This is a genomic window from Dehalogenimonas etheniformans, assembly GCF_014672715.2.
Lineage (GTDB): Bacteria > Chloroflexota > Dehalococcoidia > Dehalococcoidales > Dehalococcoidaceae > Dehalogenimonas > Dehalogenimonas etheniformans.
Window position 1 is genome coordinate 514,398 of the sequence record NZ_CP058566.2, and the last position, 57,671, is coordinate 572,068.

Genomic DNA, 57,671 nt, shown 5'->3' on the forward strand with positions numbered 1-57,671 from the left:
CGGCCAGAACTTTCCCTATGGCACCCTGGTGGTCAATGTTATCGGCAGCTTCCTTCTCGGACTGCTGATGCAAATGGGTTTGAATACAGACCTGATCCCGCCGCACCTGCGCACCGTGGTGGCTATCGGCTTCCTCGGCGCCTTCACGACATTTTCTACATTCACCTACGAAACAGTCCAATTTATCCAGGACGGCGCGTGGGGATCCGCTGCGCTTAATATAGCTACCAGCCTTATTTTGGGAATCGCAGCCGTAATCGCCGGGATTTATACCGGGCGGCTCTTTGCGGGAGGGACCTGATGCGTACTATTGAAGGCGAGCAGGTATTGATGCGCATTTTCATCGGCGAGTCTGATATCGCCGGCGGCAAGCTGCTCCATATGGCTCTGCTGGAACTTTTCAAGAAAAAAGGTCTGGCCGGAGCGACTGTTCTCCGGGGAATCGCCGGATTCGGGGCCCACAGCCGGATCCATTCCGCTCACCTGCTGCAACTGTCACAGGACTTGCCGGTAATCGTCGAGGTGGTTGATTCCCAGGAGCACCTAGATGAGGTACTGCCCGAAGTTGGAAAACTGATGACGGGCGGGCTGATCACGATCGAGAAGGCGAGGGTGATCAGCTACTCGCCTGGATAACCCCTGAACCACTGGATCCAATTTTATTTCGAAATGAACCTGGTACTAAAACCATCATTCTCTTGACTACAAATGTCCATAATAGTATACTCAACGCCGCCCCTCAGTCAGAAAGGCGCGGGCAAGGAGATTTTATGCCGGAATTACTTACAGTTAGAGAAGTCGCGGATTACTTGAGAGTTACCCAAAAGACGGTATACAGGTTGCTGCAACAGGGATCGATTCCAGCTTTGAAGGTAAGCCATAGCTGGCGGTTCGATAAAGCCTCGATCGACGAATGGTTGAAGTCAACCGCGGTCGGCGCAAAAGCCAACATCCTGGTTGTCGATGACGATCAGACCATCCGCGACCTTTTCCGTGATATCCTCGAGGATGCCGGACACCGGGTGATCACCGCCGGCAGCGGTGCCGAGGCACTTGAATACATTAAAGCCAAGGATTTCGCGTTGGTTTTTCTCGACCTCAAGATGCCTGGCATGAGCGGGGCGGATGTGCTGAGGAAGATCCGGGCAATCGATCCCGATCTGCCGGTGACTATCATCACCGGGTTCCCCGACAGCGAGTCCATGGCCGCCGCGCTGGCGCAGGGGCCATTCGGAGTGATGAACAAGCCATTCGGCGAGGCTGACGTCCTGAACGCCGTAAAAAGCTTTATTCGAATCGGCCGAAGCTAAGGCGGCCGCCGTGATCACTGGCGAATTCCGATATACCGATTGCTGGGAGAGCACACATGCCAGGTCGTGAGGCTGAGCGTCGCGGCATAACCATCCGCCAGGTCGTGGAGGAACGGTTGCTCGGCGACGCAGCCAATACCTTCCGGACGATGTTCGAACGTTCAGGCACCGCCGTAGCCGTATTGAACGACGCCGGCATTATGGTAATGGCGAACGAAAGTATGTCCAAGCTTATTGATCTCCCTGTGCCTGAGATCGAGGGCAAACACTCCTGGTTCGAGTTCGTAGCCGAAGCCGACCGCAAAAAAGCCCAGGACTATCATCGGCTGCGCCGCAGCCATCCGGGCACCGCCCCGGAGCATTACGAGTTCAAACTGATCGACCAGAACGGCGGCAGTCACGAGATAGAGATCACCGTCGCGATGTTCCCAGGCACCGATCTTTCACTGCTGTCTTGCATCGACGTCACGCACTTGAAAACAGCCCAGGAGATGGGCAGGCTGACCCGCTTCGCCGTTGAAAATGCGCCGGAATCGATCCTCTGGCTGAGCGAAGGGGGGGCCATCCTTTATGCCAACGGCGCGGCTTGCCGCATGCTGGGCTACAACGTCGGTCAGTTGATGTCTCACAACATTTCAGACATCGACACCAGTCGTTCGCGGCGCGAATGGCTCAGGCTGCTCAAGGAACTGAAGCAATCTGGCTCCATGGTGTGGCAATCGGAATACCGCCGGCAAGACGGTCATGTCATCCCGGTCGAAGTCTTGATAAACTACATCCTGCTTAACGACAAGAACTATTATTGGACTTTTGCCAGGGATGCTTCCGCCCGACAGCAGGCGGAAAGGCGCGAACTACAGCTTCAGTCGGAGCTCAGCGTTTCAGCCAGGCTGGCTTCCATAGGAGAACTGGCAGCGGGAGTTGCGCACGAGATCAACAATCCATTGACCGGGATCATCGGTTTTTCCGAGCGGCTGATCCGAAAGATACCTGATGAGAAAATTGGCGGAGACCTCAAGAGGATACACAGCGAGGCGATACGGGCGGCGAAAGTGGTCCAAAACCTCCTGACCTTTGCCCGGCGCAGGCAACCGTCCAAGGAACCGGTGGACATCAACAACATTATCAAAGAATCCCTCGCTCTGCGCGAGTATGAACTCAGGCATCGCGGGATTCAGGTCGTGACCCACCTGGCGGATCTGCCATGTTTCATGGCGGATTATTACCAGATTGAGCAGGTTTTCGTTAATCTGATCGTCAACGCAGAACAGGCGATGACGGCAGCCAAAAAAGGTGACCGGCTGGCGGTGACCACCGGCGTGCTCGAAGGCCAGATACTGGTCACCTTCGCCGATAACGGACCCGGCATAAAACCCGAGAACCTGGAAAAGTTGTTCGATCCTTTCTTTACGACGCGTACCGAAAGCGGCGGGACCGGCTTGGGGCTTTCAATCTGCCATGGCATCGTCCTGGAACACGGCGGACGAATCAGCGCTACAAGCGAATACGGGGAGGGGGCGACGTTTACGGTGGCCTTGCCCCTTAAAAACAACGAGTGTCCCGAGGTCGAAAAGAGCTAGACGGCTCCCAGCAATCTTTTTCGGGCCTCGGATTCGTCCATCCCTTCAACCGCGACGGTTTTATGGCGGCCGGTGCGGCCCCGCACCAACTTGACGGCGTTTTTGGCAATGCCGAGGCGTTCGGCAATAAAATCGATGAGAGCCTCATTGGCGATTCCCCGCTCAGGTGTTGCCGCCACCTTGATCTTGACCGCTTCTCCGTAAAGCCCGACCACCTCGGTTTTCCGGGCGCCGGGCTGGACGTGGATATCGATCAGGGACCGGTTCAAACCCGAGCTTCAATCGCTGCCGGCGTGATGTTTCGAGAACGGTATTCTATCAGCACGGCGGCCAGCAAAATGATGTCAAAGTAGAAAAAATAGGAACCGAGGCTACGCCAGGCAAAAAACACCGGCAGGATAGCCAGCAGCAGCCCCGTCGACGGATACTTCGATCCATTCTTGTAATACCACCATAATCCGCCAGCGAGGGCGGCGATCTCAAGAACGGTGAATATCGCCGACGATTGGATATTGACAATACCCGTCTCCGTCAGGCTGACCAGGCCAACGCCGAGCGGGTAGAGAGGATCGATCATCGGGGCCATCACCGATGTGAACCACAGAACCGGGCTGGCAATAATGAACGGGAGGTTGAAAGCGGCGAACGCCGCAACTGCCAGGCTGAGTCCGACCGCAGCCCGCTTTATTCCCCAAAGGTGATAGGCATAGAGAGTGGCGAACGGTACCAGGAACCATACAGTCTGGTAAGCCGCAGCGCCGGCGCCCAGAAGGAGCATGGCTAGTTTGGGGTGTTTTGGGATGAGCAGCCAGCCGGCGACCATGAACGGGAAGACAACGAGACGTTTCTCCAGCCCAATCAGACCGGTAATCCATAATTCGAGACTGACCGCGGCGGCGAGGGCAAAAATCAATCGGCTGCCGCGGGGAACACGCCAAAGGCCGAACACGATGGCCGCCACTAAAAAAATCCCGACAACCACCTGCATATTGTCCATGCCTGCCAAGACAAAAGGAACTGAAATCAGGAACGAGCCTGCAGGATACGACAAGCGCGATTCAAGCTCAACCGGCACAGCAGCGGGATTGGATTTTGATTGTTCCCATAGGGAGGTGAGCGCCTCCTGGCTGGGATATGGGAAAACTTCAGTAAACCGGCCTTTCTGGATGGGGGTTAAGTTGACAAAGGGGCCGTTGTTATCGCTAGCCAGGCCGTCATAAGTCTCCATGGCGGTGATGATATTTGATGAGGCGTAGGGATTTTTCCCACCGATGAAATTTTCAGTAGCCTGCTGAGTTAAGGCGGCGCCGTCAGAATATCGCGGCTGCGTCTTGAAATAGGCTAGCGCCGATTTTATCGGGTCGCTGAAGGAGTCAGGCTTGATAATATCGGTTTTCAGTCCAATATAGATACCGGCGATAGACACCCCGGCAAAGGCTAATAAAACGACGATCGTTACGGTTACTTTTTTCAAGTGATCATTCCAGCGGGCCAATAACACGTCAGTCCGCGGAAGAGCTACGAACCACAGGACACCAAACCAGGCGATCCAGGAGATGATACCCAGAATAGACTTGCTCGGGGAAACGACATACGGCCCGCCGGTCAGGCTGGAAAATCCCAGTTTCAAAAAGATACTTATGAAAAACAGGTTTACCCTTGGGGTCAGGAGTTTAAGAATCGGTGCGAGTGTTAATCGTTTCAATGTATTTTCAGATACAACTTCAATCGCTGAATTTTAGCAAATACCGCAGACATAATATAACAATAGTGCCGCCAACGGCAATCAGCCACGGTTCTAAAATGGCCCAAACTGTCTGATATAATACCTGTTGAAAAGCAACTCATTGCGAGAGGTAGCCATGCCTTCACTTGAGACCCAACTTTCGAAATTGCTTCAGGACAAGGGCTTAACAATCGGCACCGTGGAATCGGCAACCGGGGGCATGATCGCCGAATGGTTGACTTCGATCCCGGGCTCATCCAAGTATTTCAAGGGCGGATTGGTTACCTATCAAAATGAATTGAAGATACGGCTCGCGGGGGTTAAATACGAAACGCTGCTGGCTTACGGGGCAGTCAGCCCTCAGGTGGCGGAACAGATGGCAGCCGGCGGGCGCAAAGCATTGGGCGTCGACATCTGCATCTCCGATACCGGCATTGCCGGTCCCGGCGGCGAGACGGCCGACAAGCCGGTTGGGCTGTTCTACCTGGGTTTGGCGACTCCCGAGGGCGTCTGGAACCGCAAGTTCATCTTCAAAGGGGACCGCAATAAAAACCGGGAATCAGCCGCGGCAGCGGCGTTAAAATGGGCGATCGAGCGCCTGGGTGGAGCTACAACCCCTTGATAGCGGCTGCTTGGATTTCGAATAACTGCCTGATACCCTTTTCCCCCATGGCGATGACCGCCTCGAGGGTTTCTTTCGCGTAGGCTTTTTTCTCCGCCGTCCCCTGCACTTCTATGAATTCCCCCCTGGAATTCATCACGAGATTGAAATCAGACTCGGCGTTGCAGTCCTCTTCAAAAGCCGGGTCGAGCAGGATATTGCCCTTATAAACGCTGACCGAAACGGCTGCCACCTGCGATCTAAGCGGCATATTCTTAAAGATACCCAGCCGGTGCAGCTTGGAGAACGCCAGGTACAAAGCGACATATCCCCCGGTGATCGAGGCGGTTCTAGTTCCGGCATCGGCTTGAAGCACATCGCAATCTACGGTAAAACTGCGCTCACCCAGGGCTGCCAGATCTGTCACCGCTCGGAGTGACCTGCCAACCAGCCGTTGTATCTCCTGGCTGCGGCCTGAAATCTTACCGGCAGAATCCCGAGGCGTACGCGTGGAAGTCGATCTCGGCAGCATGGCGTACTCGGCTGTTACCCAGCCTGTGCCGCTGTTTTTCAAAAATGGCGGTACTCTGTCCTCCATGGTAACGGACACCACCACCCTGGTGTTGCCCTGTTCGATTAGCACCGAACCCTCGGCATAGGTCTGGAAACCGGCGGTAATCTTAATGGGACGCAACTGATCGAGGGCACGGCCGTCTAATCTGGGCATACTTGTACCTTTCGCATTATAGATTATCGAATGAGGTCAGGGACGAGTTTGGCCGGAGCCGTATACCAGCCACTTGTAGCTGGTGATTTCCTTTAGACCGAGCGGGCCGCGGGCATGCATCTTTTGCGTCGAAATACCCACTTCCGCCCCGAGGCCGAACTGGGCGCCATCGGTGAAGCGGGTCGAGGAATTGACATAAACCGCGGCCGCATCCACCTCGTTTAAAAACCGTTGCGCGTTGGAATAATCCTCAGTTATTATGGCCTCTGAATGACCGTCTCCGTAGGCGGCGATGTGATCGAGGGCTTCATCAAGGGAATCGACGACCTTGACCGCGGCAGTCAGCGCTAAAAATTCTTTGCCCCAATCTTCGTCAACAGCTGATACCAGTTTCAATTCCGGCTGAGAGCCCAGTATGGCCATGGATCTTGGGTCGCAATGCAGTTCGACACCCGTATTAGCTAATTCGGCTGCGGCTTTCGGAAGGAACGCCGCGGCGATTTCCCGGTGGACCAGGATCGTATCGAGGGCGTTGCAGGCGGAAGGCTTCTGCACCTTGGCGTTGTAAACGATGGCAACCGCGCGGTCTATCCTGGCGGAGGCATCGACGAAGGTGTGGCAGACACCTGCGCCGCCGGCAACCACCGGAATAGTGGAATTCTCTTTGACAAACTTGATCAGACCGGTTCCGCCCCGAGGGATGACCAGGTCAATCCGGTCGTTCATTTTCAACAGATGCGGCACCAGGGAGCGGTCAGTGTTATCGATGAACTGGACGACGTTCGGATCGATCCCGGCGCGTTCAAGAGCGCCAATGATTATTTTTACTAACGCGCGATTGGAGTTGATCGTTTCCTTGCCGCCGCGGAGGATGACGGCATTGCCAGCCTTGAGACACAATGCGGTAATATCGACAGTGACGTTGGGGCGCGATTCGTAAATGGCTGCGATTACCCCGAGTGGAACTCTTTTTTTCCCAAGGGTTAAGCCGTTCGAAAGGGTGCGCATGTCAAAGATCTCGCCGATGGGGTCCGGCAGACCGCCGACGCTCCGCACGTCGGCGGCAATCAAATCGATAGTGTACGGAGTGAGAGCCAGGCGATCCAGCATTGCCGGAGCCATACCGATTTTTCTGGCTTCCAACTGGTCAATGGCATTCGCTTCAAGGATTGTCTCTTTTTGGGAGAGGAGGTCAGCGGCGATATTTTCCAGCGCCGAATTCTTGGCCGCGATTCCGGTGTAAGCCAGTTTCCGGCTGGCCAGTTTGGCGCGACGGCACTGCATTTCCAGTTCAATAACGGGGTCCACGGTCATCACCTTAATTCAAGATAGGCAAAGTATAGTTGAAGGTTTTAACTGAGGCAAGGAACCTCGTCAGCCGGCCTCCGGCGCAATTCAGGCGCTTCCGCTACTCGATCCTCCGGATATCGGTGTTTTCAATAATGTCTCGGTGATCTTCCGTAGATGATAACCCGTTATGGAGAGCGTCACTGCCAGCGGGAACACTTTGGGCCTCCTGAACAGGCTGAACGCCAAAAGCCTCCAATAATAAGTACGACCTTTTTCGATAATCCCGAGCTTCCATAATGAACGGAAGAACGCCGCTATGTGGTGAAATTCGAAACGAGGAAGGCGTCCCCGAATTCGCGGGTTGTAGTTGCGCAGGAACAATTTGGTGCGCTCATAATAGTGTTTGGGTGAGTAAATGGTTTCAAGCAGGTGCCGGTAACCCTCTATGAGGGTTTTACGTGGCATCTTTGGTTCGAAATTGAGAGTGGAATCGGTGTTGTCCCCGCCAAAATCCTCGATCATCCGGTTTTCCTTCTCGAGGCGTTGGAATAACCGGGTGCCCCGGGGCGCGTTTAATAAACCCACCATAGCAGTGACTATGCCGCTATTCTGGATAAAAGCTATCTGCGATTTGAAAATCGAGGGTGGATCAGAGTCGAAGCCGACAATGAAGCCACCCTGGACCTGGAGGCCGGCAGCCTGGATTCTCTTGACGGCGGCTACCATGTCACGGTTTTCGTTCTGACCTTTGTCACATTCCGCCAGGCTCTCGGCGTTGGGGGTTTCGACACCGACGAAGACCTGGAAAAAGCCAGCATCCGCCATGGCTTTCATGAGGTCGTCGTCATCGGCAAGGTTTATTGATACCTCGGTCGACAGGCTGAAAGGGAATTTGTTCTTCTCCTGCCAGCTGGTGATGGCGGGAAGCACCTCAGCCTTCAAGTGCCGTTTGTTGCCGATGAGATTGTCATCAACGAAGAATACACCGGAACGCCAGCCGTAATCGTACAGAGATTGTAATTCGCGTACAACCTGATCTGCGGTTTTGACCCTCGGTTTGCGGCCGAAGAGGACGACGATGTCGCAGAATTCGCAATTGAACGGGCAGCCCCGTGAGTACTGCAGCGACATCGAGGAATAAGCAGCTTTATCAAGGAGTTTCCACATTGGCAGGGGCGTAGCGGTGATATCTGGTTTATCCTCGGATCGATAAACCGGCTGTGCCTCGCCCGCCGCCCAATCGGCAAGAAACAGCGGCAGGGTAATTTCAGCCTCATCCAATACGAAGTGATCTACACCCGAGATTCTATCGTACTCGGTAGTGAAATAAGGACCCCCGGCGACGATGGTTTTGCCGGCCGCCCTGGCTTTTTCGATTAATTCTTCCGCCGATTTTCGCTGGATCGCCATCGCGGAAATATAGACTGCGTCAGCCCAATCCAAATCTCTTTGATTGAAACTGGTGACATTGAGGTCAAGCAGTCTGATTTCCCATTCATTCGGCAGCATCGCTGCAATGGTCAACAAACCAAGAGGAGGGAAAGACGCCCTTTTACTGACGAATTTAAGGGCGTGACGGAAACTCCAGAAGGTTTCTGGATAACGGGGATAAACCATGAGAATTTTCATATACCGGCTCCAAGGGGATTTGCAGGTGGGTCTTTATCAGAGTAACTACAAGGAAAGGATAAGTCAACCGTGATGCATTTCCGTTTCTAGCTCGCCGGTCCCCATGGGGATTTCCATTCGCACCTTGATCGCTTCCCCTTCGACAACCACAGGAAAAATACAGGCATCCTTCGTGCGCAATTTGAAGGGTCCGAATTTAAATCCCGAAAGGCATTTACCACTAGAGATGTAAAACTTAGCGCCATGGATCGGGCAGGAAATAACCTTTCCCTCAAGTTTTCCCGAGGCCAATTCGCCACCGAGGTGGCTGCAAGTCTCGTTTATGGCGTAGAAGTTGCCGCTAGAGTTGATAACCAACAATTTCTTGTCGCATACCAAAAAGGACTTCATCTGCCCGTCAAGAATATCTCCGGTCTTTGCCACATCAATGTATTTTTCCATCTAGTATCTTCCGAGGACCCAAATTGTTATATATTATGCGTGGAAGGTCCTCTGTGGTAGATCACCGTTACTTCCTGTTTTTTGTGAATACGTGGGGCGGCATAGACCAAGTCGTGACTGATGGCCTGCTGCAGGCAGACATCGACACAGTTTGCGCAGTAGACACATTTCAACGGATCGTAGCGCACCTGGCGAGATGGCACATCAATAGTTATGGCGCCCGAAGGGCACAATCGAGCGCAATCGTTGCATAGATCGCACTTATTGCTATCCCAACGGACTTTGCCACGAAATCCTGCAACGGGTTCTTTTACAACAACTGGATAACACACCGTTGCCGGTTTGCTGAACAGGTTTTTGATTACGGTCGGCAGCATCCAGGGCATTCGTTTCTCCTAGCGTTCCGTGCAAGAAATGCAGGGGTCGATGGAAAGAGTAATAATGGGCACATCGGCAAGCTCGCAGCCGGGCAGCATCGCGAGGAGGGTAGGAATATTGGCGAAGGTTGGAGTACGGATTTTGCAACGCTCGAGGTTATTGGATCCGTTGCCTTTGACATAATAAAATAGTTCACCGCGGGGTTGCTCAACTCGGGTGATAGTCTCCCCCTCCGGGAATGTGTCGACGCGAACCAACAATTCTCCGGACGGCGCCATCTCCAGGGACCTTGTGACCAGTTCGATCGATTGATAGAGTTCTCTTACCCTGACTAGCGCACGAGCATAACTGTCGCCGGCGGTTTCCACGACCGGCTCGAAACCGATGTCTTTGAACGCGGCATAACCCGTCGATCTTATGTCGGAGGAGACGCCGCTGGCTCGCAATGTTGGGCCGACGGCCCCCAGCAAGCGCGCTTGTTCGGTGGTTAGTATACCCTTGCCTATGGCTCGTTTTTTGAGCGTCGGGTCGTTCAACAGGGTCGGTTTGACCGTTTTATCCATAAAATTCTTGAAATCCGCTAGTTTTGTCTTGATCGTCTTCACTGTTTCGGGATCGATGTCCCGGCGCACTCCGCCTACCAGCACTGCGGAATGGATGACCCGGTTGCCTGTAGTCATCTCCAGGATGTCCATGATGATTTCCCTGGCACGCCAGATCTGCATGAACAGGCTCTCAAAACCCATTGCATCAGCCAACAAACCAAGCCACAGAGCATGACTGTGAAGGCGCGATAATTCAGCCCAGGCGGTTCGCAGATACCGGGCACGCTCTGGAACGGTTACCCCGCAGAGTTTTTCGACCGCTTCGCAGTAGCACAAAGCATGCTGAATACTGCATATACCGCAAATGCGTTCCACAAGAAAGACATTGTTGCGGAAAGGGTTCAACTCGCAAGCTTTTTCGATTCCCCTATGGACGTAGCCGATAACCGGGGTCGCTCCGGTAACGATCTCATCTTCACATTCCAACTTAAGCTGCACCGGTTCAGGAAAGACCGGATGCTGGGGGCCGAAGGGTATTACGGTGCGCGCCATCTAAACCTCCACGTCACAGCGCCAGCAACGGCGGCCCTCTTTTATCGCCATTTCAGGAGTTAAGCCGAGCTCTTCCTCGCCGACCTCGTCAACCTTTCCGAATGGAACGTTTGGCTGCTGTTGTCTTTTCCGCGGTTCCCGCCGGTCAAAAATGGTATCTCTTGAGAGCGCTTCAGCAGGTAGTGGAGGGGTCTCCGGCCAGTCGATAGTTCCGCCAAGGAATTTTTGTATGCTCTCGGCAGCCCGTCTCCCTGATGCAATAGCTTCAATTACCGAAGTCGGTCCCATGGTTATGTCTCCGGCAGCAAATATCCGGTCTTTATTGGTTTTTAGTGTCTCTTTGTCGACACTCACGATATTATGGCCGTCGCGTTGTTCCGCTTCAAGGCCAAGACGCTTCAACAGATCCACTTTTCCACTTACCGCGGCGATAACGCCGGATTTGCGAATTCCCTGATGGGCTCCGAATGCAATCAGAACCGCATCGAAGCCTTCGTCCAGGAGATTTTCCAGGTTATCTACACGGTGGTTGGTTTCGATTTTGACACCAAATCCGGCAATCGCCCCGATTTCCGCATCCAGGATAGATCGCGGCAGTTCGGTTTCGGGGATGCCGTAGCGAAGATGACCGCCAGTTTCAGGCAGCGCTTCAAAAACTGTTACGGCGTTGCCTAGTCTGGCCAGAAAATAAGCCGCGGTGAGCCCGGCAGGTCCGGAACCAACAATTGCAATTCGGTGACCGGTGGATGGCAGAGGCGAGGGTTCCACGTAATGGCCGCGCTCATAGGCCAATCGTTTGAGCAGTTTGATCGAGATACCTTCATTTTGTTTATCCTGCCGGCAGGCGGCTTCGCAGGAAGCCAGGCAGACGCGGCCAAGGATACCTGGAAAAGGCACTGACTGATGGATGACAGCCAGCGCGGCATCGAATTCGCCTTCACCGCATAATCGGACGTATCGGGGGATGTCGATACCGGCAGGGCAGGATTGATGACATGGGGCGTTGAGGCGGATTGCTTTTCTGGGTTGGTAATCAGGCGGCTTCACTAGGTAGGTTTTAGGGCTGTCTTTGGTCACCATCATACCGCCGAGATAGTCGAGAGATTGGTTCTCAAATTTAATCCCGAAGAGTTCGGAAATCTCGTTTTCGATCAGGCTGGCGCACAAGTAGACCGAAGATAGACTGGGTACGGTGTCATTTTTCGCGATTTTAAGCCGCCAGTGCTCCATGTGCTGGCTGTTGTCAAGATTGAAATGATAGATGATCTCAAATCCGCCGTCAGCATCAATGGCCGTGGCAGTACAGAACATGCCGCCGGCGGAACGCATTACCGACGCGTTGGGAACCAATCTTTCGGCGGTCACGACACGTTCGTTATTCATGCGCGGGAGCCTCGGTGTTGAAATCCAGTGCTTGGGCTAAAAGGAAATTGCCCTCGATCACGTTGGTCGGGCAGATCCTGAAACATTCCCGGCACTTTGAGCATTCCTTTGCAGCTATCTCTGGCATGAAGGTCACTTCACGGGAAGCGCCGCGCCCGATAAAGCTGACCGCACCCAGCTTTTTTACCTCGTTGCAGTAGCGCACGCACATGCCGCACAAAATGCAGAAGGTGCCGTCTTTCTTGAACCTGTTGACGTTAGCGCCGTATTCCCTGGCCAGGTCCTTGACGACTTTGGCGCCGGGCGCTTGTGTCAACAATAATTCGACCAAGACCTTGCGAATGCGCCGGATGCGTTCACTTTCTGTGAAGACCACAAGTTTGTCTTCTGCAGGGTAAACACAGGAAGCTACAATCCGTTTTCTGGCGCCCTGGCGTATCTCCACACTGCACAATCGGCAGCCGCCGTAGGGTTCAAGGTCTTTATGATGACAAAGAGTCGGAATGTGGATGCAAGCGCTCTGAGCCGCCTCGAGGATGGTCATTCCGGGGTGGGCAATTATTTCCTGCCCGTCGATGGTAAGTTTTAAGTCAGGCATCTATTTTACCTTATGCCTTACTTTGATCGGCTCTTTGGGGGTGCCTTCCGGTGCATTTCGACCGGGTACTTTCAGAATAGCGCCAAACTTGGGCGGGCAGATGTCTACGCAGGCGCCACACTTGATGCATTTCGATTGCTCTATGACGTGGACCATCTGCTTGGAACCGACTATCGCCGAAGAGGCGCAAGTGCGGATACAAAGCGAACAGGCTTTGCATTTATCCGCATCGATGTAGAAGGTGACAAGATCCGGGCAAATCCCGGCCGGGCATTTTTTGTCGCGGATATGGGTTTCGTATTCCGGGCGGAAATAGCGGAGAGTTGTCAGAAGCGGGTTGGCCGCGGTCTGCCCCAGGGCGCAGAGACAGGCATCCTTCAGAGTCTCTGCCAACTCCTCGAGTGTATCGAGTTCCTCCATTTCCGCTTCGCCGCGGGTAATCCTGGTGACGATGTCGATCATCTGTTTTAAGCCTTCGCGGCACGGAAGGCATTTGCCGCAAGACTCGTCGGCCAGGAAAGTGAGGAAGTATTTGGCCAGGTCGACCATGCAGGTTTCTTCATCCAGGACGATCATGCCACCGGAGCCGACCATCGACCCCAGCTTATCCAATTCATCGAAATCTACCGGCGTATCCATGTATTCTACGGGAATGCAGCCGCCAGACGGACCGCCCGTCTGCACCGCCTTCAGTTTCTTGCCGTCGCGGACGCCGCCCCCGATTTTAAAAACGATATCCTTGAGGGTGGTGCCCATCGGCACTTCCACCAGGCCGGTATTATTCACCTTGCCTACCAGGGCGAAGATCTTGGTTCCGGACGATCCGCTGGTGCCGATGCTTTTGAACCACTCGGCGCCGCGGTTGATGATCTGAGGCACGTTAGCCCAAGTTTCAACGTTATTCAAATTGCTGGGTTTGTTCCATAGTCCTCTGACAGCAGTTCGGATGTATTTCGGTCTCGGCTCGCCGACCCGTCCCTCGATGGCGGTCATCAGCGCGGATGATTCCCCCGATACAAAAGCGCCGGCGCCCTGATGCACTTTGACGGTGAAATCGAAACCGCTGCCGAGGATGTTCTTTCCTAGCAGCCCGTATTCTTCGGCCTGGGCGATAGCCCTGAACAGGTTGGTTACCGCCAGTGGGTATTCGGCCCGCACGTAAACGTAACCTTCGTGGCTGCCAATGGCATAGGCGCCGATCATCAAGCCTTCCAGGACGCAGTGCGGGTTGCCCTCCATGACCGATCTGTCCATGAACGCGCCGGGATCGCCCTCATCGCAGTTGACAATGACATACTTCGGTTCGCCGGGGGCATTCTTGGTGGTGAACCATTTTTTACCGGCCGGGAAACCCGCGCCGCCCCGTCCTCGAAGCTGAGCTTGTTCCACCTCTGAGAGTACTTGATCCGGGGTCATACCTGATACAACCTTGGAGAGCGCCTTATATCCGCCTACGGCGAGGTAGTCCTCAATGTTTTTGGGGTCTATACGCTGATTGTCGCCGAGCACCAGCCGGTACTGGTAACGGTAGAACGGAATATCAGATTGTTTGGCGATCTTTTCGCCGGTAGCGGGATCGGTGAAGAGAAGTCGCTCGACGATATTGCCTGACTTGACCGCGGCGACGACCTCGGGGACATCAGTTGGCTGAACCTGTAAATAACACACATCGGAGGGGTGAATAACCACCACTGTTCCCTTTTCGCAGAAACCGTGACAGCCGGTGTGGCGGATGTCGATGCTGTCGCTTAACCCTTGAGCGGCTAGTTCGGCGATGAACAATTCGCCTAGTTTACCGGCTCCAAGAGCCAGGCAGCCCGTACCGCCGCAGATAGAGATGCATGGTTTATCATGCTTCCGTTGTTCAATTATTCTTTGCCTCAGGCTCGCCAGAGCCCCGGGTGAGTCCAGCCTGTTCATCGTCATTTACTTGTACTGCTCAAGGACTTTCTCGGTTTCTGCCGGGGGCAGCTTGCCGTGGTACTCGCCGTCGACTACCATGACCGGTCCCAGCGCGCAGCATCCCAGGCAGTTCACCGTTTCAAGAGAAAAACGCATATCGTCGGAGGTTTCCCCTGGCCCGACGCCTATTTTATCGGCGGCTTTTTCAAGTATTTTGGGCGCCCCGTGCACGTGGCAGGCGGTACCCATGCACACCATAACGTGATGGCGGCCGTGGGGTTTGAGACTAAATACTTTATAGAACGTAGCCACATGATAAACGCGGTTAAGCGGAACTCCCAATGCTTCGGTGACCCGCAGCAAGGCTTTTTTTGGCAGCCAGCCGTATTCCTTCTGGATTGCCAGCAATGATTGGATGAGCATGTCGGGCTGGCCTTTGAAAGGCTCTAATAGTTTATCAAGTTTACTGAGATCAGTTTCCAACGCTTTCCACCTTCTCGGGTTGCTTGACGCCTTTTTCGGACAACACTTTTAGTCCCAGGACGACACCGTCGATGATAGCCTCCGGCCGGGCGGCGCATCCCGGTACATAGACGTCGACAGGGATCACCTGGTCGACTCCGCCGATGACATTTGGGCAGTTATGGAACACCCCGCCGCTGCAGCCGCAGGTACCGATAACGATCACTACCTTGGGTTCCGGCATCTGGTCGTAGAGGTTGCGCAGCACTCTGGAGTTCCGCTTGTTGGCGGGACCGGTAACCAGCAGCACATCGGCATGTTTCGGGTTGCCCATATTAACGATTCCGAAGCGTTCGACGTCGTAAAGCGGCGTCAGGCAGGCCAGTATTTCGATATCGCAGCCGTTGCAGCTGCCGCAATCAAAATGCAGCAGCCACGGCGATTTTAAACGGGAAGTGGCAACGGCTTTGGTCAGTGTGTTCATCCGAGGGCCTTCAGTGCAAAAATATTGATGGCTCCGAGACCCAGCCCAATCATCCATGTCAGGCGCAGCATGTCGCGCCAGGTCAATCTGGCGGTGATGTTATCGACCACCACGACGACAAACCAGGCCGCCAGAGCCAGCAGGATGCCCCACCCTAGCCAGAACAGCGACATCACTGCCAGAACCAGCACCAGTTCAAAAGTATGGGCGATTTCGATTATCGCCAGTTCCCGGCCGCTGTATTCGGTCATCACCCCTTTTACGATCTCTTGGTGCCCGTGTTCGGACGCGGCGATATCGAACGGCGATTTGCGCATGATGATGATCAGGGCAACGACGAAAGCAAGGAAGACAGGCCACAACGAGGGTAGCAGGGCTGTGCCGATTCCTGAGATCATGAAAGTGCCGGTTTTAATGTAGATAGCGATAGCGCCGAGCAGCAGTATCGGCTCGTAAGCCAGCATCTGCAGCAGTTCGCGGTTAGCACCGGCGTGGCTGTAAGGGGATTTGACACTGAACGCACCGACAATCAGGAAAATATCGGCTACCCCGAGGAGCAGAATCAGGTATAAAAGGTCCTGCCTCAATGCAAACATGATCGTTGCCGCAAGGATGAAACCCAGGTAACCCCACACCGCCATGACCTGGAAGCCGCTGGAGGGTGCCGGTTTTTTACCTAATAATTTGAGAATGTCGTATATCGGCTGCAGCAGCGGCGGACCGACGCGTCCTTGCATCCTCGCAGAAAGCCGCCGGTCGAGGCCGCGCAAAAGGCTGCCGGCGATGGCAGGAATCAGTATAGCTGCGATTACAGCCAGGACACTCTGCCAAAATGTCATAGTACCAGTACCACCGCCAGGCTCAAGATCAAAATTCCGAGTCCCAGTTTTTGAAGATTACCCTCGAATCCTTCGGAAAAGACATTTAGGAAGTAGCTGCTGCCAAGCTTAAGTTCGGTTTCGCTGTCTGCCACTGCGTTAAAGGAAGTTGTTGAGGACGCACAGTTTTCGCCGCACATGTAGGCTGATATGGTATCGGTTTTCACCTTCCTGGTTCTCATTAAGATCAGGCCGATGAGGGCCAGGAGTAAGAAAATCGACCAGATGGCAAATACTCCAATACCGGTTTGGAAATTAGAGCTCGACGTTGTGAAGCTTGAAGGGAATGCCGTAGAAAGGATGGGAGAAATGAAACCGCTGAATAATCTGCTGAACAATAGGCTCAGGGTTAAAGCCGCAATAAGGAGTATTACTACAGGCAAATGATATAGAGCAGAGAAATGCTCACGTGTCGGGACGGTTTGACCCGGCGCTTGGGTGAACATCCTGCCGAGCCACTTGGCCCAGAACACGATGGTGAAACTGGAGCCGGTAACCAATAGAAGAACCGTAATCGGGAGGAGCAATCCCGATGTTGCCCCGGCAGATTCGAGCGCCGCCCATTTGCCGATAACCATGCCGAACGGGGCAAAGACCATGGTCACGATCGCGGCGATGACGATAAAGCTGATCATCGGGCGGCGATAGACCAGGCCTTGCATATCTTCGATGTTCCGGCTGCCGATACCGTGGTCGATGATGCCGACTCCAAGGAAAAGCAGCGCTTTTGATACCGCATGGAACACGGTTATCGCCAGAGCTGCGGTTATGGCTATCGGGGTATTGATGCCGGCACACATGATGATAAGACCAAGATTGGATATCGTGGAAAGTGCCAGGACCCGCTTGGATTCGCTCTGGCTGAGAGCCATAGCCGCCGCCGCGGTGAAAGTAAAACCGCCGAGGATGACCGCAGCCGACGACAAGGCTGTACCTTCGAAACCCGGCGCCATCCTTAGGATCAGGAAAACACCCGCTTTGACCATGGTGCTGGAATGCAGTAACGCTGAAACGGGTACTGGAGCCACCATAGCACCCAATAGCCAGGTGTGGAAAGGCACCTGGGCGGCTTTGACGAAGGAAGCGAGGAACAGGCAAGCCATAGGGAACATCAGCACGGTTGCGCCATTATTGATCAGGCTTTGAAGGGAAACACTTTCCAACTGACCATTGGCGTAGATGATCCCGACGATCAGTCCCAGTCCGCCGATAAGGTTCATCCACAGGGCGCGGAAGGCGTTCTTTACTGCCTCCGGTGTCTCCTCGTGGCGGATGAGGGCATAGCAGCACAGGGTGGTGATTTCCCAGAAGAAGTACAACCACCGCATGTTATCGGCAAAAACGATGCCGTTCATCGCTCCCAGCAGAATGACCATGAAGAAGAAAAAGGTATTCTGCCGGGTGCGGCTCAGGTTCTTATGATTTTCGTGGTCGGCCATATATCGGAGTGAGTAAACGCAGATAAGACCGCCGATAATCGAAATAATCAGGCTCATCAGGACCGATAAGTGGTCAATGAAAAATACCGGCGCCGCCGAATCGGCCGTTTGGGACTGCAGGTACAACGCAAGGAGTATTTGCGCCGATACCAAACCGATCACCATCAGATTCCGCGACTGCCTGCCGTTTTTCCGGTAATCGTTGATGCCTGCGTACAGGAAATAGCCCAGAAGAATGAAATCGAATACGGTAACTAACGTTTCCCAGGAAGAGGCAGCATTGAGGTTCAGCGGGAAATCGTCGGAAATAGCGAGGCCGATTGAAGCAACTGCGACAACGGCAGAAACGCAAAAAACCAGAATAGCCAGGGCGGAACGGCTACGCCCGAACGCAAGGCAGAGGGAGCCAATAATAAAAGGGGCCAGGATTAAAAGCGCAAGAGAAAATGGCACTCCTGCTCCTAACAAATGCCCAAATGGCGACTCTTGTACCTGAAATGTAAGAGATTATGGTCGTAAGAGTAATATTTGTCAACAATAAGTGAAGGAATGTAACTTTTATGAATTTTTCAGGCAATAGTATCCGGAACAACTACAACCTTTAAAGATGTATCCGCCCCTACCACCAGCCCGAAGCCATCGACGATCTTCGAGAGGGGCACCCGGTGGCTGATCATCTTTTTCGCGTCGAACCGCTTGGTTGCAATTAGTTCTAGAGATTCCTTTATCTCGTCCGTGGCGGCGCCATAGGAAAAGAGCACGGAGATCTCCTCCCGCCAGAAACGCACCGATGGCAATTCCAGCGGCTTCTGCGGTACGGCGAAAAACAGGATGGTGCCCCGTTTGTCCACAGACGCGATAGCGTCGGCCACGGCTTTATCGGCCCCAGCGCAGACAATGACCGTTTCGGCCAGTTGTCCGCCGTTGGCCCTTTTGAGTTCGTCGGGCGAGTAGGTTGCGGCGTTTATGGCGACATCGACCCCAAGCTCGGCGGCTTTGCCTAGCCGGAGATCGTTGATATCAGTGGCAATGACCTTTGCGCCGGCGGCTTTTGCCAGTTGTACGTGACATAATCCTGAGATGCCGGAACCGATGATCAAAACCGTCTGCCCATGACGGATTTTGAGGCGCTTCTGCCCGGATACCACGCAGGCCAGCGGCTCGATCATCGCCGCCTCTTCAAAACTCACCTGGTCGGGCAGCCGGAAAGTGCCGTATCTCACGTTTATTTCAGGGATGCGGATGTATTCAGCGAACCCCCCAGGGTCGTAATTGCCGGTATGCAGCGTCTCGCAGGCGGTCTCACGTCCGGTGCGGCAATAGTGGCAGTCAAAGCAAGGAACGTGGTGGGAGACAAAGACCCGGTCGCCAATGCCATAGCTTTTGACGTCCTCACCGATTTTAACTATCTCGCCGGCCATTTCGTGACCGAGGATTCTCGGCGCCTTCGGCTTGCGATACCATTCCATCACATCGGTACCGCAGATTCCGCAAGCCTTCATTTTGACGAGAATTTCATCGGGGCCGATTTCCGGCGCCGGCCGTTCTTCGATGCGGATATCCGTGTTGGAGTAGTAAACGGAGACTTTCATTTTTTGACCAGTGGAATGATTGCTATTCCATATTCACGTTAGAATCAAGATCCTAGAGGATTATTTTCCTTTGATTTTTCTAAGTTGTGCAATTCCACAGAATGTTGATGCTAATCCCAGCGGTATTATCGCGATAGTTGTGTACCGAATCATTGTCAATTCGGGATGAACAACTTGATCTACACTCCTCGGATCGGGTACCGGAAATGGGTAATACGACATAATTGCCGCCGTGGCTAGGCAGTCCGCTACCAATATTGAAATCCCCAGGATGATTTGAGCAATAGCTAGTTTCATAATTTTTGCCCTTTAATTTGAGATATAAAGGGTATTTGACTTTTTTCCCATAGAGATTTTTGCTATTGTTGATAAATCCTTAACGCTTCCTCCGCAGTCAATCCTTTGTGTACGATCGCCTTAACAGCTTTGATCATCCCAGCTGGATTGGTTGATTGAAAGATATTGCGGCCCATATCCACCCCAGCCGCCCCCGCCTTGATGGCGTTCTCCGTCATCTGCAATGCTTCCATTTCCGGCATCTTCTTGCCGCCGGCAATGACGATTGGAACAGGGCATCCGGCCACCACCTTCTGGAAATTGTCACAATAATAGGTTTTGACAATGCGAGCCCCAGCCTCGGCGGCGATGCGGCAGGCCAGACCCAGGTAGCGCGCGTCGCGTCCCATTTCCTTGCCAACAGCGGTAACCGCCATGACCGGCAGACCGTACCGCTCAGCCTCATTTACCAGTTTGCCGAGGGAGGTGATGGTCAGGTTTTCATCGGGAGCTCCAACAAAAATGGACATTCCGACCGCCGCGGCGTTGAGCCGAAGTGCCTCTTCGACGGAAACGATAACTTCCTCCCGGGAAAGTTCGCCCAGGATGCTGGTGCCGCCGGAAACCCGAAGGCACACCGAGGCATTGATGGACGGGCTGATGCAGCTCCGGAGCATGCCCCGGGTGATGAATACGCAATCCGCCTCACCAACGAGCGGAGGAATGCAGGCGCCGAACTCGGCTAAGCCGGTAGTCGGACCCTGGAAATATCCGTGATCGACAGCCAGCATGACCGTTCGGCCGTCCTTTTGGAAGATGCGTGAAAGGCGATTACCGATGCCAAAGTCCATAGAATGCTCCTAAATCTATATCGAGACTAGTATAGGTAAACAAACATTGGGTGGCAACTGTTTATCGCGCAAGTTGCAATGATTTTGCCGATGCTTTATTGTGGCATTAAAGAGGTAGTTAACATTGGAAGATCAAAACAAATCCAAAATGACATTGATCCTTGGAGCAGGCAACATTGCCGCGGGCGATGAAGGCTTTGGTGTTCACGTCGCTCGGCGCCTAGCTAAAATGGAATTGCCCGAAGGAGTTAGAGTTCTAGAAGGCGGCATTGGCGGTTTTGATCTCTTGGGACCTTTGGAAGGGGTGGACCGTCTTATTGTGGTAGACATAATGGCATTAGATCAACCTGCCGGCGACCTTTTCTTATTCAAGCCGGGAGGGACATCGATCGAGCCCGGGAAAAAGGTGGTTTCATTTCACCAGGTTGGAATCCTCGAACTAATACAGATTGCGGCGATAATCGGGCGAAATCCTGAGGTTTACTTCCTTGTGACTCCTCCAGAGACTATGGACTGGAGCTTCGACCTGTCACCGGTATTATCGAAGGCTGCCGATGAAGCAGTCGAATTCCTGGAAAACATAATCAAAGACGATTTCGCGGGGTTAAAGAAATACGTTACCTCTTTCCCAACGATTTACTCACTTGCTTCGATACAAACGTAAAAATATGTTGTCTATAACTTGCTGATATTATTGCTGCCATAGTTAACGACCCATATGTTGGCCCCATCGAAACATATTGACCTCGGGTTAGCACCCACAATATAGATACCAACAGTGAGACCATCGCTTGCCCTGAATTGGTTGACGCTGTTATTAAGGTCGTTGGCGACCCAGATACTTTGACCGTCAAAACACACTGCCGTCGGATTACTGACACTATAGGTTCCTACGACTCCACCGTCTATCGCCCGAACTTTAGATATGTTGTTGCTTCCATAATTTCCGAGCCAAAGGTTCGTACCATCAAAACAAATCGAGCGCGGATTGGTCCCTACATTATACGTTCCCAGTATAGTACCGTCGCTAGCCTTGATTTTATTCACGTTGTTGCTGCCATCATTTGCAACCCAGATATTAGTTCCGTCAAAACAGATTGCCTTAGGATTGGTACCTACGTTATAGGTACCTAAGACCGCTCCATTGTTGGCTTTGATTTTAGTCAAATTGTTACTTCCGGCATTTGCAACCCAAATATTAGCTCCGTCGAAACAAACGCCCGAGGGATTTGAGCCAACGGTGAAAGTGTTCACGATTGAACCATTATTGGCAGCAATCTTGCTCACACTATTGTTGCCATGAGCTACCCAGATGTTAGCTCCATCAAAACACATCGCGACTGGAGAGGACCCAACAGCGTAATTACCTAAGTTGAGTCCATCGTTGGCTCTAAATTTAGTCAAAGTGCCGGCAACGGAATTGGCTACCCAGATGTTTGCTCCATCGAAACACGCTGCAGTAGGGGAGGTACCAACGGAATACGCGATGCCTGATTGATTCGCCTGCCACCAACGCTGGAGAGCGATATCCGTCAGGTTCAAAGAACCACCAGCAGGACCCTGGGGACCTGTGGCTCCGGTGTCCCCTTTTTGACCTTGAGGACCGGGTTCACCTTGCGGGCCGGCTGATCCGGAACAAGCTAGATTTGAGATAGCCAGCACAATCAATACGCACCCGATACTGAGTATTCTCAAAATTGATTGTGATCGACGGGTATACTTGACCATTAGCATTTCGGATTGCCTCCATTCGTTTAGCTTTATGCATAGATTATTTATCGAACAATGTCAGATTAAAATCACCAATAAGTCCTTGTTCAGTAGAACTTAAGTACCGGATATTCCGGTTATCACCATTTTTCTAATCAACTGTGGGACATGACTAATCAGATGATATTAATCTTCATTCAAATTCATTGTCGGTAAGCCCTGGAAAGGCAAATCCAAGGATCTGATCAAGTCTCCAGCGTTTCTGGGAGCATACGCTTTCCAATGGTTATTAAAGAGGGCAAAAGTTTGTTTAGCGGTTGTAGCCGACTTCTTAACCCGTTCGGTCAATTCTTCAATTTCCTCGGGCGGGTATAGATAGCGGTAGCGCGTTTCATTGTTCCCGGTCCACCAGTCGGCAGCGTTCCGACCGTGGAATCTGAAGTACGCTAATTTGGTGGAAGTAGCCGGCAAGTCTCGTGCAATAGAGAAGCTAAACTTAGGTTCATCGATTTGAACCCAGGCGACATCATAAGTTGAAAGAAGGGTGGCGGTCGTGGGGTCGTCACTCCAGCTCTTGTGCCGTAACTCTACAGCCATTGGGTAATCTCTAAAGGTCCTCAGAACCGCTTCTAGGATTTGGCGGCCGAGCGCGCCATTTTCAAAACTTGGTGGAAACTGCGCCAGTATTGCTCCCAGCTTACCCGCCCGTGCGATAGGCTCGATTCCCTTCAAATACAGATCAACATCGTCTCGTGAGATGGCTGCTGCTTCACCGGTAGCCGCCTCGAACATCTTCGGATGGGTGAATTTTTGCCATAGCTTGGCGGTGAAGATGAAATCATCAGGCGTCTTTCTGACCCAACTTTCAGCCCAGGAGGGGTTGATCGGAGAATAGAACGACGAGTTGATTTCGACGCAACCAAAAAACTGGCTGTAAAAACCAAGCTCATTTTTCGTGCCGGGTGGGTAGAAGTAACCGTTCCAAGTCCCTTCACCCCGGGGATAGCTCCAACCCGAAGTGCCGATACAGTATTGAGCCATGCACAAATTCTAACACTCCCAGCAAGAGGCTAATGCCAGTCCTTCGATGAAGGCGCTTTTTCCAAAGCGGAGAAGGGCCTCACCTCGTTCACCACCACATTATGGGTGCCTTCCCGGCGAGTCAGACGGCCCTTGACCACCAGGAACGGTGATTTGAACTTGTGCTCCTGGCGCCCGTAAACCTGTGGGAAGACCATTAGAGGCACATGGCCGAACTCGTCTTCAAGGGTAATAAAGACCACTTTGCCGCGCGGCCGCTGGCGGCGGATGACCATGCCGGCGGTGGTCACCTCATCACCGTCGTTGAGGCGTTCGATATCTTTGCTGGAACTCACCCAACGGCTGAAGCGGGGTCTCAAAGAGGCCATGATATGTCCGGCGGGGAATAGCCCGAGGACGTTGTACTCCTCCTGCATCTTTTCCCAAGGGGTGAGCGATGAAAGTTTCGTCATATCCTGGGCCACCGGTAGGGGCAAGAAGAGTTGGGAATTGACCGGGCGATAGCGAAGGCCAATCTCCCACTTGACCTGGCGGCGGTTTGGCTCCAGGGAATCGAAGGCGCCGGCCGCAGCCAATGCCAGAGCCGTCTCTTCGAGTATGCCGCTACGTTCCAGGAAATCGCCGACACTATTGAAGAGGCCCGATTTCTGGCCGGCGAGGATTGCGTCCGCTGAGGCGGATCCCAGTCCACCGACGTGCAGGAATCCCAGCCGTAGAGCGTTACCCTCGATGACGCTGACCGAAGAACTGCGATTGATGTCCGGATTGAGTACGGTCACGCCATGGCGCCGGGCATCTTCCTTGAGCGTTTCCAGGTTGTAGAAACCCATGGGCTGCTGGTTGAAAATGGCAACGAAGAACTCCAGCGGGTAATAGAGCTTCAGCCATGACGCCTGATAGGCAGTCACGCCGAAGGCGAAGGCGTGAGATTCCGGAAACATATACTGGCCGTTGAACTTTTCCCAGATTGCCTCGGCGGCGGTTTCACCGACACCGCGGGCGGCGGCGCCTTCCATGAATTGCTTGTGATAGTGACTGAGCAAAGCCTCGTTATGATGGCGGCCGAAGGCGCGCCGTAGTTGGTCGGCGGCAAGGGGGGAAAAGCCGGCGATGTCCATAGCTAACTGGTTGACCTGGTCCTGGAAGAGTATGATGCCCAGGGTGCGCCCCAGCGACTTCTCCTCCAGCGGATGGTCGTAGACTACAGGTTTCTGCTTAGAGCGACGGGCGAGGTAGTCCTGGACGCCGCCGTTGACGCCGACACCGGGACGAACTGCCGCGACCTCGTGGGCCATATCGAGGAGGTTGCGCGGCTTCATGCGGGTGATGGTCTGCATCTGGGCAGCAGACTCCACCTGAAAAATGCCGATGGTATCGCCCTTACACAGCATGTTGTAGACCTTCTGATCATCGAAGTCGATGCGGGACATGTCGATGCGCTGGCCGGTGCGTTTTTTGATCAGTTCGACCGCTTCCTGCATCTGGGACAGAGCACCGAGAGCCAGGAAGTCGATCTTAACGAAGCCGGCGTCGTCGATGCTGTCTTTGTCCCACTGGCAGACGTAGCGGCCGTCGATGGCGCCGCGCTGCACCGGCACGATGTCAGTCAGGGGGTCGGTGGAAATGATCATGCCTCCGGGGTGCTGCCCCATGTATTTCGGGAAGCCGTCCAGCTCGGCGGCCAGTTCGATGAGGTCGCGCCACACTGGCGAATCGATCTTGTCCCGGAAGTGGAGGTTCTTTTCCATCTGCGCCCCAAGTTTCCGGGCGCTGCCCCAATCGACGTGCTTGGAAAGCTGGTCGACCTCCTCCAGAGGCAGCCCCAGGGCTTTGCCGAGGTCGCGGACGGCGCCCTTGATCTGGTAGGTGGCAATGGTTCCGGCCAGGGCGGCGTTGCGCCAGCCCCATTTGCCGTGCGTCCGCAGGATGAGGTCTTCACGGATAGAGCGGGGAAAGTCCAGGTCGATGTCCGGCACGCAGCCCATGGCGTCTTCAGGAAGAAAGCGTTCCAGGGAAAGTTTGTATTTAAGCGGGTCGATGTGCGACAGGCCGATGAGGTAGCCGATGAGAAGGGCCACCGAGGAGCCGCGGCCTCGGCCGGGAGGATTCTCCTCAAGGGTCAGTGACGGGTCGGACAAGCCCTGGTCGATCATAGCATCCCGCCCCAGAGTGATGACATCACGATAGAGGAGAAGGAAGCCGGCCAGCTTGTGCTTCCTGATAAGCCGGAACTCCTCATCCAGGCGGGACTTGACCTTGGGGGTAATGGCACCGTAGCGCCGCACTGCGGCATCAAGACACAGTTTTTCCAGGAAGCTATCCGGGGTAAAGCCATTCGGCACGGGGTAGTCCGGGAAGGTGTAGCCGGAGTCCTGGGTCAGGTCGAAGCGGCAGCGTTCAGCGATCTTTGCCGTGTTGGACACTGCCTCGGGGCAGAAGTCGAAGATGGCTTCAATCTCGGAAATGGGACGCAGATAGAACTCGGAGTTGTGGCGACGCTGCCGGTGGCTGGCCTCCAGGCTCTGGCAGGCCTTGATGGCGGCCAGGCAGTCCTGCAGGCGGTGACGCTCGCGGACATGGTAGTGGACGTTGCCGGTGGCGACAAGCTGGGCGCCGCACTCGCGGGCGAGGGCGACGAGTGCCTTGTTGCGGGCGCGGTCACCATAGACCAGATTGCTCTGAAGCTCGACGAAATAGTTATCGCTGCCGAACCAGCCAAGATACTGCCGGATGAGCTGGCGCGCTTCGTCGAGTTTTCCTGACTCAACGAGTTGCGAAAGTTCACCCTTCGGGCAACCGGACAGGCAGATGAGACCCCGTGCGTGTTCCCCGATGATTTCCGGGGGCATTTCCGGATTGAGCCGGTCGGGGGCTTCGTGGGCGGCGGTGATGAGGCGGCAGAGGTTACGGTAACCTTCACGATTCTCGGCGAGGAAGGTCAGGTGGTAGCCGCCCTTCAGTGTGATCTCAGCGCCGATAATGCCGGAAAATTCCAGCGACTTCGAGAGATGGGCGTAGCGCATCGCCCCGCACAGGTTGTCGTGGTCGGTGACGGCCAGCGCAGTGTAGCCAAGTTCCTTCGACCGGGTAAGCAGTTCCTCCAGCGAGGAAGCGCCGTCGTGGAAAGAGTAGTAGCTGTGGCAGTGAAGTTCGGCGTAAGGCATCGAAATAACCTAATAGCTCTGGTGGTACCATTTACCGTCGACAAGGTCCTTGAAGAGGGTCAGTCGCCGCCCATTGACGAGGATGACGGCGTAGTACATACGGGAGAGCGCTCTCGCTCGCCACCACTCGTCATCGAGGCGCCAGATGTCATCGATGACGGCGACAGGTAGCTTACGCCCCAGGGTTACCACCCTCGGTTGCCCGGAAGCCTCCTCATCGACGGCGATAGGTTCAGGCAGGTTTACCGGTTTAAGGGTATCAGCGTGAAGCGTCTTTCCGGTATCCGTGACCATGGCTCGACCTCTTTGATCTTAAATAATTGCGGCGCGCCGAGCTTGAGTTCCAGTTGCTTGATATCGCCGGCCAGTTTCTCGCCCGACCTGACCTCGGTGAAGATGCTGCTCTGGCGTCCGTCGGGGCGGCCGATGCGGGTGATCTTCATGCCCAGTTCCTCTACCGGGCCGGGCTGGGGACAGTATTCCATGACCTGCCTGATGCGGGTCAGGGCTGTTTTGATGTTCATTGCGGGCTCCTTGAAGTGGACCGCCTTTTGCCAGTGCTCGGACAGGCTGGTGTGGCTCCAGAGTTCGACGCAGCGGATGCCGGCGCCGCGGTGGCCGAAGCGGGCGAAGGCTCGAGAAAGGAGCGATTCGATAGCCATTAGCATGATGTCCAGCGACTCCGTGGCCGAGGGCAGGCTGGTGCTCTCCTCGATGAGTTCCTCCGACAGGCGGGGGTAGAGCAGCGTGTCGTCGAAACCGGCGGCGAGTTCGCCGATGCGCCTGCCCTCGGGGCCGAACTGTGCCTCCAGCTTGGAGATTTGAATTTCGGCGACCTTGCCGAGACTGTGCAGCCCGAAATCGTGAAGCCTCATCTTGCTCTTGAGCGACACCGGCAGCAGGTCGCAGGAAAGGTCTTTAAAGTAGGCGGCGGCGTCGCCTTGAATTGTTTTGTAACCATCGAAAGCGCTGTCGAGGGCGGCGAGATAGGCAGGAAACTTGCCCGCGGCGATACCCAGGCGTGCCTCGAAGCCTTCGGGGAGGGACTTGCGCACTGCGGAGACAAGGTCGTCATCGGTGGGGTAGAGCATCTCCAGGCCGTCGCAGCCGATGTAGATGTCGCCCAGGGCGCTGCCTTCGACGAGCGGGCTGACCTTCTCAAGGGCGTCCAGCACGCCGTTGAAGACGCTCCAGTAGTGGGCCATGTCGGCGTGGAGGAGCTCCATCTCGCCGTGGCGGGAGAGGGCCTGCTGGAGGGGCATGTCGCGCTCGAGGCCTTTGAGATCGGGGGAGAAGTCCAGCAGCAGTTTCTGGGAGCCGACGGAGTAGGTGACCGCGGCGGGGCGGCCGGCCAGTTCGGGCTTCTTCAGTATTTCGCACCGCAGGGGGAAGTGGGGCAGGAGGACACACAGCAGCTTCATCATCAACCTTCAATTATTATTTTCTCAAAAATGCATAAATCGACTGAAACGACTCTCTTTTTACGTTCATTTTTCACCGAAGGGGACAGAAGGGAAGTGAAACAAATCTTTGACTGTGCATTGTCTCGTCCTCATCTTCCCCGCCCCGGGCACAAATATTGTGCCCTACGGAGTGTTCTAACTCAAGTGTTCTAATATTATAATAGAACCGTTGTTCATTTGTCAATAGGGGGGTGCCGACGTTGTCGGATGGAGAGAAGCGTCGCATAATTATTGGTGAACTGTTCAATAGGGCACCGAGACTCTTCACTTCATTCAAAATGACAAAGGGGAGACATTTGAAAAATATTTATGAACTGATCGTCATCGACTTGGACGGGACCATCGTCGATGCTCATGGCAATATCTCTAACGCCGATAAAATCGCCATCGCCGAAGCTAGAACCCTCGGCATCAGGGTTGCCCTTTCCACGGGAAGGGTCGTCGATGCGTGCCGCAAATACATCACAGAACTTGGGCTTGACGGAGTCCACATCTTTTTTGACGGCGCTCTGGTATATGATCCGAGCCTCAAGGACATGATCTACTCCCAACCGATAAAAACCGAAACCCTGAAAGAAGCCATCGCCTTCGCTCGCCAGAACCGGATTTATATCGAGCTTTACGCCATCGACCGTTATTTCGTCGAAGAGATAAACTGGGCCGACAAGATACACCGCGAGTTTTTCGGGCTGCACAGCACGTTAGCCAATTTCGATGACATTGCCGGCAAGGAAACCATCATAAAATGTGAGTTGATGGTTCACAACGATGCAGAGGAAGCCAAATATCAACGTTTCATTGAGCATTTTAAAGACAAATTGCGAGGCTCGATCGCGCGTACTCCCGCCTACCCGGACGTCCGGTTTGTAAACGTGGTCGACCCCAGGGTCTCCAAGGGTTCGGCCCTCGAAAAGCTGGCGGAACATCTCGATATCGATCTGGACAGGGTGATGGCGATAGGAGACGGCACCAACGACCTGTCGCTCCTCGAAAAGGCCGGGCTGAAGATCGCCATGGGGAATGCCCGCGATGAGCTGAAAAGCATCGCAGATCACGTCACCCTGCCGGTAGATAAATCCGGCGTCGCGGCGGCAATAAATAAATTCATCCTGGAGGGTGAAACCGGGCGAGGCAAGCCTCGCCCTTACGATGGAATGGACGGAGGGCACATGAAATTTCGGATTGTCGTCGAAAAGGATCCTGAAACGAATGAATTTTCCGCCTATTGCCCCGAACTGCCTGGTTGCAACAGTTGCGGGATGACCGAAGAAGATGCGGTCGCCAATGCCACCGAGGCGATCAAGCTATATCTCGAGCCATCGGAAATCGGCAAAGAATGCACCGGTAAAGTTTGCGAGGTCGAGGTAAACCTGGATTGACCTATCACATACCGCACCGGCCCACTGAAATGGTGGTCAAGGTGCTGGAGCGCCACGGTTTTGTCCTTATTGCTCAACGCGGCAGCCACCAGAAGTGGCGATCCTGCGTGATTTCCAAAGAATGCAGGCAGGTGATAGTGCCCTTTCACCAGGGCCATGATCTGCCCACAGGCACGATGAAAAGCATCATCGAGGGTAGCGGATTACCCCCGACAGATTTTAGTTAGTTATCCGAAGGTCGCTTCAGGAATTCGCTTCTTCAAACATCTGCCAGGCCAGGCGTTCGACATCTTCTCTTTTGAATCTTCGATCACCCCGGCTGGAGATACGCCAGTATTCGATCCTGCCCTGATCTCCCCAACGCCGGAGAGTGCTCTTGGAAACGTTGAGAAGTTGACTGGCTGCACGAACGTTAAGCATACGGCCTGCGGATATGGTCGTCTGTACTGCGCTCATACCCCTAATAACGGGAAATCAGGAAAAATGTCAGCGGGGGTTCGACGCTCATACTCTGACGTCGCCTTAATGAACAAAAACCGATAGAGACAATCCAGTGAAAGCGCAAAAACGTTAAATGAGATGTAACCTTTGGGGGGTAGAAAAGATTGAGGCACTTTGGAGAAGAATTGACTGAAATAAAAAAGGGGCCCCAGGTAACCTTTGCCCCCTAAGTAGAATCTACCGGACTCTCTGAACAGAACCTACGAAGTTTTCAAAAACACCAGCAAGGATGAACCCTGATTTTGTTTAGTTTACCTTCGAGATGTCCGGTCAGGTCATTGCCTAGCAGCCGTGCTCATTGCATTGGTTACCTGGGACAAGTCAATAATCCCACTATTATTGACCGGTGTCAAAGCCATTGGGGGATATTTAGAGGCGGATGATGGTCGTAATAACCTTGTCTATTCAGCACGGGATAAGCATCGGAACGAACATTATGAGCTAGCGCAAAACGGGATGCCTTATGGACAGTCAGGGCAAGGTATCCAACCTTCGCCATGGCACTGAGGACATGGATATGGCTCAAAACCGCTGTTGATGGTGCCGTTCATGCACCTTCGGATTGGGACGGGATTTTTGCTATTGGGGCACCTGACGCGCCGCTGGTTGTTACACGTGGGACAAACGTGACCACCGGATCCGGTGCGCGATGGCGGAGGGGCTAGGAACGCAATTTCACAGCCGCACCGGCGGCAAGTCCGGTCGTTTTCTCCTACACTTGCGCGGCATTGTGGACAATAAGCCATCTCAATTCCTCTTGAACCGGTATCCGCCAGTATATCGATTTCTGTCTAAGGAATTCCAATTACTTTAGGTTTACATCGAAAAAATCGGCGACAATCTTATAAATTTCCGGCAGACTCGGCGAAATTGCGCCGCCGGCAGGCGCGAAACTGTGACCCGCATTTTTCACGACGACCAGGGTGGCCGGGACTTTGGCGGCGATCAACCGGTCGTAAAAGCCTTGAGATTGAGCTGGTGGCACCACGACGTCTTGATCGCCCTGTATTATCAGGAACGGCGGATTGCCTGCGGCCACGTAGCTTACAGGGCTATATTTGTCCAGAGTTTTTGAATCCGATCCGCCGAAGATTGCGGCCGTGGCGAAAGGCGGAGCTCCTGCAAAAAGGGCGTTCAGATCCTCCGGACCGTAGGGGTCAACGACTGCCTTCACTTTACTGGACTGGTCCTGCCAGCCGCCGGTGCCTTCGAACTGGTTGACGCCGGCGGTGACTCCCAGCAGCGAAACCAGATGCCCGCCGGCGCTGGCGCCCATAGCCCCAATCCGAGCCGGATCGATACCATAATCGGTAGCCTTTGCACGGAGGAATCGGACGGCGCATTTCACATCCTCTATGGGGGCAGGGAATTTGTAAGTCGGGGCCAAACGGTAGTTGATCGAGGCCACTAAATATCCACGGGAGGTAAGTTCGCCGGTATAACCAGGGGGTATCTCATTTTTATCGCCGCCTACCCAACCGCCGCCATGGACATAGATAATCGCTGGTACGGGCCCGGTGGCTGCCTTGGGATAATAGACATCCATTCGTAAAGCAATGGGGCCTCCGGTGCCAAACACGACGTCCCTGTCTACGGTGCCGAGCTTTTCGGGCCTAACAGTGGTCAATTCAGAGACTGTAGTTGAGGGCGGAACCCGGGATTGGCCCTGACAGCCGGATAACACCAGCACAAACATGAGAATGAAACTGGCAAGTTTGAACCGAGATTTCATAGTTAACCAGGGAAAACGAGAAGGAATACACAAATATTCTGATAAATTATATCACGTTCAATCTAAATACGGTTTCGGTTGGGGATCGCCGAATTCGGCATCCGATCAAAATCAGATAAATTCTGCCTTTTCAACCTTCAGCCTGATATATTCAAAATCGCCCTCAGGGGCGTTCCAAACGGCGTTGCCTTCGGTGGGGATGCGGAAGCCGTTGAATTCCTGGTAATGGGACCATGTACCTGACCAGGGGGTCATTTTGCCGGTGTCATTGCGGAACCTGCCCGAAGAAATGAAAGCGACAATTTCATCTTCGCTATTGAAGCGAAAAATTCCAGAGGCGGTTATGCCGCTGTCAGATATGGTTGCTCCTGCGGTCTGATCGTCAATCGCTTTCCAGGTGATATTTCCAGCCAGGATGGCGGTGGGGAGCACGGGCAATTCGGAAAGGTATCTTAAAAGAGAAGCATGGTCCATCTTAGGGCCGCGGACATCGAACAGGGGGAAGGTCGAAAGGATGCTGATGAGCATATTGCCTTTGCCGTTGGAATAACGGTCGCGGGCGGCGACCCAGGCAGGGCCGAGTTTCATCCGGGCAACCCAGGAAAAGGCAGTCGGCACCACGGAATAATATTGATCCGCTTCGATTTTGATCCAACGCTGGTTGAAGCGCATCTGGCCTGTCTGCTTCAGATGAAGGCGGCTTACGTAAGGAGTGCCTGGTTTGACAACTTTGGTGAGATAGCGGCGGACGGGGGCGGGGAATTCGGCGATCGATGATACTTCGAAAGTTTTTTCGAGGGTCTGAGCCCCGGCATTTAGCGTTTCAATCTCGACGCGGCGAGATTCATTCCAGTTTTTTGACCCTCGACCGATTAATACGGCCATAAGGATAGCGACGATAAGGTCGAATACGAGAAATGCGATGAGCCAAGTCATAATTTTCGGTGGCTTATCCTTCGAATACGATTGAGATTCTTCCCCATCGACTACGCTCAGGATCAGAATGATAAAACGATTATAAACTCTCTTGAACGAGGCGGGCAAGGTCGTATGATCGGGTAGGTGGACTATTCGGGGACGATTGCCACGGACTGCCATTCAAGGCAGTCCTCGCAAAGACAGTTTTTATAAGCTCTCTTTGATGAGGCGGGCGAGTTGCGGCGTGATGCCTTTGACCTCGGCGATCTCCTCTACCGATGCGGCTCGGATGCCGGGGACGGAAGCAAAACGTTTGATCAGCGCTCGGCGCCTTGCGGGACCGATGCCGGGAATCTCATCGAGCTTGGAGCCGACCGACTTTTTCTCCCTGATGTTCGTATGGTAGCCCAGGGCAAAACGGTGGGCTTCGTCACGGACTCTTTGGAGGAGGCGGCGGGCGGGAGAACGCTCCTCGAGGACGATGGGTTGTGATTTGCCGGGCAGGAAGATCTCCTCGCGTTCCTTGGCCAGTCCCAGGATGGGAGTATTTTCCGCGTCTTTTTCCTTGAGAGCCTCGACCGCCGCTGATAGTTGCCCCTTGCCGCCGTCGATGAGCATCAGGTCGGGCAGGCTGGCCCACTTTTCCTCGGATTCGCCTTTTGCCCGGGCGAAACGGCGGCCGACGACCTCTTTCATCATGGCAAAATCGTCGGCGCTTTCGACGGTCTTGATGCGGAAGCGGCGGTAGTTTTTGGAGTCCGGCCTGCCGCCGGTGAAAACGACCATCGAGCCCACCGCCATCTTACCCTGGATGTTGGAGATATCGTAGCCCTCGATGCGGTGGGGAGCCTCTTTGAGGTCGAGGACTTTGGCCAAATCTTCAAGCGCCGCCTTTGAGTCCTCGGCGCCGGTAAGCATCCGTTTCAATTTATATTGGTCGAGCCCCTTTTTGGCATTGTTGGCGACGGTGGCCATGAGTTCAACGCGCGGCCCTCGCCGGGGAACCGAAATCTCGACCCTGGTTCCCCGCTTCGACGATAGCCAGCCCGCCAACACCTCTTTATCGTCGGGTTCCGCTTGCAGGAGGATGAGGGGCGGCAGGTGGGCTGCGCCGCTGTAGAACTGGCCGATGAAACTGGCAAGCACCTGTGAAGGCGGCTGGTCCTTGGTGCCCTTGAGGATGAAATGCTCCCGGCCGATGAGCTTGCCGCCGCGGACGAAGAAGACCATGACGAAACTCTCGTCGCCGGTCTGGACATAGGCCACGGCATCCAGCTCTCCCTTGACCCGGGTGGCGATGCGCTGGGCTCCGATGACCGTCTCGATGTCGCGGATGCGGTCGCGCAAGACGGCAGCCAGCTCGAAATCCATCTTCTCGGCGGCGGCGGCCATGTCGGTTTTAAGCTGCCGGGCGACCCGGTCGAGCTTGCCTTCCAGGAACAGGACGGCCTGGTCGATATTCTTCTGGTACTCGTCCGCCAGCACCTTGCCGGTGCAGGGTGATGGACAGCGGTGCATGTCGTATTCCAGGCACGGCCGCTTGACCTTCTTCAGGTCCTGGGTACAGGCGCGGAAGGGGAAGATGCGGCGAAGGAGATCGAGGACGCCATGAACGCTGCGGGCATCGGTGAAGGGGCCGAAATAGCGCCCCTGGCCTTCGATGTAACGGCGGGTGACTTCCAGCTTGGGCCAGGCGCCGGGGGTGACCCGGAGGTAAGGCAGCCCCTTATCGTCCTTGAGCATGATGTTGTACTGGGGACGGTGGCGCTTGATGAGGTTGAGTTCCAGGATGAGGGCATCCTGTCCCGAGGGGACGACGAAATACTCCAGGTCGCGGATATCGGCGACGAGGAGACGGGTCTTTTCATCGAGTTTGCCGGTGTTGCGGAAATAGCTGCGCACGCGGTTCTTGAGGTTGACTGCTTTGCCGACATAGATGATCCGGCCTTTTTCATCCTTGTAGATGTAGACGCCGGGAGCATCCGGCAACTGCCGCACCTGCTCTTCAACGAATGGGGTGGTCATAGGATTATTTTAACATAACGTTAGGGTGGGGCGAGGGTGAGGAGCGGGAGGGTTAGGGCTGTCTTTTTTTAAAATTCATTGTTAGATCGGCGATGTACTTTTTGACTTTATTTATGTCGTATTTAGCGACAATATTTATTTCACTTATGTCGTTTTTGTTTACTATCGCTGTGATATCAACAAAATGTTTTCGGGGACCATTAGGCCTACCGATGTTTCTCTCCGCTAATTCATCGAGAATATTCAGTATCGTTTCACGATTACTTTCACAAACCTGATAAAGATCTGTCCATCTTATTGTGTATATCCACTCTAGTAGGTTCACCTCCGAAACCATCCCTTTGAGATAACATTCCAATATGTTGGCTACATGTTCATTACATACTTCGACAATATCATTTTGCTTTGTTTGAAATAAGTTTATTGTACCTAATTCATTCAAATCAGAAAGATTAATTTTTAAATCGCGAAATCGTATTAGCTGTTCTTTACTAATCGCCATTTACGTCCTTCCACTGAAGGTATCAACAAATGTGTGGATTATTTTAACATAACGTGGGGTGGGGGTGGGAGAAGTTGAACCTGGATTAATATTAAGCACCGGCGTTGTCAGAATGCTGTCTCAATGACTTCAATCCTTTGATTGCATTTGAACAATGGGTTTTAATGTTTTCGGTCCATCCTAAAAGGTCCGAAATTGTTTGGTCCCAAGCCTCAGCTTCTGATCTGGGAGTACTCATTAGATCTTTCGTGAGCCCTTCAATTATCTCTGTGTCTACGATCACATCTGATAGATCAACGCTTAATCTTAGGATTTTCTCATTCGAAACTCCGAGAGATTCAAGGTTCTTCCTTATCTCGTTTGCCAAAGCAACATTTCTTTTTACGCGGTCTTGTTGAGTTGCCGGGTTGTCCTCAGAGAAGCATTTTACGAACATACACGCACCTCAATACGAATAACAAATGGTGTCATAGGATTATTTTAACATGAGGTGGGGGGTGGGGGAGGGGGGGTGGCGATTTTATTCTCGACCCAGGCTTTTTTCTGCCTCATGGCTTAATTTTATTGATTCCGGCCCCATAAGATCACGCGCTTTTCGTAAAATTATTTTGTCGTTTCCGAAAGCCTCCATGATTGATGTTCTCAATTCTTCCCGGATGAAAGGAACTGGAGCTTTAATCAAATCTTCAAAGTACTCGAATAGCCTTTTGACCAATTCGGGATTCTGCTTGTTCTTTATCGATTCAAGCATTTGGGGGAATACAACGTCTTCAAAAAATACACCTAACAGTGGCTCATCCCCTTTTTCCGGATTCCACCACGTTTCTTCAAGTTTCGCTTTTTCAATAAATTCTGGAAAAGAAATAAGGAAATTAGAAATTACTTCACTGTAGGTCATATGTTGTACCGACCATCGTTCAACATGGGATTTCATATAATTATTCTAACATGACGTGGGGAGGGGAGGCGGGGTGGGGATTGAGTTAGGGGCGAATTGGATTATTTTGGTTCGGCGTTTAGGGATGTCTCAATGAATTTAATTAAGGTAGGATGAACGAGGCTCGGCACAATAGTAGTGAAGTATGTTAATCGGCAGGCCATAAATACAAATTTGCGAGTCGATCAATCAGGTTTTCTAATTCTAAACCATATTCGTTCAATTCGGATTCGATTGTTAGACCTTCTTCCATTATTTCTTGACCGATGTCATCTCTTATTCTGTTAATAAGCGCTGAATCACCACCGTTTAAGCTCTCTGGTTTGATCTTATCGATTAACTCAGGGTCGTGTTTCACAACGCAATGTAACAGAAAGGCGGTTTCCTTCGGATTGAGATCACCGTCGTCTTCCATTTTGGACACCTATATCAGAAATTTTAACGTGGCGCGGAGGAGGGGAGGGGGTAGGGGGACCGGGTTTGGACTGAACGCTGGTTCGTATCTATGTCCCCGCCGAAAGAATGTAATTGTACTGGTCGGCGGGAAAATCATCCTGGTCCTGGAAAGGACCGCAATATCCCTGTTCAACTTCTTCATCCAGTTTACTGAATTCGACTGAAAACATCCGGAACTCATTATAGATAGGGACAGGGCGCGGACCTACGTTAACCAGATTCATCATCAATCTTCCGCGAAATCCCGGATCGAGCTGAACCCCGCCAAAGGCATTTAAACCTTTCCTTGCCATCGAAGACCTTATCCCGAATCTGCCGACGATATTCAGCGGCAGGTTGATTCTTTCCAAAGAAAGAATAGCTATCATTTGACCGGGAAGAATGCTGTAACCATCGGGACATTCGCGAAGATCGACAACCTTACCGGTTTGGGTGTCGCCAACCGGACTGGCGAGGACCTTGTGAAACACTCTGAGATCGCAGGTGGCAGGTTCGACAAGGCAGTCATCGAAGGGATCTATAAGGGTTTGGCCGGAGAAAACCAGCTCCCTGATCTGACGCCCGGTTAAAACACTCATTTATGCCTCCGCAGGTGATGACTATGGAGGGTCAAAGCTTGGTGATAATTGTATCCCGAGAAACGCCTGAAAACAACGATTTTCTTGCAGCTAATTGGAACCGATAATAGAAGTATTGGTCAGTCGAGTTTTAAATATCGTTTTGCGAGCTCGGCAACTTGAGTATGCGTGCTCGCCCACGCCGTCCAAACCGATCCCGCCCAATCGTGAATGTTTTTTCGGTAATTCTCGCCGTTTATGCTGTTCAAAACATTGGAAACGGTCAGGGTTCCAGTCATGGGCGGAGGATTGAAGCGGTGCCATTGTTTTGATTGCTTGGCGAGCGCCATGTGGGCGAGCTGGACCTGGCGGCCGGTGTAATCGCGTTCAAAAACCAGGTAAAGCCCGATCAGGGAAAAGGCAATCGAAATGGTTTTGACCTTCGGACCGGCGTGCTGGGCGCAGTAGGCGTCCACGATCAGTTGGTGGGTGAATTCGGCGTCCGCCTGGTTTAAGGTGAAGCAGGATAGCTCATCGTAAAGGCGGCGGCAGGCGCACGAGGCGTTGAACCGGTCGTCAAGTCCAGTTTCAGTGGATTCGAGCTCAAGACCGCAGCCCGGGCAAATAGTTTTCTCAGCCGGCATATCTCGCGTTTCGGGAATCCGACTTTGTTTCGGATTTCGATATTCGGATTTCGGATTTTACGCCTCGGCGGGTTAGTATCTCTTCTTCAACTCGTTGGCGATGATGTTGCGCAGGATCTGGTTGGTGCCTTCATAGAGCTGGGTGATCTTGGCGTCGCGCATGAATTTCTCGACCGGGTAGTCGCGCATGTAGCCGACGCCGCCCATGATCTGTACTGCATCGGTGGTGACACGCATTGCGACGTCCGAGGCGTAGACCTTGCTCATGGCGGATTCCATGTTGGCGCTTTTCTGGAGGCCGGAATCCACAGTGCGGGCGGCGTTGTAGACCATACAGCGGGCGGCCTCGATGTCCATGGCCATGTTGGCCAGCATGTGCTGGACGGCCTGGAAGGTGATGATGGCCTCGCCGAATTGGACGCGGTTTTCAGCGTGCTCCATGGCAGCCTCGAAAGCCCCCTGGGCGATGCCGACGGCCTGGGCGCCGATGCCGGGGCGGGACTTCTCGAAGAGCTTCATGGCGTAGAAGAAGCCCATGCCTTCCTTGCCGATGAGGTTCTCTTTAGGGATCAGGCAGTCGTCGAAGAGGAGTTCGCGGGTCGAAGACGTCCGGATGCCCATCTTCTTTTCCTTGCGGCCGAAGGTGAAGCCGGGGGTGTCTTTCTCCACGATGAAGGCGGACAGGCCGCGGGCGCCTTTGCCAGGTTCAGTGCGGGCGATGATGGTGTAGATGGTGGCGTCGCCGCCGTTGGTTATGAAGCGCTTGCTGCCGTTGATGAGGTAGCCGTCGTTGGTTTTGACGGCGGTGGTTTTAAGGGCGGCGGCGTCCGAACCGGCGGTTTCCTCGGTGATAGCGAAGGCGCACAGTTTTTTGCCTGAGGCGATGTCGGGCAGGAAGCGGGCTTTTTGCTCGGCAGAACCGTTGTCTATGAGGATGTCGGAGCCCAGGAAATTGGCGGCATAGGTCACGGCGATGCCGCCGCAAACGCGGGCGAACTGCTCGGCAGCCAGAACCAGCTCGAACGAGCCGCCGCCGATACCGCCGTATTCCTCCGGGATGGCGATGCCGTAAAGGCCGGAGGCGGCGATCTCCTTGACGATCTCCCAGGGGAACTGCTCTTTTTCATCAAGTTCGGCGCGGACCGGCAGGACCTTTTCCTCGGCGATGCCGCGGGCAAGGTCGCGGACGGTCGTTTGAAGCTCATTCAGGAAGTATTCCACGGCGGCTCCTTATTAAGAAAATTATTGAGCGATAGTTCAACGAACGGCGCTATTATAGGGGGCGGGGAGTGGTTGTTCAAGTGGGGGGTGCCGGCAAATATATTTTCGACCACCCACCAAAAACGTCACTAAACGCTTGACAATCTGAGGAACGGCAGTGCTATAATACCTGCGATATATTAGCACACATGTACCATTACAATTACCCGCCCCTGATTGTTTTGCTAAGCGACTGGAAAATGAGTGAATCGATTACGTTCGTTGATGATTTGTTTTCGAAAACAAATCTTACGATTGATGCAAAGCTGATTTCGGATGATTTGTTTCAGAAAAACAGGTTTTGCGGGACGCTGAAACAAATCCAACCTTCTCCCGACACCAGACCACGCGGGAAATTGTTTCTCGAAAGACCCTCAGCACCTGCTCCGATGTGGCAGGGATTCGTTTCATTCGTTTTCACGCGACGCGGAACGCGAAAGAATCCTACATGCATTCCGGCGCGGACATGCCCATGAGGTGCAGGGTGCGGGCCAGGACAGTGCGGGCGGCGACGGCGAGCTTCAAGCGGGCTTTGGACAGGCACAGGTCGGCAGAGACGACGCGGCAGTCCTTGTAGAACAGGTGGAAGGCATTGGCCAGCACCTGGGCGTAATAGGCGAGGTGGTGGGGTGAGAATGAGTCCGCGACCTGGGCGATAACCTCAGGCAAAAGCAGCATCTTGCGGAGGAGTTCAAGCTCGGCGGGTTCGACCAGCTTGGTGACATCGCCATCGGCATAATCGATCTCTTTATCGCGAGCAAGGCTGATGATGGAGCAGATGCGAGCGTGGGCGTATTGAACATAATAGACCGGGTTTTCGGCAGATTGCTTCTTGGCCAGTTCGAGATCGAAATCCATCTGGGAGTCGGCGCTACGGGAGAGGAAGTTGAAGCGGCAGGCGTCGGACCCGACTTCATCGAGGACTTCCGAAAGAGTGATGATCTCGCCGGTGCGCTTGGACAGCCTGACCAGCTCCTCGCCGCGGCGGAGGGTAACAAGCTGGGAGATGATGACGTCGAGGCGGGCGGGATCGACGCCCAGCGCCTGGAGCACGGCTTTCATGCGGGACACATGGCCCTGGTGGTCGGCGCCCCAGATGTTGATGACCATGTCGAAGCCGCGCCGGACGAATTTATCGTAATGGTAAGCGATGTCAGATGCGAAATAGGTCGGTGTGCCGTCTGTCCTGATAATGACATTGTCCTTGCTCTCGCCGAGGGCGGTGGAGGTGAACCAGACGGCGCCCTCTTTCTCGGCGACGTAGCCGGATTTCTTGAGCATCTCGAGGACGCCGGCAAACTCGCCGCTGTCATAGAGGCTCTGCTCCGAGAACCAGCGGTCGAAGGTAACGCCCAGCCTGTTGAGATCCGTCCGGATGAGGTCAAGCATTTTCCGCAAACCTACAATGCCCAGTTGCTCTACCGCCTCATCCTTGGGCATCTCGTGGAACCGGTCGCCCTCTTCCTGGAGGATGTCCCGCGCCAGGTCGATCATATAGTGGCCGAAATAACCCTCGGCGGGCATCTCGGCATCGATGCCAAGCTGCTGCAGGTAGCGGGCATACAGCGAACGCTTGAACGACATGACCTGGTTGCCGGCGTCGTTGACATAATATTCCTGTTGGACGTCGAAACCAGCGGCTCGAAGAGCCAAAGCAAGGCTACTGCCGAGCACCGCGCCGCGACCGTGGCCTACGTGGATGGGGCCGGTGGGGTTGGCGGAGACATATTCGATCTGAACCTTTTTGCCGTTGCCCTGATCGATGTTGCCATAGCATTCGCCGGAAGCGATGACGTTCTCAACCTGTTCAGTGATCCAGGCGTCGGAGAGGGTGAAGTTCAAGAAACCGGGAGGGGCGACTGTAACGGATTTTATCTCGGGCACGGCCGGTATAAAACCTGCGATGATCCCGGCGATGTCGAGGGGTTTCATGCCGGTGGCGCGAGCCATCTTAAGCGGGAGGCCGGAAGCATAGTCGCCATGCTGCGAATTTTGGGGGTGCTCGATGAGGATGGGAGGGACCGAAACCGCAGGCAATTTACCGGTTCCCTGGGCCTGAGCGACGGCTTCGGATATGAGTGAGATTATCGATTTCTTAACAGCTAATATTCCGTTCAATGGGCTACTCCGAGTTTTCGTTTTGAATAGGAAACGATTATAACACAGCCCGCTCAAGACGATGTCAACATTTGGGTAGGAATGTTAAGTGGATTCCACCAGGTTGTTTGGAATGATCCTGATAACGCGGTCATCGCCGGTAAGTGGGATGCCCCGGCCGTCGCGATTGTTGGTCATGATATAAAGGAGGTCGTCCGGTCCCGCCGTGGCGTCTCTTAGCCTGCCGAAATTTCCGTTCAGGTACCGGGTGATGGTTCCGGTAGCCATGTCATATTTGAAAAGGCTCTGGCTTTCGAGTCCCGCAAAGTACAATGATCCATTTAGAATGGTCAACCCGGAGGGAGCCCAGGTCACATTCCCGCTGGCTAGAACGGGAGGAGTCATGCCGGGGGCGGTTTCACTTCCCCGGACTAAAGGCCAGCCGTAATTCTTTCCGGCCTCGATGAGATTAATCTCATCCTGGGCGCTTTGTCCGTGCTCGGTTTCCCACAGCCGACCCTGATTATCCCATACCAGCCCTTCCGGATTGCGATGCCCGTAGGAATAAATGGCTGAGTTGGGGAAAGGATTGGTTGCCGGGATCGCGCCGTCGTCATTGAGACGGAGAATTTTTCCCGCGAGCGAGTTAAGGTCCTGGGCTAAATTATCGTTGCCGGTTTCCCCGACGCAGATATAAAGCATCCCATCAGGACCGAATTTGATGCGCCCGCCGTCATGGATATTGCCGCCGGGAATGCCTTCGATGATAACGGTGTGATCGGAAAACGAAGTACCTTGCATAGTATAACGGACGACACGGTTAGCCAGACCGGTACCGGATTGGTAGGTATAGTAGAAATAGATCCAACCGTTAGTCGCGAACTGTGGATGAAGCACCATGCCGAGCAGGCCGCCTTCACCCACCGTAGCTACATCGGTGAAGGTCAAAACAGGTTGGCTTTGAAGCGTCCCGCCGGGATCAATAGTCCTCACCGTTCCGGGGCGTTCCGTGAGCAAGATGCTGTTGTCAGGCAAAAAGGCCATTTCCCAGGGAATATCCAGGTTCTCTGCGATGGAGGAGGTTGGGGGCGGGACCGTGCGTCGGCCAAGGTAATCCCAATACAGGAATCCGCCAAAAACAAGGGCGGCGACGATCAACAATGCGATAATAATACGGTTTCTAGACAAACGAGTGTGATGCTCCCTTCGGTTCATTATAGGGCGTTAGAGCCAGAGATGGAATCTAACTGATTGCGAGACGCCCGCTATTTATTTGGTGTCGGGTGATTGGGATTCTTCGCTGCGCTCAGAAAGACAGGCTGTGGGGGTCTAACTCCACTCCCCTGTCTGCGGCCAGATGCGGATTAGTTCGTCGTATAGGGCGCGATGTTCAGGTTTTTTCAGTCCCGGATCTTCCTGGAAGAGCCGGGTGGCTTCTTCACGCGCCATTTCCAGGATCGGGACATCGGAAAGCTTGGCCATTTTCAAGTCGGGCAAACCAGATTGGCGGGTGCCGAAGAATTCTCCAGGGCCTCGAAGCTTTAGATCTTCTTCAGCGAGAATGAAGCCATCCTGGGTTTTCTCGATCACTGAAAGGCGGGCGTTGGCAACCTCGGACGGATTTTCGGCCAAAAGCATGCAGTAGCTTTGTTCCGTGCCCCGGCCGACGCGGCCGCGGAATTGGTGAAGCTGTGAAAGACCAAAACGGTCGGCGGACTCGATCAGCATCACGGTGGCATTCGGAACATCGATGCCGACCTCGATGACCGGCGTTGAAACCAGGATGTCCAGTTTCCCTGCGCTGAAGGCTCCCATGACCGAATCCTTTTCAACCGCCGGCATCCTGCCGTGGAGCAGTCCAAGCTTGAAGTCCGGGAAGACGTCCTGTTTCAGGTTTTCATACTCGGCGGTTGCCGCCCTGGCCTGCACTGCCTCTGATTCTTCGACCAACGGGCAGATGATGAAAGCCTGCTGTTTCAGGTCTACCTGTTTCCTGATGAAGGCATAGGCGCTGGCGCGCTGTTCAGGTTTCAGCCACCGGGTTTTGATAGTCTGGCGGCCGGGCGGCAGTTCGTTGATGACCGAAAGGTCGAGATCCCCGTAAAGGGTCAGGGCGAGGGTGCGAGGAATCGGAGTTGCGGTCATGACAAGGATATGGGGATTGGTACCTTTCTGGCGCAGACTGAGTCTTTGCTCAACCCCAAACCGGTGCTGTTCGTCGATCACCGCAAGCCCCAATATCTTGAATTTAACATCCTTCTGGATGAGAGCGTGGGTGCCTATTACCAGATCGATGTCACCATTCTTGATTCTGCCGCGAATCGCGGTTTTTCCCGATTCCTTGGCATCACCGATGAGGAGAGCCACGGACAGGGGGCGGTCGGGTAAGATTCCGATATAGCTGGTGACTCCTTCGGTTATCTGTTTTTCAGTCGACAGGAGCTCAAGCATCCTAGTCAGAGATCGGAAATGCTGCTCCGCAAGGATTTCCGTCGGCGCCATGAAGGCAGCCTGGAATCCGGCGGCAACCGCCATCAGAATGGCAGCTGTAGCCACTACCGTCTTGCCAGAGCCGACTTCACCCTGTAACAGGCGGCTCATAGCCTCGGTGCGTTTCAGGTCTGCCAGGATCTCGTTGAGCGACTTCTGCTGAGCGCCGGTGAGGCTAAAGGACAGCGATTTAAGAAACCTATCGAATAATGTTTTATCGGTGGGGATAGCCGAAGCCGGTTGTGAATGTTGCCAGGCACGTTTTCGAGCTAATACTCCTAATTGCAGAAAGAAGAGTTCATCGAAAGCAAGGCGAACCCGCGCGGCATTTTTTGAGAGCTCGTCCTCCGGGAAATGTGCGTGGGAGATTGCGGACGGGAGATCTGTAAGACCACGACGCTGCCTGATTGTGGAAGGCAGATAATCAGACAGAGACCCTGAGAACCCATCCACCACCTCTTTCATCAATTTCCGAACCGCGCGCGGGAACAAGCCTGCGGTCAGGGGGTAAACCGGCACTAACCGCCCGGTGTGAACCAATTCCTTTTCCTCGAGTTTTTCCCATTCAGGCGACTCGAAGACCAGCCTACCCTTCCAATCGCTGACCCGGCCGCTGATGACCACTCTGTCGCCGTTGTGGAGTTGCTTCACAAGGTAGGGGTTGTTGAACCACAATGCCCGGATGTTACCCGTTTCGTCCCCCAGGATGGCTTCTGTGGAGCGCCGGCCGCCCGGCGTGGTCAACCGCACCTCCCAGATGTTGGCCACGATGGTCTGATCGGGTCCGGGGAGGAGAGAGGAAATCTTCGCCGTTTGAGAATAATCGACATGCCGCGTGGGGAAATGATAAAGAAGGTCACGGATACCAGTGATGCCCAACTTTTTGTACTTGGCGGCGGTGGCTTCGCTTATGCCTTTCAACGTGGTGACCGGCAATGATAGTGAAGATGGGGGAGCGGCCGGCGCCTTCGACTTCGGGGCTTTTTTCTTGTAGATGGCGGAGGGTTCGGCAATCTGAGGCGGCTCCATATCGACCGGTTTGGATAGCCCCGATTTTACTCCAACCGAAGTAGGGGTTCGAAATTCTTCTACAAAGGATAGGAGATTTTCAATACTTAACCGACGGTCGGCGATCGCTTTTAAGGCATAGTCGAAATCGCCGATGTAACTGTTAAATTTGGTTAAACGAGTCTTGTCAGAGATGGAGGTAGCGACTTCAGCAGCCCAATTTGCCAGGAATTTATCAAATCCGCCGATGACAGCGGTATTCTGGAACCCTTTTTTCTTTTCTAAAGCAATTACAGCGTGGAGCCGCTCGATTGGTAAGGACATTTGACCTATATTATAGCGGAAAAAGCGGAGCTAAGCACTAAAAACCAAACTGTCAATAATACGAGGATAGAGTCCGATACTTAGGCTAGAACTCAATTCGGCTAAGCCTTGCCCATTACCGAGACCGAAATCACATTCGGCCCCATATAGCAGCCCAAGACCGGGCTGAATGTGGTCAGATAGATATTTTCCCTAGGATATATGGCTCCGAGTCTTTCGATTAAAGCATCCGCCATGTCGGGCGTAGTGGCATATTCTACGGCCATCTCGTCAATTCGCTTGTGGCTGGCGGCAAAATTGTATAGCACGTCGATCCCGGCTTTCATGGTCCGGACTTGGGTCAAAGGAGATACTTCGCCGTCTTTGGTGGTTAGAACCGGCTTTACAGAAAGCAACACTCCTAAAAAACCCTTGGCCTTGCCAATTCGCCCCCCGCGGGCAAGGTATTTAAGAGTATCGAACGCCACGACAGGTTTGATATCAGCGACGCGGCTTTGCACGGCTTTTTTGAGGTCTGCAAGAGACATCCCTGAGGAAGCCTGCTTGGAAGCCCATATCGCCAAAATCCCCAGCGCTGCCGCGGTGGATTCCGAATCGATGACTTCAATGTTACATTCCGCTTTTACCATTTGTGTCGCTGATAACGCAGAATCGTAAGTTCCGGAGAGCTTTTTGGAGATTGTGAGAACCATGACTTCATGAGTCTCGGCGCATAATTTTTTGTAGACGCTGGCAAAGGCGTTTGGGGAGGGCTGGGTGGTCTGGGGGAAGACTTCTTCAGTAGTCAACCGCCTGTAAAACTCGTCGGTTGAAATTTCAACGCGATCGAGGAAGGATTCGCGGCCGAACGACACGGTAAGAGGGACGACACTGATGTCAAATTGCTTGGCCAGCGCAGGCGTGAGGTCGGATGTGGAATCGGTCACGATTTTGACAGTCATACGGCTAGCCTCCGAACTGAGAAGTTTATTCTAGTGACACAACATAGTCATAATGAGGTTGTCCACCACAGACCACTTCCACCTGCTTGCCTGGATATTTTGCCATAAGGCTTTCAGCCATGGCCCGGGCAGTCGGCTCCGCCGTGCCGCCTCCGAAATAGAGGGTCATGACTTCGATCTTGGAAAGATCGGTTTTCGCCAAAAGGTCCGCCAGAACCTTATCAGATGCCTCGTCTACGGCTGCCAAGTGACCATCCAAAAGGCCGATTGCCTGGCCTTTCTTGATAACCAAACCGTTAAACTTGGTATCGCGTACGGCGTGAGTAATCTCCACGGTGCGGACGCTGGTCCTGGCTTCATTCATTCGCTGGACATTGGAATCAAAATCCGCTTCATAATCGAAGGCCAGAAGAGACGCTACACCCTGCGGCAGAGTCTCCGTGGGGATAACGGCTATAGTTTTGTGGGTCAGCTGTTTCACCTGCTCCGCAGCGGGAACGATGTTCTTGTTGTTGGGCAGGATAATCACCTTTTCGGAACCTGCGGCTTCAATCGCCTGGAGGATGTCCTTGGTTGATGGGTTCATCGTCTGTCCGCCGGCCACTATACCGGAAGCACCTAGTGATGCAAACACATCTGCGAACCCATCGCCGGCGACGATCGCTACGATAGCGATCTCTACGGTCGGCTGCCGGTCCTTCTGCAAGGCCAGGAAGTCTTCATGCTGCTCGTCCATGTTGCGAATGCTGACTTTGTGAACCGTACCTAGCTTGGTGACGTAGTTAATCACCCTGCCGGGGGCCAGAGCGTGGATGTGGACGCGAATAGTGGAGGAATCACCGACGACGATAAGAGACACGCCCTTGCGCTTCAGGCGGGCGCGGATCTTGTTCAGGTCGAGATTATTACCCTTCAGGAGGAACTCGGTGCAGTATCCGAACGGCTCTTCGTCGTTTGGCGAAAGACGGGACGCCGGTTTGGCCGCCAATGGAATCGAACTGGCGATGACTCGAGACTTTTTGAATTGCATCTGTTCGGTTTCGCCGCGAAGGTAATGGAGCATCCCCTCGAGTTCGGTAAACAAGCCCTGACCGCCGGCATCAACAACCCCGGCGTCACGCAGGGCGGGCAACAATTTAGGGGTCCGCGCGACGGATTCAGATGCAGCGTTCATCGCCGACTCAATAAGTTTAACGATGGAGTTGTCTTTCTCAGCCGAGGTCCTTGCTGCGCCGGCCACATCGGTCAGAACGGTCAGGATAGTGCCCTCGACCGGATTGGACAAGCCTTTGTAAGCGGTCTCGACCGCCTTGGTCAGGGCTTCCGCCCAGTCCCCTGCGGTGACTGTTTCCTTACCTTCGAAAACCGTGGCTACACCGCGCCATATCTGGGAGGAAATAACCCCGGAGTTGCCCCTGGCACCCATGAGAGCGCCCTTGGCTACGGCCGCCGAGATTTCTCCGACGTTATCCGCAGTGACCCTGGACGTCTCGTCCACTGCAGAGCGGAGGGTGAGGAGCATGTTGGTGCCACAATCGCCATCGGGCACAGGGAAAACATTTAAAGCGTCGATATCGGATGCGCTTTTTTCAAGCCAGGCGGCAGCAGCAGCCAGCATGTCGCGCATTTCCTGTCCGGTCATGATCGCTTGGGCTGACATACCTTACACCTCTAGTGGCGCCGGTTATGGCGCCAAACGTTTGCCAAGTTGTCACCCGCATTGCGGGTATGCTATATTTATCGGACGGCATTGTATATTATCACCAAATGAATAGTCAAAGGAGTCCATAACCCCGGCCATGAAATGCGATTATTGCGGCAAAACACCGATGTTTGGTCATAACGTTTCTCATTCCAAACGACGCACCAACCGCCGTTCCGAACCCAACTGTCATCCCGCCCGCGTCCTTTTGAACGGCAAGTCCACCCGGTTATCGCTCTGCACCCGCTGCCTCCGAACTCTGTCTAAAATGGCTGCAGCCTAACCCTCAAAAAAGACCGATTCTAAAAAAACCGAAAAAAATTATGAAGAGCCACCGCCTGCATGCAGGCGGTGGCTCTTTTTTGGATTCATCGACTTTGTCGGTTCGGACTTATGATCCAGAAAGTAATGCCTTGGCCTCAGCGAGCGCCTGTTCGACTCGATCTCGCGCCGTTCCCCCAGGATTGTTCTTTGAATCGACCGACGTTACAACGGTGATTCCGAAAACATCCTGATCGAACATGGGGGAGAATCTTCGGTATTCGTCAAGCGGTAACTCAGAGAAGGTCTTGCCTTCCTTGATGCAATGGCTGACCAGCCGCCCGACGATGCCGTGGGCATTCCTGAAGGTTTCCCCTTTTTTAACAAGGTAGTCGGCGAGGTCCGTGGCAAGCAGGTAGCTGCGGTCAACAGATTTCAGCATCTTCTCCGGTCTGATTTTGATAGTCTCAACCATGCCGCTAACCACTTTAAGAGACATCAATAAGGTATCCGTGGCGTCAAAGATAGCTTCTTTATCTTCCTGAAGATCCCGGTTGTAAGCCAGGGGCAATCCTTTTAAGGTAGTCAGGAGCCCCAAGAGGTGACCATAAACGCGGCCTGTCTTACCGCGGCAAAGTTCGGCGACATCTGGGTTTTTCTTCTGCGGCATAATAGATGAGCCTGTGGCGTAAGCATCGTCCATCTCTATGAACCCAAATTCAGCCCCGCTCCAGATGACCATTTCCTCAGAGAGCCGCGACAGGTGCATCATGGTCAGGGAGGCGGCGGCCAGGTATTCGACCACAAAGTCCCTATCAGACACCGCATCAAGGCTGTTCCGGCTGATCGACGAGAAGCCAAGCTCTTTAGCTACGAAGGCGCGGTCGATATTATAGGCGACGCCCGTCAAAGCTCCGCTGCCCAAAGGCAAAACATCGGTGCGCTTCAAGCAATCGGTGAAACGCTCTTTATCGCGCTGCAGCATCTCGAAATAAGCTAGAAAGTGATGCGCCAGGAGGACCGGTTGGGCGGGTTGAAGATGAGTATATCCGGGTACGATAACATCGGGATTGTTCTCAGCCAATCCTACGCATGCCGACTGCAAAGATTTGATCGATTCAAGTGTCCAAATGATGACGTCCTTCATGTACAAACGCAGGTCGGTGGCAACCTGATCGTTTCGGCTCCGGGCGGTGTGAAGTCGTCCTGCTGCCTCCCCGATCTTTTCTTTGAGTCTCGCCTCGATGGCCATGTGGATGTCTTCCATCTCAGGTTTGAACTCAAATTTGCCATCGTTGATCTCAATTTCAACTTCCAGGAGCCCTCTTATAATCTCAAGGGCATCGAACGGCGGAATTATTCCCTGCTTGGCAAGCATCCTGGCATGGGCAATAGATCCTCGAACGTCCTCATGATATAGGCGCTTGTCGAATGGTAGTGATGTCGTGTACTTGACCACCATTTCGTCTGCAGGCTTATCGAAGCGACTACGAACGTGACTCATCGTTTCCCCCCAATGCCAGTGACCAAACAATACGGAACAAGTTCCAAAGTCAGACCGTCACCGACTTATTATTGCTACTTGAGCGTCTGCGCCCTGGCTTGGGTACGAACCGGCAGACCCCAGAGCTTGATAAAGCCGACGGCCGCGGATGCATCGAATGTGTCACCGGTTTCATAGGTCGCTAAGCCGTGGCTGTAGAGTGAATAGGGAGATTTGCGCCCTACGACGCGGAAGCCACCACGCTCTAGTTTCAACCGGACAGAACCAGTTACGTATTTCTGGGTATTTTTGACATAGGCATCCAGGTCCGCCTTATGTGCGGAGAACCACAAACCGTTGTAAACCAGGTCGGCATATTCCTGGGCGACTTTAGCCTTAAAACGAGCCTGATCTTTAGCCAGGGTCAGCGTCTCGAGGGCGGCGTGGGCTGCAAGTAACACGACCGCCGCGGGGGCTTCGTAAGTTTCACGGGATTTGATACCCACCAGCCGATTCTCAATATGGTCAATTCGCCCGATGCCATGAGCCCCGGCGATCTCGTTCAATGTCGAGACCAATGTTACACCGTCCATCCGCCGGTTGTTTAGGGTAACGGGCGATCCCTGTTTGAAACCGATGGTAACGTAAGCGGGCTTCTCAGGGGTGTCCTTTACTTCACGCGTCCAGGCGAAGGCATCAATCGGGGGTTCCACCCAAGGATCTTCAAGAATGCCGCATTCGCACGATCTACCCCAAAGGTTTTCATCGACGGAGTAGGGATTCTTGGCGCTAACAGGCAGCGGGATTTTGAATTTCTTGGCGTATTCGATGGTCTGCAGGCGGGTCATACCCCACTCGCGGGCGGGGGCAATGACTTTCAATTGGGGTGCGAGGGCGGCGGTGGCTACGTCGAATCTCACCTGGTCGTTGCCTTTGCCGGTGCAACCATGGGCTATGGCGGTGGCGCCTTCAGCCAGGGCGACGTCGACGAGAAGTTTGGCTATAAGCGGCCGGCCGATAGCAGTGGCCAATGGGTACTCATTTTCATAGATGGCCCCGGCAGCTAGGGTTTTCCAGATGTAATCCTCAATGAACTCTTTCCGGGCGTCAACGATAAGGGCTTTTATGGCTCCGACCTTGAGCGCCTTTTCACGTATCAAGGTGAAATCGCGTTCGTTTCCCACGTCGATAGTCAGGGTGATGACGTCCATGCCGTAATGTTCTTTGAGCCATGGGATTGCGGCAGAAGTGTCGAGACCGCCGGAATATGCCAAAACCACTTTTTCAGCCATAAAAGACCTTTCTAACAATCGAGAGTAACGCTTATTATGCTACAAAAGAAGCATTGATGCTAATAACTGCCGTTACCGCCGAGTGACCTGGTTCCATTTCTATGAAATGAAATCGCGGAAATCCCATAAAATCTCACGCTCACCCAAAAAAAGTAATTCCACATTTGAGGCTTATCATTCAAATGGGTACGAAAGCACTATTTACACACAACACGGCGCGTGAAAGAATTTGAGAATCTGAAAGAAGCCGATACGATAGCTGCACTATTAGTCTTGGTGGCAATGATTTTCGGGGTGTCGCTGGTGGGGGCTGCGAGATTGGAGAGCGGACGTTAATCAAACCCGCGTGATTACTTGCAGCTGTTGAAGTGCTTGTTGAGGAACCGCAGCACGTTTTCCCGAATTAGCGGATAATCCTGCCAGTTATAATCATGACCGGGCGCCCCAATATACAATAGTACGTTGCCCGGCGAGGCCGGGCTTTTTCCGCGAAGGGCATCCCAGTTGGCTTTAAAGGCCCGACTCCAATGACCATAACTGAAAGCGTCCGGGACGACTCCATTAGAGCGCATATTTAGCACTCGGTCGCTGACGTAGTTGTCGTACCAGAACGGCGGACCAAATTCGATTGAAAAAAGCCTTTCTTCTTCAGGCAACATTTTTATCACTTGGTTGGACATCACCGTTCCATTGCTCTCGGCGCACATCAACACTTTGAGATTGGGCAAATGATGCCACAAGAATTTTAATCTTAATGCCAACTCTCTTGGTTTGGAGACCGACTTGGCCCCAGCGTTAAGGATTTCGCTGATGTACCCCCGCAAGCTGCGATAAGCCCTCTGGTAATTGAGCACCAGAACCCGGCAATGTCGGGTGATGAACTCATCTTCTATTGCGTTAACGATTGTGGCGTATCCGGAGGCTTTATCCAACGCGGTCCAACCGTAACCTCCGGAGTTGAACAACACGAAGATGTCGGTATTTTTGAGGGATTCGTAGGTTGCCAGCAAGTCCGCAGCTAACTTGATCCTTTTTGTCTTATCCCTGGGGTGAAGGGATTTCGCCATTTCCAAGGCATCGTCCCTGACTGTACCGGGTACCTGAGATAGAATAACCGGCGGGAGGGGGAGGGCGGTGAAAGCATGGCGCATTTTGCCAGGATCGGGCATTTGCCAGCTAAAAACAACGATCAAGCCCAGGGCGATAATGACCGCGATGGCAATAATCATGCAGCCGTTATCTCAATTGCCGACGCCCAAGCGGGTGATTGCTTTATCAAGAAGATCAACAGCCTCGTCTATCTCACCGGCAGTGATGGTCAGAGCCGGCATCAACCGGATGGCGTTGGGTTTTACGTCGTTAACTAGAAGGCCGGCCTCAAGACATTTCTGGGCAAGTGTTTTGGCGATGTCACTCGAAAATTGGACCGCCATCAACAAGCCCTTGCCACGGATATTAGTGATAAGACCGGGATGCTTTGCTGAAAGACCGTTGAGGCGTTCGGTGAGACGTTGGCCCATGTCATAGGCGTTTCGAGGTACATCGTTCTCGAGGATGAATTTCAAAGTCTCGAAGGCGGCGGCGCAGGTCACCGGGTTGCCGCCGAAGGTCGACCCGTGCTCACCGAAGGTGAAAACCGAAAATTTATCCTTGGCCATGATGGCACCGATGGGTAGACCACCACCCAAACCCTTGGCCAACGACATGATATCAGGCTCAATACCGAAGGACTGGTGAGCGAAGAGGGTTCCGGTCCGTCCGATGCCGGTCTGGATCTCGTCAAGAATCAGGACGATACCTTTTTCATCGCACCAGCGGCGGACCTCTTTCAGGTAATCCGGCGACGGCACGTTGACCCCTCCCTCGCCCTGCACTGGTTCAAGCATCACTGCGCAAACGGTTCTTGAAGTGGCTTTCTTGATCGCTTCGATGTTGTTGTACTCAACGTTAATGAAGCCGGCGGGCAGGGGGGTATAGGGCGCCTGGTGTTTGAGTTGACCTGAGGCGGAAACCATGGCCAGCGTCCGGCCGTGGAAGGAACCGGTGCCGGTAATCACCTCGTAAGCGCCGTCTAAATGTAGCTTCCCATACCGGCGGGCCAGCTTGACCGCGCCTTCAGTAGCCTCCGCCCCGGAGTTGCACAAAAATATCTTATCGAGCGAGCTATTTTCAACAAGAAGCTGGGCCAGTTGAAGCTGCGGAATTGTGTAATAATGGTTGGAGGTTTGGATGAGTTCGCCGACCTGGCGACGCACCGCTTCGACCACCGCCGGATGGCAATGGCCCAGGGAATTCACCGCCCAACCCGCCACGAAGTCAAGGTATTTTTTACCGGACTCGTCCCAAACGTGGCTTCCCTGGCCCTTAACGATCGTCAGCGGAGCGCGTTCCACCGTCCGCATAAAATGTTTTTTCTCGATTTCCATCCAGTCAACCATGCGATTCCTCCACTCAGGCACTGATCGAGGTGCCTAATCCGCCCACAATCGCTTCATTATATATGATATTGGGTTGCCTTCCGTCGACAATACTGGTGACCGTTCCCCCGGCAGCGGCACGCACCGCAGCGCGTATCTTGGGCACCATCCCACCGGTGGCGATTTTCGATGTGACGAGAGCTTCGGCTTCACTGACCTTCGCTGATTTAACGATAATACCCGCGGCGTCCTTGATACCGGAGACGTCTGTGAGGAAGATCAGCCTGTCGGCTTTAAGGGAAGCAGCCAGTTCTCCGGCTATCGGGTCGCCGTTGATGTTGAGCAGGCGGACCGGATCTCCAGGGACGTTGAGCGAAACCGGCGAAACCACCGGTACAAACCCGTTCTCCAGAAGTGTTTTCAAGAGAGCTAGGTCGACCTTTCGGACGTCCCCCATGTAGCCCCAGTCAGCGCCTCGGGGAGTTCCATGTATAAGTGCCCCGTCGACCCCGGATAAGCCGACAGCCTTGACACCTAAATCCAGAAGCATTGCCGTAGTTTCTTTATTGACAAGGCCGGCAAGGACAGCGGCGACTACCTCGAGAGTCTCCTTATCGGTGACGCGCTCACCTTGAACGATACTCGGAGTGATATTCAGCCGCTTCAGCCAGGTATTGACCGTGGCGGCTCCGCCATGAACGACGACCGGGAAGTAGCCCTCTTTTTTAAGCCGGGCAACATCCTCAAGGGATGTATCTCGACTGCCTAGAACGGATCCGCCAAGTTTGATGACGATGATCTTGTTCATAATTATTCGCTAAGTGGTGTAGTCGGCGTTGATGTGTATGTACTCGGCGCTCATGTCGCAGCCCCAACCGGTAACCGAAGGTTTCCCCAGCCCTAGATCGAGATGGATGAACACCTCTTTACCTTCGAATTGGGCAGAGGCGAGTTTCCTGTCAACTTCCAGAGGCATGCCCCGTTTTAAAACCTCAACATTTCCAATCCAGAGATCCACTTTGTCAAGGTCAAATCTAGCTCCGCTCCGCCCAGCTGCTGCTACTATACGGCCCCAATTGGGGTCCGCGCCATGGACGGCGGTTTTTACAAGTGGCGAGGAAAGAACCGTCCTGGCGACTTTTCGGGCATCCGATGAAGTCGCCGCACCCGTAACCTTCAGTTCTATCAGCTTGGTGGCGCCTTCCCCGTCACGGGCCACAGATTTAGCGAGGTGAACGCAAACGCACTCAAGGGCTTCGGAAAAAGCCCGGAAGGCGGCGGTGCCCGGAAGGATTTTCCAGCCAGAAGCGCCGTTTGCCAGTACAAAAATGGAGTCATTGGTCGAGGTATCTCCATCAACCGAGATAACATTGAAAGACTTATTCACGGCGCGTTTGAGAAGCCGTTGGAGGAGATCAGATTCGATATCGACATCTGTAGTGATAAAGCCTAGAAGGGTCGCCAGGTTGGGATGGATCATACCGGCGCCCTTGGCGCAACCACCAATGGTGAAACCATAATCGGGCGACCTCACCGCGAACTCTTTGGGCATTGTGTCCGTAGTCATTATAGCGCGGGAAAAATCGTGCCCTGAATCGGCCGACAGTTTGATATTCTTTATTCCTGCGGTTACCTTCTCAATCGGAAGTTGAACACCGATGACCCCTGTGCTAGCGACAAGTACATTCGACGATTCGATGCCTAATCTTGCACCCGCCATCTCGGTCATTGCTTGCGCATTTTCAAGACCTGCCTCGCCTGTACCAGCGTTGGCGCAGCCGGCGTTCACGATTATCGCTTGAACGCTACGGGTATTGCCAAGGTGCTTTAACGAGACTAAAACCGGTGCGGCTTTGAAACGGTTTTGCGTGAAAACGGCCGCGGCTGAACATGGCTTGGCAGACATAATAACTGCAAGATCAAGCGCACTGGCGGCCTTCTTGATGCCGGCTGCCACCGTCCCGGCAGAAAAACCAATGGCCGAGGTGATGCTTCCGTCGGGGATCAGGTCAGGTTTTGAACTCATAAAATGATGATAGAATATAGCATAGCGTTTGTGACGGGGCAAAAAATTTCAAAAATAACCTCTTGAGTTAATTTCTGATTCAACCCTCCCAGATAAAAATTATTTAGCCATCGGCTTGAGACAAAGCCGGATGGTACTAGCCAAGTACTAATACTTATGATATACTCAACCAGTTTGCTTAATTCCTGACTGGTGACCACGCTCGGTTCAACTCAAATTGGATAGCTGAAATAGGGGGTAGTTCATGGCGGAAAACTCAGTACTGATCGTCGACAGCGACCCCAAATCCCGCGACACAGCGGCCTGGCTTAAGGGCGCCGGTTTTCGCGTTACCACCGCCACCACCGGCGAAGAAGCCCTGAATCTCATCGACAACCAGGACTTCAGCGTCATGCTCCTGGACATGCGGCTCCCAGGCAAACACGGTCTGGGCGTTTTGAAAGAGGTCAAGGTCAAGCGGCCTTGGATGCAGGCCATCGTCACAACCGACCATCCATCGGTTGAATCAGCAACCGAGGCTCTGAAACAAGGCGCTGTTGATTACCTGGTAAAGCCGTTTTCACCCGAAGAACTGGAAAAACTGGTCAAGGAGACTATTAAATCAGGCTCCAAGCAAAAAACCGTTTCAGTTCAGATCAAAGCAAAAACCACGCCGGCTAAAATTACCTCACAGGCGACTTTCGTCATTTCAACCGAAAGCCTCAAAAATCTAGTCAATAGTTTGATTAAAGAACGCGAGGCGATCGGGGTCAAAGCAAAACAGGGCAAATTCTCCTTCGATAAGATAAAAAATTTCGATGAACTTGCTCTCGATTACGACGTCACGGTGAATCCCCCGACGTCGTTCTTCATTCCGGCTTGCGAGACCATCCTCCGCTACAAACGGGGCGACAATCCGGAGATTACCCCGGTTACCGACACCACACCCCGGGTCCTCATCGGCGTTCACCCTGATGATATCAACGCCATAAATCTTCTCGATGAAGTCTTCATGGCCAATAACCCAGATCCAAATTACACCGCTCGCCGGCAGAACACCCTTATCATTGGCGTGGACGTGCTAACTCCGTTGACCACTTCTTTCGCCCCCAGCATGGGTACCTATACGGCTGATTCCGGTTTCGACCTTCTGCTGACCGATATTGGCAACTCATCGTATATGATCACCGTGGGCTCCGAAGCCGGAGACCAGATCCTGGCCAAGTACGCCCAGGTTCGTGAGCCGACGGTAGCCGAAACCGCCCGCCAAAAGCAAGTCCGCGAAGAAGCGTTGTCCAAGTACCGCCTGTTCCTCGACATGCCGCGGGACAAGATCCCGCATCTGCTCGACACGAATTACGATAATCCTTACTGGAAGTCTCGGAGCGAAGCCTGCCTCAACTGCGGTTCCTGCATCATGGTCTGCCCCACCTGCTTCTGCTTTGACGTCCAGGACGACGTCAACCTGAATATGGTCGACGGCGAGCGGATTAGAAAGCCTGACGGTTGCATGCTTGTCGACTTCAGCAAGGTGGCCGCCGGCGCCAACTTCCGCGGCGATAAGCTCTCGCGGTTCCGCCACCGGATGTACCACAAGGGCAAGTACATGCTCGATCGCTACGGTAAGTTCGGTTGTGTCGGCTGCGGCCGCTGCTCCGTCACCTGCCTGGCCGAGATCGCCTCGCCGCTCGAGGCTTACAACGCGATAGCAGCCTCGGAGAAGGCTAAGGAAAAAGCTCGTCGCACCATCACCAATACCCGGCCGCAGCCTGAGCTTTACCTGCCGCATATGGCCAACATCACTAAGATCACCCAGCTCGGCGCCCGCGAGAAGCTATTCGAGTTCAAACTCAAAGACGGACACAAGCTCGGCCATCGGCCAGGCCAATTCGTCGAAGTCTATGTTTTTGGCATCGGCGAATCGCCGATCTCCCTCACCTCGTCGCCGACCCGGGATCATACCTTCGAGGTCGCCGTCAGAAACGTCGGCAACGTCACGGGCGCCCTTCATAACCTTGAAGTGGGGTCTCCTGTGGGCATCCGCGGACCATTCGGCAACGGCTTCCCGCTGGAGCAAATGGAGGGCAAGGACCTGCTCCTTATTGCCGGCGGCATCGGCGTCTTCCCGCTAAGATCGCTCATCGAATATGTTCTTGACCGGCGCGAGTCGTACGGCCATATCAACCTGTTGTTCGGTTCCCGGTCGCCATCGGAACGGGTTTTCTCTGAGGAGATGGCTCAATGGGCAAAAGCCCCCGACGTCACCTTCATGGAGACGGTCGACAAGGGCGACGAAACGTGGACAGGCAATGTTGGAGTGATCACTACCCTAATACCGAAAGTCCAGTTCGATCCCAAGAAGACGGTGGCGGTGGTCGTGGGTCCGCCGATCATGTACCGCTTTGTCACAAACGAGCTTAAAAAGCGCGACCTGGGCGATGACAACATCATCCTGTCGCTTGAGCGCAAGATGAAATGCGGCGTAGGCAAGTGCGGCAACTGCCAGATCAACGGAGTCTATGTCTGCCAGGAAGGCCCGGTATTCAGCCTGACCCGGTTACGCACACTAAGGGAGGCCATTTAATGAAACCAAAAGTGGCATTTTTCGATTTCACCTCGTGCGAGGGGTGCCAGCTCGACGCCCTTAACCTTGACGTCGGCGAAGTCCTAGGGCTGCTGGGAGCGGTCGATATCGTCAACTTCCGCGAGGTCAAGACT

55 protein-coding genes (2 of these 55 cut by a window edge) are annotated in these 57,671 nt (G+C 53.7%); 11 read left to right on the plus strand and 44 right to left on the minus strand.

Annotated elements, in window-relative coordinates; translation table 11 throughout:
- The 4 genes from crcB to HX448_RS02680 all read left to right on the plus strand — a co-directional run.
- A protein-coding gene (gene crcB / locus HX448_RS02665; RefSeq protein ID WP_102330628.1) for a fluoride efflux transporter CrcB crosses the window boundary here: on the plus strand, positions 1-301 show its 3' portion. The gene continues 86 nt to the left of window position 1, outside the view; only the last 301 of its 387 coding nucleotides appear in the window; its start codon lies off the left edge, out of view; the stop codon is at positions 299-301.
- Complete coding sequence (locus tag HX448_RS02670) at positions 301-636, plus strand: DUF190 domain-containing protein (protein ID WP_102330629.1); 336 nt, start codon at positions 301-303, stop codon at positions 634-636. Before crcB ends, HX448_RS02670 begins: the two co-directional genes overlap by 1 nt.
- A 134-nt stretch (positions 637-770) precedes the next feature.
- The gene (locus HX448_RS02675) at positions 771-1,310 is read left to right on the plus strand and encodes a response regulator (RefSeq protein WP_102330630.1); all 540 of its coding nucleotides are present in this window, start codon (positions 771-773) and stop codon (positions 1,308-1,310) included.
- A 56-nt stretch (positions 1,311-1,366) separates the two neighbouring features.
- Entirely contained in the window at positions 1,367-2,890 is a 1,524-nt protein-coding gene (locus HX448_RS02680) for a PAS domain-containing sensor histidine kinase (protein WP_102330631.1), read from the plus strand.
- Here HX448_RS02680 and HX448_RS02685 read toward each other — a convergent pair.
- The gene (locus HX448_RS02685) at positions 2,887-3,159 is read right to left on the minus strand and encodes a DUF167 domain-containing protein (protein WP_102330632.1); all 273 of its coding nucleotides are present in this window, start codon (positions 3,157-3,159) and stop codon (positions 2,887-2,889) included. The genes HX448_RS02680 and HX448_RS02685 overlap by 4 nt on opposite strands.
- A complete protein-coding gene (locus tag HX448_RS02690) occupies positions 3,156-4,595 on the minus strand; it encodes a hypothetical protein (protein ID WP_102330633.1) in 1,440 nt (479 codons plus the stop codon). The genes HX448_RS02685 and HX448_RS02690 overlap by 4 nt, the downstream gene beginning before the upstream one ends.
- A 157-nt stretch (positions 4,596-4,752) precedes the next feature.
- Here HX448_RS02690 and HX448_RS02695 point away from each other — a divergent pair, with 157 nt between their 5' ends.
- Positions 4,753-5,238 (plus strand): CinA family protein, encoded by a 486-nt coding sequence (locus tag HX448_RS02695; protein ID WP_102330634.1) that lies wholly within the window; start codon positions 4,753-4,755, stop codon positions 5,236-5,238.
- Here the strand turns inward: HX448_RS02695 and rph are convergent.
- The 15 genes from rph to lsrF all read right to left on the minus strand — a co-directional run bounded on the left by rph (position 5,225) and on the right by lsrF (position 20,644).
- Entirely contained in the window at positions 5,225-5,944 is a 720-nt protein-coding gene (rph, locus tag HX448_RS02700; RefSeq protein WP_102330635.1) for a ribonuclease PH, read from the minus strand. The genes HX448_RS02695 and rph overlap by 14 nt on opposite strands.
- Positions 5,945-5,980: 36 nt before the next feature.
- Entirely contained in the window at positions 5,981-7,258 is a 1,278-nt protein-coding gene (locus HX448_RS02705) for a glutamate-5-semialdehyde dehydrogenase (protein WP_102330636.1), read from the minus strand.
- A gap of 81 nt (positions 7,259-7,339) precedes the next feature.
- A complete protein-coding gene (locus HX448_RS02710) occupies positions 7,340-8,863 on the minus strand; it encodes a B12-binding domain-containing radical SAM protein (RefSeq protein ID WP_102330637.1) in 1,524 nt (507 codons plus the stop codon).
- Between the two features lie 63 nt (positions 8,864-8,926).
- Positions 8,927-9,304 (minus strand): Rieske (2Fe-2S) protein, encoded by a 378-nt coding sequence (locus HX448_RS02715; protein ID WP_102330638.1) that lies wholly within the window; start codon positions 9,302-9,304, stop codon positions 8,927-8,929.
- A 26-nt stretch (positions 9,305-9,330) separates the two neighbouring features.
- The gene (locus tag HX448_RS02720) at positions 9,331-9,690 is read right to left on the minus strand and encodes a 4Fe-4S binding protein (protein WP_102330639.1); all 360 of its coding nucleotides are present in this window, start codon (positions 9,688-9,690) and stop codon (positions 9,331-9,333) included.
- 9 nt (positions 9,691-9,699) lie between these two features.
- Positions 9,700-10,779: a hydrogenase large subunit gene (locus HX448_RS02725; protein WP_102330640.1), complete on the minus strand. Its 1,080-nt coding sequence runs from the start codon at positions 10,777-10,779 to the stop codon at positions 9,700-9,702.
- Positions 10,780-12,162 carry an FAD-dependent oxidoreductase gene (locus HX448_RS02730; protein ID WP_102330641.1) on the minus strand — a complete coding sequence of 461 codons (1,383 nt, stop codon included), beginning with the start codon at positions 12,160-12,162 and terminating at the stop codon, positions 10,780-10,782.
- Complete coding sequence (locus HX448_RS02735) at positions 12,155-12,760, minus strand: 2Fe-2S iron-sulfur cluster-binding protein (RefSeq protein WP_102330642.1); 606 nt, start codon at positions 12,758-12,760, stop codon at positions 12,155-12,157. Before HX448_RS02735 ends, HX448_RS02730 begins: the two co-directional genes overlap by 8 nt.
- The gene (locus HX448_RS02740; protein WP_102330832.1) at positions 12,761-14,680 is read right to left on the minus strand and encodes an NADH-quinone oxidoreductase subunit NuoF; all 1,920 of its coding nucleotides are present in this window, start codon (positions 14,678-14,680) and stop codon (positions 12,761-12,763) included. It abuts the gene before it with no gap.
- 6 nt (positions 14,681-14,686) lie between these two features.
- Positions 14,687-15,145, minus strand: coding sequence for an NADH-quinone oxidoreductase subunit NuoE (gene nuoE / locus HX448_RS02745; RefSeq protein WP_102330643.1), 459 nt, complete (start codon positions 15,143-15,145; stop codon positions 14,687-14,689).
- Complete coding sequence (locus HX448_RS02750) at positions 15,135-15,608, minus strand: NADH-quinone oxidoreductase subunit B family protein (protein ID WP_102330644.1); 474 nt, start codon at positions 15,606-15,608, stop codon at positions 15,135-15,137. The genes nuoE and HX448_RS02750 overlap by 11 nt, the downstream gene beginning before the upstream one ends.
- Entirely contained in the window at positions 15,605-16,447 is an 843-nt protein-coding gene (locus tag HX448_RS02755) for a respiratory chain complex I subunit 1 family protein (RefSeq protein WP_102330645.1), read from the minus strand. The genes HX448_RS02750 and HX448_RS02755 overlap by 4 nt, the downstream gene beginning before the upstream one ends.
- Complete coding sequence (locus HX448_RS02760; RefSeq protein ID WP_102330646.1) at positions 16,444-18,378, minus strand: NADH-quinone oxidoreductase subunit 5 family protein; 1,935 nt, start codon at positions 18,376-18,378, stop codon at positions 16,444-16,446. Before HX448_RS02760 ends, HX448_RS02755 begins: the two co-directional genes overlap by 4 nt.
- 116 nt (positions 18,379-18,494) lie before the next feature.
- Positions 18,495-19,517, minus strand: coding sequence for a zinc-dependent dehydrogenase (locus HX448_RS02765; RefSeq protein WP_102330647.1), 1,023 nt, complete (start codon positions 19,515-19,517; stop codon positions 18,495-18,497).
- A 359-nt stretch (positions 19,518-19,876) separates the two neighbouring features.
- Positions 19,877-20,644: a 3-hydroxy-5-phosphonooxypentane-2,4-dione thiolase gene (lsrF, locus tag HX448_RS02770; protein ID WP_102330648.1), complete on the minus strand. Its 768-nt coding sequence runs from the start codon at positions 20,642-20,644 to the stop codon at positions 19,877-19,879.
- Between the two features lie 124 nt (positions 20,645-20,768).
- Here lsrF and HX448_RS02775 point away from each other — a divergent pair, with 124 nt between their 5' ends.
- Positions 20,769-21,308 (plus strand): hydrogenase maturation protease, encoded by a 540-nt coding sequence (locus HX448_RS02775; protein ID WP_102330649.1) that lies wholly within the window; start codon positions 20,769-20,771, stop codon positions 21,306-21,308.
- An 11-nt stretch (positions 21,309-21,319) separates the two neighbouring features.
- On the opposite strand, the gene HX448_RS02780 is transcribed toward HX448_RS02775, so the two are convergent.
- From HX448_RS02780 to HX448_RS02800, 5 genes are all read right to left on the minus strand, one after another.
- Positions 21,320-22,312 (minus strand): hypothetical protein, encoded by a 993-nt coding sequence (locus tag HX448_RS02780; protein WP_162485971.1) that lies wholly within the window; start codon positions 22,310-22,312, stop codon positions 21,320-21,322.
- Between the two features lie 228 nt (positions 22,313-22,540).
- Positions 22,541-23,395, minus strand: coding sequence for a DUF72 domain-containing protein (locus HX448_RS02785; RefSeq protein ID WP_102330651.1), 855 nt, complete (start codon positions 23,393-23,395; stop codon positions 22,541-22,543).
- A gap of 29 nt (positions 23,396-23,424) precedes the next feature.
- Entirely contained in the window at positions 23,425-26,559 is a 3,135-nt protein-coding gene (locus HX448_RS02790) for a DNA polymerase III subunit alpha (protein WP_102330652.1), read from the minus strand.
- A gap of 9 nt (positions 26,560-26,568) precedes the next feature.
- Entirely contained in the window at positions 26,569-26,853 is a 285-nt protein-coding gene (locus tag HX448_RS02795; RefSeq protein ID WP_102330653.1) for a hypothetical protein, read from the minus strand.
- A complete protein-coding gene (locus tag HX448_RS02800; RefSeq protein WP_102330654.1) occupies positions 26,802-27,983 on the minus strand; it encodes a DNA polymerase Y family protein in 1,182 nt (393 codons plus the stop codon). The genes HX448_RS02795 and HX448_RS02800 overlap by 52 nt, the downstream gene beginning before the upstream one ends.
- A gap of 335 nt (positions 27,984-28,318) precedes the next feature.
- Here HX448_RS02800 and HX448_RS02805 point away from each other — a divergent pair, with 335 nt between their 5' ends.
- Positions 28,319-29,401, plus strand: coding sequence for a Cof-type HAD-IIB family hydrolase (locus HX448_RS02805; RefSeq protein ID WP_226846818.1), 1,083 nt, complete (start codon positions 28,319-28,321; stop codon positions 29,399-29,401).
- Complete coding sequence (locus HX448_RS02810) at positions 29,398-29,628, plus strand: type II toxin-antitoxin system HicA family toxin (RefSeq protein ID WP_226846819.1); 231 nt, start codon at positions 29,398-29,400, stop codon at positions 29,626-29,628. Before HX448_RS02805 ends, HX448_RS02810 begins: the two co-directional genes overlap by 4 nt.
- 16 nt (positions 29,629-29,644) lie before the next feature.
- Here HX448_RS02810 and HX448_RS02815 read toward each other — a convergent pair whose 3' ends face one another.
- The 16 genes from HX448_RS02815 to HX448_RS02890 all read right to left on the minus strand — a co-directional run bounded on the left by HX448_RS02815 (position 29,645) and on the right by HX448_RS02890 (position 47,453).
- Entirely contained in the window at positions 29,645-29,821 is a 177-nt protein-coding gene (locus HX448_RS02815; protein WP_102330655.1) for a helix-turn-helix domain-containing protein, read from the minus strand.
- An 886-nt stretch (positions 29,822-30,707) separates the two neighbouring features.
- Positions 30,708-31,529, minus strand: a complete 822-nt coding sequence (locus HX448_RS02820) for an alpha/beta hydrolase (RefSeq protein WP_226846821.1) — start codon at positions 31,527-31,529, stop codon at positions 30,708-30,710.
- A 216-nt stretch (positions 31,530-31,745) separates the two neighbouring features.
- The gene (locus tag HX448_RS02825; RefSeq protein ID WP_102330657.1) at positions 31,746-32,570 is read right to left on the minus strand and encodes a DUF6544 family protein; all 825 of its coding nucleotides are present in this window, start codon (positions 32,568-32,570) and stop codon (positions 31,746-31,748) included.
- A 189-nt stretch (positions 32,571-32,759) separates the two neighbouring features.
- Complete coding sequence (gene uvrC / locus HX448_RS02830; RefSeq protein WP_102330658.1) at positions 32,760-34,577, minus strand: excinuclease ABC subunit UvrC; 1,818 nt, start codon at positions 34,575-34,577, stop codon at positions 32,760-32,762.
- Positions 34,578-34,629: 52 nt separating this feature from the next.
- A complete protein-coding gene (locus tag HX448_RS02835) occupies positions 34,630-35,079 on the minus strand; it encodes a hypothetical protein (RefSeq protein ID WP_102330659.1) in 450 nt (149 codons plus the stop codon).
- A 91-nt stretch (positions 35,080-35,170) separates the two neighbouring features.
- Positions 35,171-35,515 carry a hypothetical protein gene (locus HX448_RS02840; RefSeq protein ID WP_102330660.1) on the minus strand — a complete coding sequence of 115 codons (345 nt, stop codon included), beginning with the start codon at positions 35,513-35,515 and terminating at the stop codon, positions 35,171-35,173.
- An 84-nt stretch (positions 35,516-35,599) separates the two neighbouring features.
- Entirely contained in the window at positions 35,600-36,013 is a 414-nt protein-coding gene (locus HX448_RS02845; protein ID WP_162485973.1) for a DUF7674 family protein, read from the minus strand.
- A 151-nt stretch (positions 36,014-36,164) separates the two neighbouring features.
- Positions 36,165-36,431, minus strand: a complete 267-nt coding sequence (locus HX448_RS02850) for a hypothetical protein (RefSeq protein WP_102330662.1) — start codon at positions 36,429-36,431, stop codon at positions 36,165-36,167.
- 88 nt (positions 36,432-36,519) lie between these two features.
- Positions 36,520-37,050 carry a dCTP deaminase gene (locus HX448_RS02855; protein WP_102330663.1) on the minus strand — a complete coding sequence of 177 codons (531 nt, stop codon included), beginning with the start codon at positions 37,048-37,050 and terminating at the stop codon, positions 36,520-36,522.
- Positions 37,051-37,169: 119 nt separating this feature from the next.
- The gene (locus HX448_RS02860) at positions 37,170-37,673 is read right to left on the minus strand and encodes a DUF5946 family protein (protein ID WP_102330664.1); all 504 of its coding nucleotides are present in this window, start codon (positions 37,671-37,673) and stop codon (positions 37,170-37,172) included.
- A 72-nt stretch (positions 37,674-37,745) separates the two neighbouring features.
- Complete coding sequence (locus HX448_RS02865; protein ID WP_102330665.1) at positions 37,746-38,894, minus strand: acyl-CoA dehydrogenase family protein; 1,149 nt, start codon at positions 38,892-38,894, stop codon at positions 37,746-37,748.
- A 483-nt stretch (positions 38,895-39,377) separates the two neighbouring features.
- A complete protein-coding gene (argS, locus tag HX448_RS02870) occupies positions 39,378-41,051 on the minus strand; it encodes an arginine--tRNA ligase (RefSeq protein WP_102330666.1) in 1,674 nt (557 codons plus the stop codon).
- 84 nt (positions 41,052-41,135) lie between these two features.
- Positions 41,136-42,218: a PQQ-dependent sugar dehydrogenase gene (locus HX448_RS02875; protein ID WP_226846823.1), complete on the minus strand. Its 1,083-nt coding sequence runs from the start codon at positions 42,216-42,218 to the stop codon at positions 41,136-41,138.
- 141 nt (positions 42,219-42,359) lie between these two features.
- Positions 42,360-44,852: an ATP-dependent DNA helicase RecG gene (recG, locus tag HX448_RS02880; RefSeq protein WP_102330668.1), complete on the minus strand. Its 2,493-nt coding sequence runs from the start codon at positions 44,850-44,852 to the stop codon at positions 42,360-42,362.
- A 101-nt stretch (positions 44,853-44,953) separates the two neighbouring features.
- Positions 44,954-45,793, minus strand: coding sequence for a DegV family protein (locus HX448_RS02885; protein WP_102330669.1), 840 nt, complete (start codon positions 45,791-45,793; stop codon positions 44,954-44,956).
- Between the two features lie 25 nt (positions 45,794-45,818).
- On the minus strand, positions 45,819-47,453 hold the full coding sequence (locus tag HX448_RS02890; RefSeq protein ID WP_102330670.1) for a DAK2 domain-containing protein: 1,635 nt from the start codon (positions 47,451-47,453) through the stop codon (positions 45,819-45,821).
- A 139-nt stretch (positions 47,454-47,592) separates the two neighbouring features.
- On the opposite strand from HX448_RS02890, the gene rpmB reads away from it, so the two are divergent.
- Positions 47,593-47,778 (plus strand): 50S ribosomal protein L28, encoded by a 186-nt coding sequence (gene rpmB / locus HX448_RS02895; protein WP_076003692.1) that lies wholly within the window; start codon positions 47,593-47,595, stop codon positions 47,776-47,778.
- A gap of 108 nt (positions 47,779-47,886) precedes the next feature.
- Here rpmB and argH read toward each other — a convergent pair whose 3' ends face one another.
- The 6 genes from argH to argJ all read right to left on the minus strand — a co-directional run bounded on the left by argH (position 47,887) and on the right by argJ (position 54,974).
- On the minus strand, positions 47,887-49,260 hold the full coding sequence (gene argH / locus HX448_RS02900; RefSeq protein ID WP_102330671.1) for an argininosuccinate lyase: 1,374 nt from the start codon (positions 49,258-49,260) through the stop codon (positions 47,887-47,889).
- A gap of 74 nt (positions 49,261-49,334) precedes the next feature.
- Positions 49,335-50,531: an argininosuccinate synthase gene (locus HX448_RS02905; RefSeq protein WP_102330672.1), complete on the minus strand. Its 1,197-nt coding sequence runs from the start codon at positions 50,529-50,531 to the stop codon at positions 49,335-49,337.
- A 350-nt stretch (positions 50,532-50,881) separates the two neighbouring features.
- Positions 50,882-51,760 carry a hypothetical protein gene (locus HX448_RS02910; protein ID WP_102330673.1) on the minus strand — a complete coding sequence of 293 codons (879 nt, stop codon included), beginning with the start codon at positions 51,758-51,760 and terminating at the stop codon, positions 50,882-50,884.
- Between the two features lie 12 nt (positions 51,761-51,772).
- Positions 51,773-52,969: an aspartate aminotransferase family protein gene (locus HX448_RS02915; RefSeq protein ID WP_102330674.1), complete on the minus strand. Its 1,197-nt coding sequence runs from the start codon at positions 52,967-52,969 to the stop codon at positions 51,773-51,775.
- Between the two features lie 13 nt (positions 52,970-52,982).
- Complete coding sequence (gene argB / locus HX448_RS02920) at positions 52,983-53,756, minus strand: acetylglutamate kinase (protein WP_102330675.1); 774 nt, start codon at positions 53,754-53,756, stop codon at positions 52,983-52,985.
- Between the two features lie 9 nt (positions 53,757-53,765).
- Positions 53,766-54,974, minus strand: coding sequence for a bifunctional glutamate N-acetyltransferase/amino-acid acetyltransferase ArgJ (gene argJ, locus HX448_RS02925; protein ID WP_102330676.1), 1,209 nt, complete (start codon positions 54,972-54,974; stop codon positions 53,766-53,768).
- Positions 54,975-55,218: 244 nt separating this feature from the next.
- Between argJ and HX448_RS02930 the strand changes: the two genes are divergently transcribed.
- On the plus strand, positions 55,219-57,537 hold the full coding sequence (locus tag HX448_RS02930) for a 4Fe-4S dicluster domain-containing protein (protein ID WP_102330677.1): 2,319 nt from the start codon (positions 55,219-55,221) through the stop codon (positions 57,535-57,537).
- Positions 57,537-57,671, plus strand: the 5' portion of a protein-coding gene (locus tag HX448_RS02935; RefSeq protein ID WP_102330678.1) for an NADH-quinone oxidoreductase subunit B family protein. 615 nt of this gene lie beyond the right edge of the window; 135 of the gene's 750 nt are visible here — the first part of the coding sequence; its start codon is at positions 57,537-57,539; its stop codon lies beyond the right edge, outside the window. Before HX448_RS02930 ends, HX448_RS02935 begins: the two co-directional genes overlap by 1 nt.

Coding starts and splice junctions, on each gene's coding strand:
- HX448_RS02910 (WP_102330673.1), bottom strand. CDS start 51,760: ATGATTATTGCCATCGCGGTCATTATCGCCCTGGGCTTGATCGTTGTT.
- recG (WP_102330668.1), bottom strand. CDS start 44,852: ATGTCCTTACCAATCGAGCGGCTCCACGCTGTAATTGCTTTAGAAAAG.
- HX448_RS02725 (WP_102330640.1), bottom strand. CDS start 10,779: ATGGCGCGCACCGTAATACCCTTCGGCCCCCAGCATCCGGTCTTTCCT.
- argB (WP_102330675.1), bottom strand. CDS start 53,756: ATGAACAAGATCATCGTCATCAAACTTGGCGGATCCGTTCTAGGCAGT.
- HX448_RS02695 (WP_102330634.1), top strand. CDS start 4,753: ATGCCTTCACTTGAGACCCAACTTTCGAAATTGCTTCAGGACAAGGGC.
- HX448_RS02905 (WP_102330672.1), bottom strand. CDS start 50,531: ATGGCTGAAAAAGTGGTTTTGGCATATTCCGGCGGTCTCGACACTTCT.
- HX448_RS02860 (WP_102330664.1), bottom strand. CDS start 37,673: ATGCCGGCTGAGAAAACTATTTGCCCGGGCTGCGGTCTTGAGCTCGAA.
- HX448_RS02800 (WP_102330654.1), bottom strand. CDS start 27,983: ATGATGAAGCTGCTGTGTGTCCTCCTGCCCCACTTCCCCCTGCGGTGC.
- HX448_RS02885 (WP_102330669.1), bottom strand. CDS start 45,793: ATGACTGTCAAAATCGTGACCGATTCCACATCCGACCTCACGCCTGCG.
- HX448_RS02815 (WP_102330655.1), bottom strand. CDS start 29,821: ATGCTTAACGTTCGTGCAGCCAGTCAACTTCTCAACGTTTCCAAGAGC.
- HX448_RS02930 (WP_102330677.1), top strand. CDS start 55,219: ATGGCGGAAAACTCAGTACTGATCGTCGACAGCGACCCCAAATCCCGC.
- HX448_RS02840 (WP_102330660.1), bottom strand. CDS start 35,515: ATGTTCGTAAAATGCTTCTCTGAGGACAACCCGGCAACTCAACAAGAC.
- HX448_RS02710 (WP_102330637.1), bottom strand. CDS start 8,863: ATGAAAATTCTCATGGTTTATCCCCGTTATCCAGAAACCTTCTGGAGT.
- HX448_RS02795 (WP_102330653.1), bottom strand. CDS start 26,853: ATGGTCACGGATACCGGAAAGACGCTTCACGCTGATACCCTTAAACCG.
- HX448_RS02785 (WP_102330651.1), bottom strand. CDS start 23,395: ATGGCTCAATACTGTATCGGCACTTCGGGTTGGAGCTATCCCCGGGGT.
- HX448_RS02730 (WP_102330641.1), bottom strand. CDS start 12,162: ATGAATAACGAACGTGTCGTGACCGCCGAAAGATTGGTTCCCAACGCG.
- HX448_RS02740 (WP_102330832.1), bottom strand. CDS start 14,680: ATGAACAGGCTGGACTCACCCGGGGCTCTGGCGAGCCTGAGGCAAAGA.
- argJ (WP_102330676.1), bottom strand. CDS start 54,974: ATGAGTTCAAAACCTGACCTGATCCCCGACGGAAGCATCACCTCGGCC.
- HX448_RS02790 (WP_102330652.1), bottom strand. CDS start 26,559: ATGCCTTACGCCGAACTTCACTGCCACAGCTACTACTCTTTCCACGAC.
- HX448_RS02915 (WP_102330674.1), bottom strand. CDS start 52,969: ATGGTTGACTGGATGGAAATCGAGAAAAAACATTTTATGCGGACGGTG.
- HX448_RS02855 (WP_102330663.1), bottom strand. CDS start 37,050: ATGAGTGTTTTAACCGGGCGTCAGATCAGGGAGCTGGTTTTCTCCGGC.
- HX448_RS02825 (WP_102330657.1), bottom strand. CDS start 32,570: ATGACTTGGCTCATCGCATTTCTCGTATTCGACCTTATCGTCGCTATC.
- HX448_RS02715 (WP_102330638.1), bottom strand. CDS start 9,304: ATGGAAAAATACATTGATGTGGCAAAGACCGGAGATATTCTTGACGGG.
- HX448_RS02765 (WP_102330647.1), bottom strand. CDS start 19,517: ATGAAAGTCTCCGTTTACTACTCCAACACGGATATCCGCATCGAAGAA.
- HX448_RS02755 (WP_102330645.1), bottom strand. CDS start 16,447: ATGACATTTTGGCAGAGTGTCCTGGCTGTAATCGCAGCTATACTGATT.
- rph (WP_102330635.1), bottom strand. CDS start 5,944: ATGCCCAGATTAGACGGCCGTGCCCTCGATCAGTTGCGTCCCATTAAG.
- HX448_RS02890 (WP_102330670.1), bottom strand. CDS start 47,453: ATGTCAGCCCAAGCGATCATGACCGGACAGGAAATGCGCGACATGCTG.
- HX448_RS02720 (WP_102330639.1), bottom strand. CDS start 9,690: ATGCCCTGGATGCTGCCGACCGTAATCAAAAACCTGTTCAGCAAACCG.
- HX448_RS02680 (WP_102330631.1), top strand. CDS start 1,367: ATGCCAGGTCGTGAGGCTGAGCGTCGCGGCATAACCATCCGCCAGGTC.
- HX448_RS02705 (WP_102330636.1), bottom strand. CDS start 7,258: ATGACCGTGGACCCCGTTATTGAACTGGAAATGCAGTGCCGTCGCGCC.
- HX448_RS02835 (WP_102330659.1), bottom strand. CDS start 35,079: ATGGCGATTAGTAAAGAACAGCTAATACGATTTCGCGATTTAAAAATT.
- argH (WP_102330671.1), bottom strand. CDS start 49,260: ATGAGTCACGTTCGTAGTCGCTTCGATAAGCCTGCAGACGAAATGGTG.
- rpmB (WP_076003692.1), top strand. CDS start 47,593: ATGAAATGCGATTATTGCGGCAAAACACCGATGTTTGGTCATAACGTT.
- uvrC (WP_102330658.1), bottom strand. CDS start 34,577: ATGACCACCCCATTCGTTGAAGAGCAGGTGCGGCAGTTGCCGGATGCT.
- HX448_RS02735 (WP_102330642.1), bottom strand. CDS start 12,760: ATGCCTGACTTAAAACTTACCATCGACGGGCAGGAAATAATTGCCCAC.
- HX448_RS02750 (WP_102330644.1), bottom strand. CDS start 15,608: ATGAACACACTGACCAAAGCCGTTGCCACTTCCCGTTTAAAATCGCCG.
- HX448_RS02850 (WP_102330662.1), bottom strand. CDS start 36,431: ATGGAAGACGACGGTGATCTCAATCCGAAGGAAACCGCCTTTCTGTTA.
- HX448_RS02670 (WP_102330629.1), top strand. CDS start 301: ATGCGTACTATTGAAGGCGAGCAGGTATTGATGCGCATTTTCATCGGC.
- HX448_RS02845 (WP_162485973.1), bottom strand. CDS start 36,013: ATGAAATCCCATGTTGAACGATGGTCGGTACAACATATGACCTACAGT.
- HX448_RS02675 (WP_102330630.1), top strand. CDS start 771: ATGCCGGAATTACTTACAGTTAGAGAAGTCGCGGATTACTTGAGAGTT.
- lsrF (WP_102330648.1), bottom strand. CDS start 20,644: ATGGACTTTGGCATCGGTAATCGCCTTTCACGCATCTTCCAAAAGGAC.